We start from the raw sequence: 54,429 nt of genomic DNA on the forward strand, positions 1-54,429 counted from the left end.
CACGGTGACCCTCGACGAGCTGCTGGCGTTCGTCCGCCCGCGCCACCACCTGATCCTGGTGACGACGCGTGCGGACGGACGCCCGCAGACCTCCCCGGTCTCGGGCGGTGTCGACGACGAGGGCAGGATCGTCGTGTCCACCTATCCGGCACGCGCCAAGACACGCAACGCCGAGCGGGACGCACGCGTGAGCGTGTGCGTGCTCTCCGACGAGTGGGACGGCCCGTGGGTGCAGCTCGACGGCACGGCCGAGGTGCTGCACATGCCCGAGGCGGAGGACGCGTTGGTCGACTACTACCGCAGCATCGCCGGTGAGCACCCGGACTGGGCGGAGTACCGCGCGGCCATGCGCGTGCAGGGCAAGAGCCTGCTGCGCATCACGCCGGAGCGCTGGGGCCCGATCGCGACCGGTGGGTTCCCCGCGGACGTCGCTGCGCGCCTCGACGGGCCCGCCTGACGTGCCGCACCACCACGACGACCCCACGGTCGCGGTGCTCACCGGTGCGGGGATCTCCACCGGCTCGGGCATCCCCGACTTCCGCGGGCCGCAGGGGGTGTGGACCCGGCGCCCCGAGGAGGCCCGCCTGCTGGAGATCGGTCCGTTCGCACGCGAGCGTGACGTGCGCGTGGCCGGCTGGCGCGCATGGGCGGACAGCGCGGTGTGGGGCGCGCGGCCCACGGCGGCCCACCGGGCCCTGACCGAGCTGGAGCGTGCGGGTGCCCTGATCGCGGTGCTCACGCAGAACTTCGACGGGCTGCACCAGGCGGCGGGCAGCTCGCGTGTGGTGGAGCTGCACGGCTCGCTCGCGACCACCTCCTGCCTGCGTTGCGCGGCGTCATGGCCCACGCCGCACGTGCTGGGGCGCCTGTCCGACGAGCCCGATCCCGCGTGCGAGGAGTGCGGTGGCGTGCTCAAGCCGGACGTCGTCTACTTCGGCCAGCCGCTGCCGGACGAGGCCCTCGCGCAGGCCGTCGCGGCCGCGACCGACGCCGACGTGTTCGTCGCGATCGGCACGACGCTGACGGTGCAGCCCGTGGCGAGCCTCGCGGCGCTCGCGGTGGACGCGGGTGCGCGGCTGGTGATCGTCAACGCCGCGCCCACGCCGTACGACGACCTGGCGGACCTGGTGGTGCGCGACCCGATCGACGAGGCCGTCCCGCCCCTGGTGGCAGAGCTGCTCGAGACCGTGCGCTGACGCGCCCGCGTGCGTCGGCCGCGGCACCGACCGGGCGGAAGGTCAGCCGACCACCGGGCGCGCCACGTCGTGTCCGGCCCCACGCTGCAGGTCCACCCACGCGCCCAGCGCGGCGTCGGACGCCGCCGCGACGACCACGCCATCGATCACGAGCTCCCACCGCGCCTCACCGGTGCGCGGATCGGTCCGCCCGACGACGTCCCGGTCCCAGCCCCGCTCCGTCGCCCGGGACCGCAGCAGCTCGTCCCACCGAGCGGCGAGCTTCCACGGGTCGGCGGCGTCACGCGCGCGAGTCTCCGCACGTTCGCGCCGGACCAGCACCGACGCGCGCACCGCGAGGGCGAGCGCACCGGCGAACACGGTGCCGACCACGAGCGCGCGCCCCGCCGGAGTCCCGCTCCGCCCGACGTCCACGAAGTCGATCGCGTAGGCGACGAAGACCGCGAGTGAGCCCCACATCACCCAGGCGGCCTTCAGCCGTGCGGGCCGGGCTGACGGTGCGCAGTGCAGGGTGGCGATCACGCCCGCGCCGAACACCATGCCGAACACCGCGAGCCCCTTGATCGCTTCCGGCCCCACGGGCAACGGGTGTCCGTCGCGGAACGGGAGCATCGCGACGACCGCCGCGGGGACGCCCGCGCAGAGCACGAGGACCCGGTGCCCCGTCCGCTCCCGCACCGCCGAGCGGTCCGGGAGCCGCCAGGGTCGGACAGGCAGCGGGAGCGGCCGGGAGCACAACGGGTCGACGACCACGGGCGGCCCGGGATCGGGACCACGCGTCGGGGCGGGATCCGGGCGGGCTGCGGGTCGGGGGCCGGGCGCGGGCCCTGGGCCGGGCTCGTCGCCCTCGGACCCGGTCCAGACCGGTGCCTGAGCAGCCGCGTGGTCGAACGGGACGTCGAACCCGACGTCGTCGCCCCAGGCGTCACCACGCGCGCCGCGCGCGTCGTACAGGGCTCGTGACTCGCGCGACCCCAGCACGGCCCACGCGTCCGCGACCGCCGTGAACCGCTCGGCGCTGCCGCCCATGTCCGGGTGCGCCGTGCGGACCGCCCGCAGGTAGGCGGCACGGACGTCTTCGGGCGAGGCGTCCGGAGCGATCCCCAGGACGTCGTAGGGCGATGCGTCGTCGGTCACCTCCACGGCCACTCGTCGCGTGGCGCGGGCGGCCCGATGAGGGCGGGTTCGCGGAGCGAGTAGACCACCTGCTCGACCGTCCACTGCAGGTCCGCCAGGAGCGCGGCCCGCCGCTGCGCGTCCCGTCCCGACCGCGGCGGGAGCTCGCGCTCGGCCCGCACCACGACCGCGGCCCCGGCGGACCGGCGGAGCATCACGACCTTGTGCGCCCGTGGCAACCCGCGCGGCGTGCGCGCCTGCGTCAGCGACCCCAACCAGTCCTCGGGCAGGGGCACCGCGCGCTCGGCCGTGTCCCGCACCATCGCGGGCAGGTAGGGCCAGGCGCTCGCCGCCGAGGCCTGCTCGGGCGGGGCCGACGGCGTGGGCGGCGCGGCGCCGCCCGACGAGCCGTCCGATCGCGCGGGGTCGAATGCGCCCGCCGGCACGAGGCCCAGGCGACGACCAGGCTGTGTGGCGGCCTGGTGCCGGCGCACCCACAGGTGCCCGAGCGGACCCGCGTCCACCACGCGATCGCCCACGAGCCGCACGGGCTGCCACGCTGCGGCGACGTACAGCCCGCTCCGGTCGGCCCGCCAGCCGCGCAGGACCCGCACGACCTCGTCGTCCGCCTGGTACAGCTCGCCGTCCTCGTCCGCCCAGTCGGCGACGAGCACGTCGACCTCGGGTGCCAGGGCGCGCGTCTGTTGGGGCAGGTCCGCCCACGCCCAGCTGCGGCACTCGAACGCGACCGTTCGCGTCGTGCGCGACAGCCCCTGGTGCCGCACGAGCGCGTGCGTGCGCCGGACGACCTCGCGCTCCACCTGCACCTCCGTCCGGGGCGTGCGCCCGTCAGCTCTGTTCTCGGCACGGCACGGCCCGATCCTGAGGCCGCCCCCGCGCCGGTTCTCATCGTCGTCTCATCCCGAGGCGGCACGATGGGCCCATGGGTCCTCGTGCGCGCACGCTGCTGGTGGTCCTCCTGGTGGCGCTCGCCGTCGGCTCCGGCTCCTACGCGCTCGCATCCGCGCTCAGCGCACCGGGCGACGAGTCCCTGGGCGACCCGGTGGTGATCACGCCGGCACCGGCGACCAGCACCCCGGCGCCCACGCCGTCCGGGTCGCCGGACGCGACTCCGTCGCCGACCCCCTCGCCGTCGGCCCCGACGCCGGTCCCGGTCGACCCCGCGCCGCCGCGCGACCCGTCGGACGACGACGACGATGACGACGACCGGCACGGCGGACGCGACGACCCGGACGACGACTCCGACGACCGATCCGACGCACAGCCCGACGACGACGCGACCCGCTCGAGCGACGATGACTGAGCCCGACCGCCGCCGCTGGTGGCGCACGGTGCGCGCCAAGGTCGTCGCGGTGACGCTCGCGGTCACCGCGCTCGGGCTGCTGGGCGCGGGACTGACCACGTACGCGATCCAGCGGCAGGACCTCGACGAGTCCGTGGACGCCGAGCTCACGCGTGCCGCGCAGCAGTTCCGCCGGATCGCGCAGGCCAATGCCGACCTCCCGGTGACCGGCATCCTGCGCCAGGCCATGCAGCAGACGCTGCCGGACCGCACGGCCGGCAGCATCGCGCTCGTCGACGGCGCACCCGCCTGGTACGCACCCACCACCGTGCCGGTGCGTCTGGAGGACGACGCGCAGCTGGTCGCGCTGCTCGGCGACGTCCCGGCGGACGACCCGGTGCGGCTGCGCACGGTCACGACCGACCGCGCGCAGTACCGGCTGGTCACGGTCCCCCTCGTCGTCGACGACCCCACCGCGCCCAGCGGCCTGTACGCCGCGGCGACCGTCCGGGCCCTCGAGATCGGGACGCTCGACCGCACGTGGCGCACCTACCTCGGCGTGGCCCTGGGCGCGCTCGCGGTGACGGGACTCGTCGCGTGGTGGCTGCTGGGCCGGGTCCTGCGCCCGCTGCGGCACCTGCGCGACACCGCGGCGCAGGTGGACGAGGGCACGCTCGACGCGCGCGTCCCCGTCACCAGCGACGACGACGTCGCCGAGGTCGGCCACACCTGTGGCTGTCGCCGCTCGATGGCGGTGGGCTGTGCCAGGTAGGTGGCGGGGTGGTGTCAGGTAACGCCGATGACGAGGGTGCTCTGGGCGGCTTCGACGACGTCGTTGGTGATGGTCTGGAGCTCGTTGATCTTGAGCACCCGCTCGATCTGGGGGAAGAGGCGTTCGAGGAGGCGGAAGTTGCCGCGGGTGACGCGGGCGATGGCGGCGACGGCTTGGGCGTCGGTGAAGTCGTCGGGGTCGAGCGTCTTGCCGAGTGCGCGCCAGTGGCGCTGTAGGACGAAGAGCAGCTCGTCGTTGCCCAGCGCGCGGTAGTGATGGGCGAAGCCGACGCGGCTGTAGAACTGGGGGTAGTGGCTGAACTGCTTCTCCAGGCCAGGCATGCCGATGAGGATGACGGCGATGTTGTCGCGGTCGTACCGGTCGCGGAGCAGCTCGAGCGCGGTGGGGCTAAGGCGTTCGGACTCGTCGACGATGATGAGCTGAACGTAGTTCTTGGTCCGCGTGACGCTCGGCTACGTCCGCGACGAGCTGGTGATCGCGGGCGCAGGTCGAGAGGTCCGGCTGCGCCAGGCGCTGGCCGACGTCGCGGACGACTACGACCTGATCCTGATCGACAGCGCGCCCAGCCTGGACCAGCTGACCATCAACGCGCTGACCGCAGCGCACGGCGTCGTTGTCGTGACCCACTCCAAGCAGTGGAGCCTCTCGGGTCTGGCCCAGCTGCTCGACACGATCGACAACGTGCGCGAGTACTACAACCGTGACCTGCACGTCGCCGGCGTGATCGTGAACCAGCACGAGGCCGGCACCGTGTCGGGGCAGACCTGGCTCGACGAGCTGAACGCGGCCGCGCAGAACCGCGGCCTGCCCGTCCTGACCCCGACCATCCCCAAGCGCGTCGTCATCTCCGACGCCACGGAGGCCGCCCGCGGCCTCGACGAGTGGGGGAGCACCGAGGCCAGCGCCATCGGCGCGATCTACGCCGACCACCTGGCCAGCATCGAAGGAGAGCAGCAGCGATGAGCAACCGTCCCGCCCCGCGCAAGTCGTCCCTGGCCGGATCGAGCCCCGTCGCTCCGCCGGCACAGCCGGCCGCCACGCCGGCCCCGAGCGTCGTCGAGGCCGCGCCGGCGCAGCAGCCGGACGTGACGAGCGAGGCGCGGCCGGCGGCCACGGCCACCGCCTCGCCGGCGCGCGCCAAGCCGAAGTACCCGCCGAAGGTGTCGTTCTACCAGGACCCCGAGGACACGGCGCGGGTGCGCGGGGCAATCCTGCACACGATGACGACCGAGGGTGCGCGCAACCTCTCGCAGTTCATCCACCAGGCCGTCATGGCCGAGGTCGAGCGGTTGGAGGCCAAGTACAACGGCGGGCAGCCGTTCCCGCCGGTCGAGGCCCGCGGACTGCCGCAGGGCCGGCCGATGGGGGAGTGACCCCATGAAGGGCCGGCCCGCCGCCGCTGTCGCGCTCACGCTGGCCCTCGCAGGCTGCGCAGGCGACTCGCCGGCCACCGCGACCGTCACGGTCGGCTCCGCGCGGTTCGACGTCGAGCTGGCGCGCACCGCCGACCAGCAGCGAGCCGGCCTCAGCGATCGCGAGGCGCTGCCTGCGGGCACGGGGATGCTGTTCACGTTCGCCCACGCCGGCGAGCAGCAGGTGTGGATGGCCGGCATGGCGACCGCGCTCGACGTCGCGTGGATCAGCGACGGCCAGGTGCTCGACGTCCTGACGCTCGACCCGTGCACCGAGCCTGACCAGGACACGTGCCCGCGATGGACGTCACCGGGCGACGTCGACGCCCTGCTCGAGGTCCCCGCCGGGGCCCTGACCCGCGTCACGGCCGGCGACGCCGTGACCGTCACCGAGACGAGCTAGGAGGAAGAGACAGCCCGCACGAAGCGGTCGACGAGCATCGACCACCCAGGACAACAGAACAGTGCCCCGACGGTGCGCTAACACCGCCGGGGCGAGGAACCCCCAGGTAAGTGGAGGACTCCCATGCCCATCATCCCCTCTGGCGACCCCTGCCCGCCGCAGCCGTCCGCCGGTCTCACGAGCGACGACGTGCAGCTGCTCGACCTGCTGGCCCTGCACGTGATCTGCGGTCAGCTGCGCGAGGCCCGCCGATGAGCGCCCCGACGTCGACGCCGATCGAGGCGGCCGCCCGGGCACGCCGGCAGGCGACCGTGGTCGCGGCCGCTCGACAGATGAGCGCGTGCCTCACGTGCCGTCGCGGATCAGGGCGGCCAGGCCGTCCAGCGTGCGGGCAAGCCCGAACCGCCAGGCCCGGTCGGCGTTCCACGCGCTGCCCTGCGCCTCGCCGGCAGCCGCACCGATGCGCACGGCGCGCGGGTAGGCGCCGGGGTCGAGGACGCGGGCCAGAATGGGCTGGTTGGTGGCCCACCACTCCGCATCGCTCATCGCCGTGTCGGTGGTGACCCGGGCGGCGTCGTGTGCCGCGCGGCAGTGCGCCTGCACGAAGCCGAGGAGGTAGGTCAGCGCCGCGTCGGTGTCCACGTCGGAGAGGCCGGTGTCGTCGAAGGCCGCGAGCTCGTGCTCGTACTTCGCCATCACCCCCGGCCCCACCGGCGGGCGGCTCAGACCGGCCACCTCGGTGAGCCACGGATGGGTGGTCAGGAGATCGCGGTTCGACTCCGCGACGAGGGTCAGCCGGTCCTGCCACAACTGGCCGCCCCAGGTCGGGCGGGCCATCCGGTGGTAGGTGGCGTCGACCATCAGGTCTAGGAGCTCCGGCTTGCCGGGCACATAGGTGTACACCGACATCGCCGAAACCCCCACGCGCTCGGCCACGGCCCGCATCGTGACTGCGGCCAGGCCGTGCTCGTCGGCCAGCACCAGCGCAGCGTCGACCACCTGAGTGACGTCGACCGACCGCGCCGGGCCCTTGCGCCGCCTCGCCGTCGACGGCTCGCCCCACAGCAGCGCCAGGGTGCGGCTGGGCTGCCCGGTTCCTGTGCTGTTGGAGGTCACTGGGACATTCTCGCACAATTACGGTTTACAACGTACAGTGTACGACGTATAATGCTGTCGTGCGGGTCGGCCGACGCCGAAGCACCGGCCTGCGCGCCCCGACTCCCTGATCGCCCGAACGGAGAACGCCCTCGCTCCTCTGAGACGCCGCCCCGATCGCCGTCGTGCCCGTCCTCACGCGTCTCAGGAGCAGCCATGTCCACTAGATTGTCCGCCGTCTCCGTCTCCGACCTCCACTTCGCCTGGCCCGACGGGACGCCCGTCTTCGCCGGTCTGTCCTTCGCCGTGGACGCCGGCCGCGTCGGCATCGTCGGTCGCAACGGCTCTGGCAAGTCGACCCTGCTCCGACTCCTGAGCGGCCAACTTCGCCCAGACCGGGGTTCGATCCGGCGTGCCGGCTCGCTCGGCTACCTGCGCCAGGACCTGCCCCTGCGCGTCGATGCGCGTGTCGACGAGCTCCTGGGCATCGCCGACGTACGCCGAGCCCTGGTCGCCGTCGAGGCCGGCGACGTCTCGGAACCGGTCCTGGAGACGATCGGCGACGCCTGGGACATCGAGGACCGGGCGCACGCGCTGCTCGAGCGCCTCGGACTGGAGTGCGGGCTTGATCAGCGGATCGGTGAGCTCTCCGGCGGCGAAGCCGTCCTGCTCGGGCTGGTGGCCGAGCTGCTGCACGAGCCAGATGTCCTTCTGCTCGACGAACCGACGAACAACCTCGATCGGTCCGGGCGGGCCCGGCTCGTCGAGGCGGTGCGGTCCTTCCGCGGCGCGCTCGTTGTGGTCAGCCACGATGAGCAGCTGCTCGAACACGTCGACCAGGTCGGCGACCTGCGCGACGGCGAGATCGACTGGTACGGAGGCAACTTCGCGGCCTATCGGGAGGCGCTGGCGCTGGAGCAGGAAGCCGCGGAACGGGCGGTCGGCGTCGCCGAGGCCGATGTCCGACGTCAGCGGCGCGAGCTCGCGGCGGCCCACATCAAGCTCGACCGGCGCAGGCGGTATGGCCAGAAGATGTGGGACACCAAGCGTGAGCCGAAGATCGTCATGGGCGCCCGCAAGCGCGAGGCCCAGGTGTCTGCGGGCAAGCACCGCATCATGCACGAGGAGCGCCTGACCTCGGCGCGAGAACGACTCGCGGAGGCCGAGGACGGAGTCCGGGACGATGCCCCGATCCGGATCGACCTGCCCGGCACCGAGCTGCCGGAAGGTCGCGTGGTGCTGCGGCTGCAGGACGTCGAGCTGCGCAACGGCGTGCGTGGCAGTCTGGAGGTGCGCGGCCCGGAGCGGATCGCCCTGGTAGGCGCCAACGGCTCTGGCAAGAGCACCTTGTTGCACACCATCGCGGGCGAGCTGGAGCCGGCCGGCGTGTGCGAGCTACGCGTGCCGGCCCGGCTGCTGCCGCAGCGGATCGACATCGTTGACAACGGCCTGTCGGTCGTCGAGAACGTCGCACGCTTTGCCCCGGCCTCGGACGAGAACCGGCGCCGGGCACGCCTGGCCCGGTTCCACTTCCAAGGACGCGCCGCGGACCAGCAGGCCTCGACCCTCTCGGGTGGCGAGCGGTTCCGTGCCGCGATGGCCGCACTGCTTCTGGCCGAGCCGGCCCCGCAGCTGCTGATGCTCGACGAACCGACCAACAACCTCGATCTCGCCAGCATCGACCAGCTCGTCAGCGCGCTGGAAAACTTCCGTGGCGCGCTGCTCGTCGCCAGCCACGACGAGGCGTTCCTGCGGCGGCTCCACCTCACCCGGTACGTCGAGATGGCGCTGGGCCGGTTCACCGCGACCTCGACACCGCCGTCGCCCAGCCGTGCGACCGTCACCCGGGTCTGCTGCACGAGTAGGTGACAGCGGGTCTCAGGCGGCGAGTGCGACCTGAGGGGTGTTGATGGTCTCGTACTCGATCGGGGTCAGGCGACCCAGACGGTGCTGACGTCGACGACGGTGGTAGGTCCTTTCGATCCAGACGATGATCGCCAGGCGGAGCTCGTCGCGGGTGGTCCAGCGGCGCCGGTTCAGGACGTTCTTCTGCAGCAGCGAGAAGAAGCTCTCCATGGCGGCGTTGTCGCCTGCGGAAGCGACCTGCCCCATCGACCCGAGCAGGTCATGGCGGCCCAGGACGCGGGCCACCTTCCGGCTTCGAAACTGGCTGCCTCGGTCCGAATGAACGACGCATCCGGCGACATCTCCACGCCGTTGCACGGCGCTGACCAGGGCGTCCACCGCGATCTGGGACGTCATGCGGTCGCTGATCGAGTACCCGACGATCCGGTTGGAGAACACGTCCTTGATCGCGCAGAGATAGAGCCGGCCCTCGCTCGTGCCGTGTTCGGTGATGTCCCAGAGCCACAACCGGTTCGGGCCGTCGGCCCGGAACTGGCGCAGCACCAGGTCGTCGTGCGCCGGCGGTCCGGCCTTCTTGCCGGTCCGGGTGCGCTTCTTGCCGAAAGCCGACCACCAGCCGTGCTCCGAGCAGATCCGCCACACCGTGCGGTCGCACGCCCGCACACCGGCCCGGTGGGCCTCGTCCGCGAGTAGCCGGTGGCCGAACTCGGGGTCGTCGCGGTGGGCGTCGAACAGCACGTTCGCGAGGTGCGCCCGCTCGAGCTCGCGCGCGCCGACGGGCGCGGCGAGCCAGCGGTAGTAGGGCTGTCTGGCGAGCTTGAGGACCCGGCACGTCACCGCGACGGGGATCCCGTCTGCGGCGAGCTCACTCACGAGCGGGTAGAGCCTTTTCCCGGCAGATGCGCCTGCGACAGGTAGGCCGCTGCCCGGCGCAGGATCTCGTTCTCCTGCTCCAGCAGCCGGATGCGGCGGTTCGCCTCCCGCAACTCAGCTGACTCCGACCGGGTCACCCCAGGCCGGTTGCCGTCCTCGACGTCGGCGTCACGCAGCCAGTTGCGCAGACACGACTCGGCAATCCCGAAGTCGTGCGCAACCTGCTTGATCGGAGCATCCCCGCGGCGAGCGACCGCCACGACGTCCTCACGGAACTCCTTCGGATAGGGCCTGGGCACGGTGCACATCCTTCCAGCGGCGCCCACAGGCACCACAGGTCAGTGTCACCTATCCGTGCAGCAGACCCCCCGCTCCCGAGGAGGACTTCGGCCATAGGAACCCACGCCTCGACAGACCCCCTCCACCCTGAGGCAAGTCCTGGCCTCATCCGACGTCAAAGGAGACCGATGACCCTGACAGATCAGCTCCAGCACCTGATCGACCTCGACCTGCCCGCCATCGCCGACGTCACGCCGGCCGACCTCGCCGGGTGGGTGGCCGAGGTGGACGGCCACCCCGACGGCGTGCTGGCCGTGCACCCGGCGCTGGCGCCCCCCAGCACGCTCGCACCCCTGCTCAGCAGGCAGGGCAAGCAGGGCTTCGTCGTCCACGACATGACCGACCTCGACGAGTTCCGCCCCACTCCGGACCTGGTGATCCCGGACCGGCCGCTGTACGTGGTGACCGGGATCGACCGAGGCGACGACATGCTGAACTGGAGCCCTGAGGAGGCGGCTCCCGCGATCGCTCAGCGAGGGCGCACGCCGCTGACGATCAGCGAAGGCATCAGCTGGCTGCTCCAGGAGCCAGAGGTCCTCGTGCCGAACCGGTGCTTCATGTGCATCGGCTCGCGGAAGCCGAAGCCCAAGGGCTACGACGCCCGCACGCCGGCGCTGTGGATCAGCGGCGGCACCGGACACGATGGACCGGCACGCAGAGACGCTCCGAAGGTCGGCTGGTGCTGGTGGCGGAACCGGCACACCTGGCTGGGGTTCGCCTCGGCCACCGGCCGCCGATGAAGACAGGGCAATGAAGACGGGGAAGGACACCACCATGGCCGAGCGGATCTCAGCGCACCGAACCCTGCCCGCCTCACCGCAGGCGATCTTCGACGTCCTTGCCGACCCCGACGGCGGCTCGGGTGAAGTCGGTGGGACAGGTGCGGGGGATACTGCGGCCCATCCCGACAACAGGTGCGGCTGGGCACCCGAGGCGTGAGCCGAAGCGGCAGGAGTAGAGGGCGGCAGGCGGGAGACCCGCTCGCGAGGTCAGCAACCGTGACCCCATGTGGGCCCTGCCGCACCAGCCCCTGAAGCGAGAGCGCGCTCAAGCTGGACTTGTGAGGCGCTGACGTGGTCACAGGGGTCTCGGAGCACAGCGGCGTATCCGGCGAGTTGTCGAGTAGCGACAACGCACCGGAACTGGTCGTTTCCGGTCGGGCCGCCGTGGCCGCTCGTCGACGATGTGGCCCACAGGGATATGTGGCCGTAGATCACCTGTGCTCTGTGTCCGGGCACCTTCGCTCAGTGCCCGACGAGGAGGGCCTCGCGGGCCGCTTCGACGACCTCCGGTGTCACCGTCGGGAGGTGGTTGATCTGGCGGATGCGTTCAATCTGAGTGAGGAGTCGGTCGACGAGGCGGAAGTTGCCGCCGGTGACGCGGGCGACCGTGGTGATGGCGGCGGCCTGAGCCAAGTCGTCTTCGTCCGGGTGCTTATCTGATTGCCAGCGGCGGGTGAGGACGGCGGTGAGCTCGTCGGGCCCCAGTGATCGGTACTCGTGGGCGAAGCCGATCCTGCTGTAGAGCTGGGGGTAACGGGCCAGGCGCTTCTCGATCCCGGGCATGCCGATCAGGATGACGCCGAGGCGGTGTCGGTCGTAGTAGTCGCGGACTTGCTCCAGCCCGACGGTTCTAAGCCGGTCGGCTTCGTCGATGATGAGCAGCTCGGTGAGCGCAGAGCCCGCTGAGGCCGGGTGCACGAAGGGGTCGACCTTGCCGTACTGGTGGTAGTCGACGGCGTAGGAGATCTCCTGGCACGCGCGGGGCAAGGCCCGGTCGACTTCGCGGGTGCTCGCGTTGACCGTGGGCGTCCAGAACGCGGTCCGCGCCTGCAGGACGCGTTCGGGCACGGCACCGGGATCGGTGCCGCTGGTGAGGGTGTGCTGCCAACGCGCCCAGTGATCCGTGCCGGCGTAGTGGCGAGCAGACAGGGTCTTGCCAACCCCGGGCGGCCCCCAGCACAGCCCGACGTGGCGGTGGCGTCGCACGGTGTCGGCGAACTCTGCGAACCGCCGGTGCTCCTTCGTGACCAAGAAGGAGACCTGCTCCTCACGCGGCGCCGGCGGGACAAGCTCACCCAGTCCTCTGGTCAGGAAGCGCCGGCCGTCGTCGTTCTTGCCGAGGATGCTCCGGTCGGGGGCAGGTTCAGTCGTTGGCATAGGTCCGCAGCCTGTGACGAGGGACGGGCGGCTCGGCCGGCGGACGCTGCCCGTCCACGCCCGGCAAGCCCGCGGGCTGCACCACGGCGTAGTGGTGATCCGCGGGCAAGGCGTCGGCCAGACTCCGACGCTCGCGCAGCTCCTTCTTCAGCGCCCGCCGTCTGGCGACGCGAGCGTCCTGCAGCTGCTCCAGCGTGACTGCTTCGCGGGCGAGCTCAGGTGCGATCGCCCGGCACAGGTACTTATCGCAGTAGTAGACGCGGACCTCGGCTGCGTCGCGGGGGTCGTAGCGGATGGTGACGCTCTCTCCGACGTAGGCGGCGAGCACCGGGCTGATGTACCGGGTGCCGGAGAAGCGGATCCCGTCACGTTGGACGATGCGGCTGGTAGCCGCCGTGAGCAGGAGCGTGTCGAGGTCCTCCGGGTGGGCTGGGCTGCGAGGGATCCAACCGTCGGCGAGCCAGCGGACCACGGGCGGCTGCCGGGTCTCGGAGTGCGGCCGGCTGTGATACTCCTCGACGACGAAGAGCTCGACTGCGCTGTCGAGCTCGGCGAGGGTGAGCTGCGGCGGTGTGGTGGGTTGCCCGCCGGTGCCGTGCGGGATGTACCCCGGCAGGTGCGGCAGCAGCTCGGTGGTGATGGTCCTGAAGAGGCGCTCGATCTTGCCGCGGCCTTGCGGGACCCCGATCCGGGAGTGGATCAGGCTGACGTGGGTGTCGAGGCAGACCCGCTCGAGCCGGCTGCTGGTGAAGTCGCTGCCGTGGTCGCTGTAGAGCACGTCGGGTAGGCCTTGGACCGGCCAGGCAGGGTTGCCCTTCGCGATGACGGCCTGGTGCAGCGCGAGGACCGTCCGCTCGGCGCTCGGCGCGCCGAGGAAGAGCGTGTAGCCGGCGACGGCACGCGAGTAGTCGTCCAGCACTACCGTCAGCCACGGTCGTGCCGGGCGTCGGTGGGCATCGAGGATCTGCACGTCGAGCAGCGTGTGGGCGGCCTGCCACTGTTCGTTCGGGCGGGCCGCCGAGCGCCGGTAGACCAGCTCGAACCGATCCCGATAGGCGGTGTCGCCACCCGTCGCAAGGGTGCGCAGACCTGGGTCGATGCTGGTGACGATGTCGCGCACCGTGGAGTAGCTCGGCGGAGCCAGCCCGCGGTCGCGCGCCATGTCAGCGATCCGGCGGTGCACGAACGCGGTCGTCGGGGCGGGCCGGCGTAGAGCCAACGCCTCGACGGCCGCGATGAGGTCGTCGGGCAGCCGGCGCTGGCCGGCGTCGCTGCGCCGTCGACGTTCCAGTGAATCGACGGTCCCGTCGGCCCGGTAGGTCGTTGCCCACCGGCGCAGCGTGCGCTCCGGGATGCCAGCGTGCTCAGCCAGGCGGGTCAGCGGCACTCCGTCCTGGAGGTGCTGGCACAGCAGCAAGGCCTTCTGCTGGCCGTCAACCGAGCCGAGACCATCGCTGTCTCCTTGCTACCTCGCGGACTCCGCTGCCGCCTGCTCGGTCGCCGGCGCAGCGGTGAGGTGCTCGACGGCCCGAGGCGGCAGGTGGCGGTACAGGCTGGTGCGGGCGATCCCCGTCTTGGCGACGATCTCCGCGATGGAGTGGCCGGCCTCACGCAGGTGGGCGGCGTAGGCGAGCTTGTCAGCGTCGACCAGGACGGGTCGGCCAATCCGCCGGCCCTTGGCTGTGGCAACAGCTCGAGCGTGGGCGGCGCGCTCGACGGTGTAGGTCCGTTCCATCTGCGCGAACAGGGCCAGCAGGACGACCGCGAGCTGTCCCATCGGGTCGCTGGGGTTCGCGGAGTCGACCTTGATCGGGTCCGCGAGGTTGCGGACCCCGACGCCGCGGTCGGTGAGGTCGTGGATCAGGTTGAGGGTGTCGCGCACCGTGCGCCCCAGGCGGTCCAGGGTGTTCACGACGATGACGTCGCCCTCACGGGCGTACTCCAACACCGCCCGGAGGCCCGGCCGGTCGGTGGTCGCGCCGGACTTCTTGTCCAAAAAGATCTTGTCCCGTGCGACGCCGGCCGCCACGAGCGCCTCGACCTGCCGGTCAAGGTCCTGCTTCGCCGTCGAGACGCGTGCGTAGCCCAACTCCACCGGCCCAACGTACCGAAGGTCGTCTCTGTACGGAACCAACGGGACGCGATTTCGGGACCTACTTCTGGCACGGCGCGTCAGCCGTGCCGCCTCGGCTCGAACAAGTCTTGGACCGCTCGTCCCACTTCCAAGGAAGTGGGACAGGCTCAACTCTGTCTGACGCGTTGACCCAGCCTGGCCCTGTGTCTTCTGGTGCGGGAGTGGGAGCATCGCGTGATGAGCCAGGACTCGAGGGAGTGCTCGTGCTGCGGGCGCAGCAAGCCGCGCCGCGCTCTTCATGCGTTGGACGGCGGGGCGTCGTACATCTGTCGGCCTTGCGGCCTATGGGTGGCCCTGAGGCTGAAGGGCGACACTGTCGGCGCGGGCTCGCACGAGCCGTGACGCGCCGGCTCGGGTGCCTATGCGCAGCAGCTCGTGGGCAGCGCTGAGCGGAACAAGCCGGCGGCGATGCGCAGGGCTTCGCTCATCGTTAGGTAGGGGGCCCAAGTGTCGGCGAGGTCGTCCACGGTGAGGCCGAACTTGATCGCGTAGGTCGCTGCGAGCATCAGTTCGCCTGCGCCGTCCAGGGCAGCGTGCACCCCGAGGATCTTGCGGCTCTCGGCGTCGATGACGAGCTTGAGGACACCGCGGGTGTCCTGGTTGACCAGGGCGCGCGGGATGTCTTGCGCTCCTAGGACGCGGCATTCGCAGGCGTGCCCAGCGGCGAGAGCTTGGTCCTCCGTCAGTCCCGCGCTGGCGATCTGGGGCGTGGTGAAGGTGACGCCGGGCAGCCCTCGATAGTCCACTGCTGAGGGCTGGCCGAGCGCGCCGGCTGCGGCGACGTGTCCTGTCTGGGCTGCGACGTAGACGTACTGCGGGACGCCGGACACGTCCCCGGCCGCGAAGACCCGTGGGTTGGTGGTCCGCTGGTTCTCGTCGACGACGACGAAGCCGCGCCTGTCAGTAGCAACACCTGCCGCAATGAGAGCCAGGTCGGACGTGTCGGCGAAGCGCCCGGTCGCCACGAGCAACCGCTGGCCCGTCAGCCGCCTCTCGCTCCCGGTCCGGACCTCAACGCCGTCGTGAGTCGCCCGCACCTCCGTCGCGCGCTCCTGCACCACGGTGATGCCCTCGTCCTGAAACACGCCGAGCAACACGTCTGCAACCTCCGGCTCCGCGTGGGGCGCGAAGCGTCCGACGATGGTGACGGCGACACCGAGGTGCGCCCACAGCTGGGCCTGCTCGAGCCCGACATACCCGGCGCCGAGCACCACCATGGATGCGGGTAGGTCCTGCTGCTCCATCGCGGTGGTGGAGGTCAGGTACGCCACGTCACCCAACCCCGGGAGGTCCGGGATGTGTGGTGCCACGCCGGTGGCCACGACGTACCCGTGCCGTGCTCGCAGGGCCTGGCCGTCGACCTGCAGTGTCTCTTGGTCGATGAAGCGTGCGTGGCCCTGCAGGATCGGGAAGCCGTGGGCGTCGGCGACGTCGGCGTACTTCGCTTGGCGCAGGCGGTCGATCAAGGCCTGCTTCTGCTCCATCAGGGCGCCCAAGGCGACCGGGCCCGCGCTGGTGGAGATGCCTTCAAAGGGGTGCGTGGCCGCACGGTGGCGCTGCCCGGCGGCGGCGAGGAGGTTCTTGCTGGGCACGCAACCGATGTTCAGGCAGGTCCCGCCTAGCGGCCCGTGCTCGACGAGCAAGACGCTGTTGCCGCGGGACCGTGCCTCGATGCCCGCGGCCATCGCAGCGCCGCCGGTCCCGATGACGATCAGGTCGTACTCGTCCATGGCATTCTCCTCGCGCGCGCGGACAGGTCATCGGACGGTAGACGTTCCAGTGCGGGGGAAGGTCAAGGTCTACGGTTGACCATGCGCATCGGAGAGCTGGCCGCCACGGCCGGCGTGACGACCAAGACGATCCGCTACTACGAGAGCGCCGGCGTGCTGCCAGCGCCGGCTCGCCAAGCGTCGGGCTACCGGGAGTACGACCACCGGGCGGTCGACCGGCTGGCGTTCGTGAAGGCCGCGCAGGCGGCCGGGCTGACCCTGGCGGAGATCGTCGACGTCGTCTCTGCCCGCGAAAGCGCCGGCGCACCGTGCGCACACGTCGCGGCAGTGCTCGAACAGCACGCCCACGATCTTGAGCGGCGGATCGCCGAGCTCACGACTCTGTTAACCCAGGTGCGCCAGCTCAGCGCGCGGGCAAAGACTCTGCACCCTGACCAGTGCACCCCCGCCCAGGTCTGTCACCTCATCCCCACCGCCTGAAGCATCCGCCGTACCTGCGCGCGAACGCCGCAGCGCAGTCAGCCGCAAGGTGCACACATGATCACGGCGCCGCCGATGGCTGCCTCTGGGCCGTAGCCCCCCGTCGATGTCATGGGCCCAGCTCAACCGCCACATTGCGGCGACAGATTCCCGCCACCCAGCGCTGAAAGCCACAACTGCGTCTGGTCGGAGCTCCGCGGTGTAGCGGAAACGCTCGAATACGGGACGACGTGGGCGGTCGTTCGGAGGGACGACGGCTTGTCGTTGACCGGCTCGCTGGTCTGGCGCTGTCGTTGAGCGTCAGGCAAGGCGACAGGAGACGTCCCGGAGCCGACGGTCGGGTTCATGTGCGATGAGGCTGGGAACTGATGACGGTGAGGTCGACACGTCCGAGATTTGGCAGGGTGTGCCGGAGGTGATGGTCAGCGCGCGCGGTGAGCGCGTCGGTCTCGGCCACCGTGGTGGCCGGATCTGCACCAAGGGCGGCCTGGAGGTTGAGGCGGTGGCCCGACCACCGGAGCCTGAGGTCGGTGACGTCGTTCACGCCGTCGACGTGCCCGAGGGTGTCTTCGGCGCGGTCGACCAGCGCGGGATCGACGCCGTCGAGGATGCGGCGCCCGACGTCGCGGGCTGTGCCCCACAGCAGGATCAGGATCGCGGCGGTGATGAGCAGCCCGACGACGGGGTCGGCCAGGGGGAACCCCGCCCACACCCCGATGACGCCTAGGACGACTGCGAGGGAGGTGAACCCGTCGGTGCGGGCGTGCAGGCCGTCGGCGACCAGCGCGGCGGATCCGATGCGCCGCCCGATGCGGATGCGGTACACGGCCACGGCCTCGTTCCCGGCGAATCCGATGATCCCGGCACCGAGTACCCATCCGAGGTTGTCCAGAGGTTGGGGGTCGGCGAGCCGGCGTATCGACTCGACGCCGGCCACGACTGCGGATAGGGCGATCATGGCCACGATGAACAGACCGGCGAGGTCCTCCGCTCGCCCGTAGCCGTGCGTGTATCGCCGGGTGGGCGCGCGTCGGCCGAGGACGAACGCGATCCACAGCGGGACGGCGGTCATGGCGTCGGAGAAGTTGTGGATGGTGTCGGCCAGGAGGGCGACCGAGCCGCTGACCGCGACGATGGCGAGCTGCGCCACAGCGGTGACGCCGAGGACGACGAGGCTGATCTTGACCGTGCGGATGCCCTGGCTGCTGGCCTCGAGGGCGTCGTCGATCGAGTCGGCCGCGTCGTGGCTGTGCGGGACGAACACCTCGTGCAGCCACCCGCGGATCCCCGCCGGGTGATCGTGACCGTGCTCGGGTGCGCGGTCCCGCCCATGCCCATGGCCGTGCTCGCAGGAGTGTTCGCCGGAGGTCGTCACCTCGCCCGCTGCGCCGCCGCGCTGGTGGTCGCGCGCATCCTGGCCGTTCACTGGACGTCCTGCGCGTGGTGGTGACGCGGGTGGGCGTCGATGGAGTGCTCGGCTTGGAAGACCGCATCGGTAACAAGCTGGCGGGCGTGCTCATCGGCCAGCTTGTAGAAGACCCGCGTGCCCTCGTGGCGGGTGGTCACCATCCGGGCCAGGCGCAGCTTCGCCAGGTGCTGGGAGACCACCGTCGGGGACTTGCCCACCGCCTGGGCCAGGTCGCCGACCGCCAGTTCCCCACCGCGCAGCGCGAGGATGATCCGAACCCGCGTCGCGTCCGCCAACATCGCGAAGACCTCCACCGCGAGCTCTACGTACGGCGAGTCCAGCGCCAGATCGCAACCCCTTGAATCTTCGCTCATACGCAGATTCTTACACGCATGAGGCTGTACTGATGCGACCTCACGGTCGGTTGCAGCGAAGGCGCAGCCGCGTCAGCCGGGCGCGCACTGGCGGTCTGCGGACGCCTCGAAGGCGGGGACCGGGCGCCCCTGGGCCTCTTCGGGTGTGGTGGCTGGCCCGTTGGCCTGGATGTCCTGGATCAGCCAGTCCATCTCGTCGATCTCACGTCGCTGGGCCTCGCTGATCTCGACGGCGAGCTCGCACACCCGGACGTCTGCTAGCTCGGCCCGCTCGGAGCGGGTGATGGCCAGGGAGTGGTGCGGGATCATCGACTTCATGTACGCCGTGTCCTGCACGGTGGTCTGGCTGCGGTCCAGGAACACCCCGCCGGCGATCAGCAGGACGCCGGCTGCGACGACGGCGATGTTGGCCTTGGCGTTCTTGTACATGTTCAGCATCCAGCCGAGCATCACCAGCGCCATGGTCCCGCCCATGGTCAGGGCCATGAAGACGCGGCTCTCGCTGAAGCGGACGTGGTCCCACCGGTAGGTGCCGACGAACATGACCGCGTACATCACCACGATCCCGGTGATGATCATCGCCGCGTATCGCAGGTACATGTTCCTCATGTGGTGGCCGCCCTGGCCCTGGTGCTGACCCTCGACCTCCTGGTGTCCCTTCATCGACACGGGACCCGCTCCCTTCACTGCCTGGTTTTCGTGGTGGTGCGGCCCTGCCGCGGTCGGCTCGGTGGGGTCGGCGCCTCGGTTCGCGGCGGGCGAGGTAGTCACCCGATGGCGTTGAGCAGCTCGGTGCACGCCGCCTCGCACGTCCGGCACGCCTCGGCGCAGATGCGGCAGTGCTCGTGCATCTGGGCGTGCTGGGCGCACTCGTCGCCGCAGGCGCGGCACGCGGCGATGCACGCCTGCAGGTGCGCGCGGGTGATGTTGGCGTCGTACCCGGTGTGCCGGGACAGGATCCGCGCCGTGGTGGCGCAGCTGTCCGCGCAGTCAAGGTTGGTGCGGATGCACTTCCTGAGGTCGGCGACCATGTCCTCGCTCAGACACGCGTCCGCACACGCGCTACAGGACTGCGAGCACTCCACCAGTGCGTCGATGACGCGGGCGAGCAGGTCGCGGTCGAGGTTGATCTCGGCGGGGTAGGTCTGGAGCATCTGCGTCGTCTTCATCGCGCCCTCCGTGGTCAGCTGCGTTGGCGGGGCGCTGCCACAGGTGGCGCACGCCGCCGGGATGCGTTCGACGCTACTGATCCACGTCACGGGCCGCACCGCGAGGCCCGGGGGATGGCGATGAAGTTTCGATGAAGGCCGCCGCCACTGGGCACTGTGGGGAACACGAGCCCGGCAGTTTCGGTTCCTGCCGCATACCCCAACGGGGTACCCATAGTGGAGGCGATGATGAGCGCGGACGAGCACAGCGGCCACACCAAGCACCACCATGCCGGGCACGCGGGCACGGTGGCCGCTGCGGGTTCCCACGGCGGGGGCCACGACGGCGGCACCCACGGCGGGGACCACCACGGCGGCGCAGGGCACGGGGCCGAGCAGGCGCACGCCCAGCACGGCAACGCCGGGCACGGACACCACGTGGCGCAGTTCCGGGACCGGTTCTGGGTCAGCCTGGTGCTGGCGGGGCCGGTGGTGGTGTTCAGCCACATGTTCGCCGAGCTGCTCGGGTACACCCCGCCCACGTTCGGCGGGTCGGAGTGGATCTCCCCGGTGCTGGGCACGGTCGTGTTCTTCTACGGCGGTTGGCCGTTCCTGACCGGCGCGGTGGTGGAGGCGCGCAGCCGCCGGCCCGGGATGATGCTGCTGATCGCGTCGGCGATCACGGTTGCGTTCATCGCGTCGTGGGCCACCACCCTGGGTGCGGCGATGGAGCTGGACTTCTGGTGGGAGCTGGCGCTGCTGGTCGTCATCATGCTGCTGGGGCACTGGCTGGAGATGCGCGCCCTGGGCGCCGCGTCGGGTGCGCTGGACGCCCTGGCGGCGTTGCTACCCGACCGGGCCGAGAAAGTCACGTCCTCCGGGACGCTCGAGGTGGCCGTGGCGGAGCTCGCCACCGATGACGTCGTGCTGGTCCGCCCCGGAGGGAGGGTGCCGGTCGACGGGCAGATCGTGGACGGCGAGGCGCACCTGGACGAGTCGATGATCACCGGGGAGTCACGGGCGGTGCGCCGGGCGGCAGGGGACGCGGTCGTGGGCGGCACCGTCTCGACCGACAGCACGCTGCGCGTACGGGTGACCGCGGTCGGGCAGGACACCGCCCTGGCCGGCATCCAGCGGCTGGTCGCCGACGCCCAGGCGTCGAGCTCACGCGCGCAGGCGCTGGCCGACCGGGCCGCGGCGTTCTTGTTCTACTTCGCCCTGGCCGCCGGCGTGCTCACCTTCGCCGCGTGGCTGGTGTTCGGCGACACCGCCGACGCGGTCACGCGAACCGTCACGGTGCTGGTCATCGCCTGCCCCCACGCGCTGGGCCTGGCCATCCCGCTGGTGATCTCGATCTCCACCGAACGGGCCGCCCGCGCCGGCGTGCTGGTCAAGAACCGGCTGGCCCTGGAGCGGATGCGCACCGTCGACACGGTCCTGTTCGACAAGACCGGCACCCTGACCCAGGGCGCGCACGCCGTCACCGGCGCCGTCGCCACCAGCGGGGTGGACCAGACCGGGATGTTGGCCCTGGCCGCGGCGGCCGAGGCCGACAGCGAGCACCCGGTGGCGCGGGCGATCGTGCGCGTGGCCGGGCGCACGCCGGCGTCCGCCCGGGACTTCCGCGCCCTGCCGGGGCGCGGGGTGCAGGCCAGTGTCGACGGCCACGAGATCGTCGTGGGCGGACCGGCGCTGCTCGCCGAGCGGCAGTGGATCGCCCCGGCGGACGTGCAGGCCGCGACCCGGCCGTGGGTGGACCGGGGGGCGTCGGTGCTCCACATCGTGCGTGACGGGCAGGTCATCGGCGCGGTCGCGGTCGAGGACGCCATCCGCCCGGAGTCCCGCGAGACGGTCGCGGCGCTGCACGCCCGCGGTGTGTGGGTGGCGATGATCACCGGCGACGCCCAGCAGGTCGCCGACGCGGTCGCCGCCGAGCTGGGCATCGACGAGGTGTTCGCCCAGGTCCTGCCGACCGACAAGGACGCCAAGGTCAGCGAGCTGCAAGGCCGCGGGCACAAGGTCGCGATGGTCGGTGACGGCGTCAACGACGCACCTGCGCTGGCTCGAGCCGACGTCGGGATTGCGATCGGCGCCGGCACGGACGTCGCCGTGGAGTCCGCTGGGGTAGTCCTGGCCTCGGACGACCCCCGCGGGGTGGTGTCGGTGATCGTGCTGTCCCAGGCGTCGTACCGCAAGATGTGGCAGAACCTGGTCTGGGCGACCGGGTACAACCTCATCGCGGTACCCCTAGCCGCGGGCGTGCTCGCGTTCGCCGGGTTCGTCCTGTCACCGGCTGTCGGGGCGATCTTGATGTCCGCCTCGACCATGGTGGTCGCCGCCAACGCCCAGCTCCTGCGCCGCCTGGACCTGGACCCTGCCCGCGTCACCCAGCCCTGAGCGGCGACGCGACCGGCCCGCACCGACTCCACACCGAAAGGCTCACCCCGCTGATGCCCCGCCGCTCCATCTCTCGTTTCCGTGCCACGGCAGGCGCGCGCGCCCTGGTCGGCCTCGGGCTGATCGCCACCGTCACGACCGGCTGCGCCGCGCCCCCGCAAGCCGGGCCCGCCTCGACTCACGCACCGCCGGTAGCATCTGAGCCCGGCCCGACCGGTACCGGCGCGGCCGCGGTGGACGGCCTGCCGAGCAGCCATGTCCACGGCGTAGCGGTCAACCCGGCCGACGGGCTGGTGTACCTGGCCAGCCATGACGGGCTGTTCCGGTACGGGCCGCACGGGCCCGAGCGGGTGGGACCGGTAATCGACCTGATGGGCTTCACAGTCGCGGGACCGGACCACTTCTACTCCTCCGGCCACCCCAGCCCCGGGGTGGACCTGCCGGCGCCGCTGGGGCTGGCCGAATCCACCGACGCCGGGCAGACCTGGCAGCCGCTCTCACGCGGTGGGCAGTCCGACTTCCATGCCCTGACCGCATCGACCGCATCGGTGGTCGGCTACGACGGTTCCGTGCTGCGCAGCACCACCGACGGGCAGACCTGGACCGAGCTGGACGCACCGGTCGAACCGTTCGCCCTGGCCGCATCTCCCGACGGCCGCGTGCTGGTGGCGACCAGCGGGGCGGGGGTGTACCGGTCCGACGACGGGGGCGCGACGTGGCAGCAGCCACAGGCACCGCTGTTGCAGTACGTGGCGTTCGCCGACGACACGGTGGCCGTGGGCGTCACCCCGGACGGGAACGTGGCGCGCAGCGAGGACGCCGGGCAGACGTGGACGCAGGTCGGTGCCCTGGGTGAGCCGGTCGCGGCCGTGGGCGCGGCCCGCGGCCCCGACGGAGGGGTCGGGGTGGTGGTGGTGACCGCGGATGAGGTGCTGAAGTCCGCGGATGGTGGGGCCACGTTCGGACCCCTGACGACCGGCTGACCGGCTGGAAGAGAACTGGTCGCCGTTCCACCCGCCGATGACTGATGTCGACCGGGACTGCCCCATGCGGTGGTCTGTACGGCCGGGCACGCCGAGGGACCTCCGGCGGACATGGCGGGCCCAGGTACGTGGTCGCCGAGGGATCCAGCGACAGATCGGTGAAAGCTCGCGGCCGGTGCCGCTCGCCGATCACAGGGTGCGCAGCACGTTCTCCATCTCGGTGATCTCGCGCGTCTGGTCGTCGATGATCGTGCGCGCCAGCTCCCGGGCCTCGGCGTAAGCGCCGTCGGCCAGGTGCGTCTCCGCCATCTCGATCGCGCCGCGGTGGTGCTCGGTCATCATCTCCAGGAAGGCGCGGTCGAACTCCGCGCCCGAGAGCCCGTCCAGCTCGGCCATGGCGGACTCCATGTCCATGCCGCCCATGTCCATGCCGCCGTGATCCATGCCGCCCATGTCCGCGTCCTGGGGGCCTTCCTCGCCCCACGCCTTGAGCCACGAGGTCATCTCGTCGATCTCCGGGCCCTGCGCGGCAGAGATCCGCTCGGCCAGCGCCCTCACCTCCTCGCTGCCGGCCCTGTCGACCGCGAGGTCAGCCATCTCGATGGCGCCCTGGTGGTGGATGATCATCATCTGCGCGAACTCGGTGTCCGCGTCGTTGTGCTCGCTGGCCTCCTCGACCTCCGGAGCGCTGGAGGTCGCCGCTGCAGCCGGCGGTTCGGCGGCCGGCTACGCGGCGCCGGAGCAGGCGCTCAACGCCACCGCCAACGCCAGGGCGGTCGCCGTAGCAGCCAAGCGCCGCCGGGTCGTGATCATCACGGAAGGTCCTTCCCAGAACAGGTGTGCAGGTGGTTCAGACGGTCGCGCTCGGCGCGCAGCACGAGTCGTTCCCCGTGGCGTCGCCACCGCAGCAGCCGCCGTCGCTGGTGACGGCCTGGTCCGTCTCGAGCGTGTCCTGCGCGGTGCTCGCGGTCGTGATGGTGGTCGTGGCCTGGCAGCAGCCCATCGGGTCTCTCCTTCGTGGTGTCGCGGGTGAGGTACGCGTCGGCGCGGTGAGCAGTGGTCTCGACGCACTGGCAGTGCGGTGGGCACGGGGCGCCGACGCGAACGCGCACCATCATCGGTGCCGGTCACTGAAGTACCGGTCGCTCGCCGATCAAGGTTCGATGAAGATCCCGGGCCCGGTGGCCGGCCCGCCGACAATGAGGGAGTGAGCATTCCTTCGGCCCCGGCAGCGGCGTCCCGTCGTGCGGTCGTCGTCGACGACGAGCAGGCACTGGCGCGGCTGGTCGCCGGGTACCTCGAGCGGGACGGGTTCGAGGTCTACGTGAGCTACGACGGGGCCGAGGCGGTCGGGGTGCTGCGCGCGGTCGACCCCGACGTGGTGGTCCTGGACCTGGGCCTACCGGGCCTGGACGGGGTGGAGGTGTGCCGCCAGCTGCGGACCTTCTCCGACTGCTACGTCATCATGCTGACCGCCCGCGCGGAAGAGGTCGACACCCTCATCGGCCTGTCGGTCGGAGCGGATGACTACATGACCAAGCCGTTCAGCCCCCGCGAGCTCATGGCCCGGGTCGGGGTCCTGCTGCGCCGGCCACGCCGGCCCGCTCAACCTGCTGCCGCTCCGACGGCCCGGCCGAGCGTGGACGTCGGCCCGCTGCGCCTGGACCTGGACGCCCGCGAGGTCCACCTCGACGGCCGGCCCGTGCCGTTGACCCGGACCGAGTTCGACGTCCTGGCAGCTTTGGCATCGGGGCCCGGGCGGGTGTTCAGCCGACGGGCCCTGATCGAGGCGGTGTGGGGACCGAACTGGGTCGGGGATGAGCACCTGGTCGACGTCCACGTCCTGCACGTACGTCAGAAGCTCGGCGACAGCCCCGAGCAGCAACGGTTCGTGTGCACGGTCCGCGGAGTCGGCTACCGCATCGGCACCGGCACATGAGCCCCGCCCCGGGCACACGGTGGGGTCTGGCCGCGCGGCTGCTCGCCGCCTTGGTCGTGGTCCTGGCGGTGGCGGCGTTCACCGCGTGGCTGGTCGCCTCCGCGGTCGGGCCCGGCCTGTTCCACGAGCACATGGTCCGCGCGGGCCTGCAGGACCACGACAGCGCGGTCTTGCATGCCGAACGGGCGTTCCGCGACGCCAGCGCGGTTTCCCTGGCCCTAGCCCTGGGCGCCGCAGCGATCACCTCCGCGGCCGTCAGCGTCGTGCTCGCCGGGCGCATCGGTCGGTCCCTGGCCACCGTGTCCAAGGCGGCCGCCCGCCTGGGCGCGGGCGAGTACGAGTCGCGCGTCCCCGCGGCCGGCCTCGGCGCGGAGTTCGACGACCTGGCCGACTCGTTCAACACCATGGCCGCCCGCCTGCGAGACGCCGACCGGCTGCGCGCCCGCCTGCTGGCTGACGTCGCCCACGAGGTCCGCACCCCCGTGGCCACCATCGCCGGGTACCTCGAGGCAGTCCAGGACGGCGCCCAGCCCATGGACGAGGCCACCATGACGGTGTTGGCCGACCAGGCGGCACGGCTGACCCGGCTCGCGCAGGACCTGGCCGCCGTGACCCGCGCCGAAGCCGGTGACCTCGTGCTCAACGTCGAGCCCGTGCCAACACGCGACCTGCTCGAGCAGACCGCGGCGGCATGGCGCGACCGCGCCGCCGCGGCCGGCGTGCACCTGGCCCTCGACCCAGACGCCGGCTCCGGCGCTGGGCCGGTGGCAGTCGACCGCCACCGCATCGCCCAGGTCATGGACAACCTGGTCGCCAACGCCCTGCGGCACACCGCCGCCGGCGGCACCATCACCCTGCGCGCCCGCGCCGTCGATGACCCCAGCCGCGTCGCCCTGGCCGTCCGTGACACCGGGAAGGGCATTGCCCCCGAGCACCTGCCGCACGTGTTCGAGCGGTTCTACCGCGCCGACACTGCACGTGACCGCGCCAGCGGCGGGTCAGGTATCGGCCTGGCGATCTGCAAGGCGCTCACCGAGGCGCACGGCGGCACCATCACAGCCGCCAGCGCAGGCGTCGGCGCCGGCGCGACTTTCGTCGTCACGCTGCCGGCGATCAACTCCGGCCCGTAGCGCACCGAGGACAGGGTCCACCTGGCATTACGGCCGCCCCCAGCAGCGAAAGCCGCCCGCCATCGAGCCGCGAAAGCCACAGCCACACCGTCAACGCGATGCTCGACCGGCTGCACACCAGCATGGCGGCGCAGCGTCGCCTCCTGGACGACGTCGGTCACGAGCTGCGCACACCGCTCACCGTGATCGGCGGGCACCTCGAGCTCATGGACGTCGAGGACGCCGCGGACGTGCGCGCCACGCGCGAGCTCGCGCTGGACGAGGTGGACCGGATGCGCCTGCTGGTCGACGACCTGCTGGTGCTCGCGGTCGCCGACCGCGAGGGCTTCGTGCGACCGGTGCCCACGGACGTGGGCGTGCTGACGGACGACGTGCTCGACAAGGCCACCGGGCTCGGCCGCCGGACGTGGCGCGTCGACCAGCGCGCCGACCAGCGGTGCCTCGTGGACCCCCGCCGGCTCACCCAGGCGTGGCTGCAGCTCGCGAGCAACGCCGTGAAGTACTCCGCGGACGGTTCGACCGTCACGCTCGGCTCCGCGGTCGCCGACGGCACGCTGCGGCTGTGGGTGCGCGACGAGGGCGTGGGCATCGCGCCCGAGCACCAGGCACGCATCTTCGAGCGGTTCGAGCGCACCGAGCAGTCGGCGGGGACCGAGGGCGCCGGGCTCGGCCTGGCGATCGTCGCGGCGATCGCGCGCGCGCACGGCGGCGGCGTGGACGTGTCGTCGACGCCCGGCGTGGGATCCACGTTCGTGCTGCACGTCCCGGTCACGCTGGCACCCGACGATGGCGCGGACGGCACGCCCGACGAGCGGGACGACGACGAGGAGGGACCCGCATGAGCGGCGTTCTGGTGGTCGAGGACGAGGCGCGGATCGCGTCCTTCGTCGCCAAGGGCCTGCGCGCGGCGGGCTACGCACCCACCGTCGTCGGGACCGCACGCGAGGCGCTCGACCTGGCGCTCAGCGGCGAGATGGACCTCATGGTGCTCGACATCGGGCTGCCCGACGGGAACGGGTTCGACGTGCTGCGCCAGGTCCGTGCCGCGGGCTCGCGCCTGCCCGTCATCATCCTCACGGCCCGCAGCTCGGTGGAGGACACGGTGGCCGGGCTCGAGGGCGGGGCCGACGACTACATGGCCAAGCCGTTCCGGTTCGAGGAGCTGCTCGCGCGCGTACGGCTGCGGCTGCGCACCGACCAGGACGCGGGTGACGACACGACCGTGCTGCGCCGCGGCGCCGTGACGCTCGACCTGCGCTCGCGCCGCGCGACCGTCGACGGGCGCGTCGTCGACCTGTCCGCGCGCGAGTTCGCGCTCGCCGAGACGTTCCTGCGCAACGCCGGGTCGGCGCTGTCCCGCGAGCAGCTGCTCTCGCGCGTGTGGGGCTACGACTTCGACCCGTCGTCCAACGTGGTGGACGTCTACGTGCGGTACCTGCGGACCAAGCTGGGCGCCGGGCTCATCACGACCGTGCGGGGCGTCGGCTACCGGTTCGAGGCGTAGACCCCGCCGACGAGCTCCTCGGCAGCGGTCAGGAGCCGCTCGGCCTCGTCGTGCGGCTCCGCGGGGTCCGCGGGCAGCGCACCCGCCGCGAGCGAGAGCAGCACCCCCGCGGTGCGGACGCGCAACGCGTCCGGGTCGACGAACCCGCCCGCCTGCTCGGTCCATGCCGCGGCGACGGCCAGCAGCTCGGGCGTCGGGGGCCGCACCGCCCGCAGGTGCGCCAGCAGGCACGCCACGTCGTCCACCAGGTGCCCGGGCCCGACCGTGTCCACGTCGAGCAGGCCCGTGGGGCGCGCATCGGCGCCGACCAGGAGCTGACCCTCGTGCAGGTCGCCGTGCGTCGGCACCACGGGACCCGCGTCCGTGCGCCGCAGGCCACGCCGGACCGCGTCCGCGAGCCCCTGGGCGCGCTCCGCGAGCGCGGGACGCACCGCGAGCGCGTGCCCGTAGGAGTGCGCACGCGCCGACCAGGGGCGCCGGGCCGGGAGGTCGAGCGTGGCCGCGGGGAGCGCCTGCACCACCGCGAGCACATCGTCGAGCGGCACGTCGGCGCCCGCGACCAGCGCCTCGAGCAGCGGCGTCCCCGCGAGCGCATGCAGCACCACGAGCCCGTCGTCGTCCGCGCGCGCCACGTGCGGCACGGGGACGCCCGCAGCCGCGAGCAGGCGGTGCCGCGCCACCACGTCGGCGGCGTTGCCGTCCGCCGGGCGCAGCACCTTGACGAACCACGGCACGCCGTCGCACTCGGCGCGCACCACGGCCCGGCGCAGCGGCCGGTACCCGACCAGGTCGAGCGCGGTCACGGGGCCCGAGCCCGCGAGCGCGGGGGCCAGCAGCGCCGGGTCGCACGCGCGGCGCAGCGCGGGCAGCAGCGGGTCGTCCGGGTGCCGCCACACCACCACGTCCCCCGCGGGTCCGGTCGCGACGAGCGTGCGCGGCACGTCACGCGGGCAGGACCGGGACGACGATGCGAGCAGGTACTCCACGACGCCCGCGCGCTGCACGGCGTACCCGACCGTGACGCCGTCACCCGGCCGGTGGTGCACCGCGTCGACCCGCCAGGAACCGGGGGGCAGCGCCGCGGTGCCGAGCGCCGCGGCGAGCAGGTCGCCCGCACCCGCGCCGGTGAGGACCGCGAGCGCGGCCGCCTCGTCGGCCGCCGCCGGCGCGGGAGCGTGCCGGCTCCCGCGCCGTGCAGCATGGTCGTCACCGCGGGGGCTCGTGCTCATCGGGTCAGCATCCCCCGCGCGGCCGGTCGGGCTCAGTCGTCGGCGCTCGGCGCGCTGACCGGGGACTGCGGCGTGACGGGCGACGCGGGCGTCACCGGCGTGACCGGGCTGGCGGGCGTGACGGACGTGGCCGCGCTGCCCGAGGTCACGGCGCTGCCGGACGTGATCGCCGTGACGCTGGTGACCACCGAGGAGTTCTCCGTGCGCGTGGGGTCGCTCGCCCCCGGCGACGGCGTGGGGTGCGGCGCGAGGCTCGACTCGTCGGTCGGGCGTGCGCGGTCGTCGGACCGGTGCGTCGCGTCGTCGGACGGGTACGCCGACCGGTGGGTCGCGTCGTCGGACGGCGCCGACGCGTCGTCGGACGGCAGGGCGGTCCGGGTGGTGCCGGCGGGTGTCGTCGTGCTCGACGGCGTGGCGGGCGAGCCGTCCGGCGTGGACGCCGCCAGGGCGCTGCCGCCCGCGACGGCGACGGCGCCCAGGGTGCCGGAGATGATCCAGACGGAACGGGGGAGCTGACGCATGGGGTTCTCCTCGGTCGGTGGTGCCACGGTCCCTCCGTGGCACCACCGACGTTCGTCGTCGCGGATGAGGTCTCCAGGAGCGCGCGATGAGAGGTCTCTCATCCACGCGTGCGGCCGAAGGCACGGCCACCGCGGCTAGGCTGCGCGCGTGAGCATCCCGGCCGAGGCGGACCAGGCGCCCGCCGGAGCACCCGGCCGCGCGCGGCGTCGGCGCGTGCGCCGTGCGCTGTGGGTCGCGCTCGGGGTGGTCGTCACGCTCGCGGTCCCGCTGGTGTGGGTGCAGGGCACCGGTCAGGCCCACCTGCGCAGCCTCGACTCGGTGGACGACGCGCCCGTGGCGATCGTGTTCGGCGCGGGCCTGCGGCCCGACGGCTCCCCGTCCACCTACCTGCGCCGCCGGCTCGACGCCGCACAGTCGCTGTACGACGCGGGCAAGGTCCAGGTGATCCTGGTCAGCGGCGACAGCGGCTCGGTGGGGCACGACGAGCCGTCGGCCATGCGCGACCACCTCGTCGAGCACGGCGTCCCGGAGCGGGACGTCGTGCTCGACTACGCGGGATTCGATACGCACGACACGTGCGTGCGCGCGCACCGGGTGTTCGGGGTGGACCGCGCCGTCGTCCTCACGCAGGACTACCACGTGCGCCGCGCGGTGTTCTCGTGCATCGCGGCCGGCATCACCACGCAGGGCGTCGGCGTCTCGTCGGCGAGCGTCCAGCCCGGTCAGCTGTGGCAGTGGCGGCTGCGCGAGGTGCCCGCGTCGTACAAGGCCTGGTGGGACGGCCTGACGCACCGGCGCCCGGTCTACCTGGGTCCGGACGAGCCGGGCGTGCAGGACGCGCTGACCACGCCCTGATCCCCGGGCACGGTTCGCGGTGGGAGAGGATCGACGCATGCCCACCAGCCATGCCCCCGCACCCGACGTGCGCCTGGTCGCGCTCGACATGGACGGTTCGCTGCTCGACGACGACAAGAACCTGCCGGATTCGTTCTGGCCGGTGCTCGAGGAGATGCTCGATCGCGGCATCGTGGTCTGCCCGGCCTCCGGCCGGCAGTACGCGACGCTGCGTGCGCAGTTCGCGCGGGACGACCTCACGTACGTCGCGGAGAACGGGGCGATCGTGGTCAGCGGAGGCCGGACCGTCGCGGTCACGGCGCTCGACCCGGGCACAGCACGCGACGTGGTGCGCACGGTCCGCGCCGCGGTCGCGGACGGCGCCGAGCACGGCACCGTCCTGTGCGGCGAGCGGTCCGCGTACGTCGAGCGGACCGACGACGCGTTCCTGCAGCACGTGCGCCCGTACTACCGGCGCCTCGAGCTGGTCGAGGACCTCACCGCGGTGCAGGACACCGTGCTCAAGGTCGCGGTGTACGACTTCGGCCCCGCGCAGGACGGGGCGGGGCCCCTGCTGGAGCCGTTCGGCGGTGCCGCGCGCGTGCTCGTCTCGGGCCGGCACTGGGTGGACGTGATGCACCTGGACGCGGACAAGGGCGCGGCCGTCCGGGCCCTGCAGAAGCACCTCGGCATCGGACCCGAGCAGACCATGGCGTTCGGCGACTACCTGAACGACGTGGGCATGCTCGAGGCGGCCCACTGGTCGTACGCGATGGCCAACGGCCACCCGGACGTGCTGGCACGCGCACGGTTCGTCGCGCCGTCCAACAACGACGCGGGCGTGGTCCGCACGCTCGTCGAGACGCTGCGGCTGACGCCGACGGCTGGCTAGCCTGGCCGCATGGCCGATGCGCTGACCCATCCCGACCCCGCACGCGTCGCGGGCGTGGTGCTCACGCCCGGTGCCGGCGCCGATCGCGACCACCCGACGCTCCGGGCGCTCGAGGAGGCCCTGGCGCCGCTCCCGGTGCTGCGGCTGAACTTCCCGAACCGCGACCGCGGGAAGGCCGGCCCGGAACGCGCAGAGGTGGCGATCCCGTTCCTGCACGAGCGCGTGACGCAGTGGGCCGACGAGCTCGGCGTCGGAACGGACCGCATCGTCGTGGGCGGACGCTCGTTCGGAGGCCGCATGAGCTCGATCGCGGTCGCGCAGGGCCTGCACGTCGCGGGGCTGCTGCTGCTGTCCTACCCGCTGCACCCGCCGGGCCGGCCCGACGACCTGCGCATCGACCACCTGCCCCAGGTGAGCGTCCCGGTGCTCGCGGTCAGCGGGGCCACGGACCCGTACGGCTCGCCCGACGAGCTGGCCCGCCACCTCGCGACGATCACGGGTCCGTTGAGCCTGGTGACCGTCCCCGGGACGCACGGCCCGCCGGACGCGCCGGTGGTCGCGGCCGTGACCGCGTGGCTCGGCCGCTGACGCTCAGCCCGGGCAGCGGCTGAGCTGAGCGTCGAACGCCGCGAGCGCCGCAGGCGAGAACAGCACGAACCGCACCAGCTCGACACCCCCGTCGTCGGCCGCGGTCCCCTGCTGCCACGCGCGTACCGCGTGCAGCGCGATGTCCGCGACGTCCCCCACGTCCCAGCCGTAGGCACCCGCGCTCACCGCCGGGAACGCGATGCTCCGCGCGCCCAGGTGCACGGCGATCTCGAGCGAGGACAGGAAGCAGGCCGCGAGCATCGGCGCGTCGCGCTCGCCCGCATGCCAGTTGGGTCCCACGGTGTGCACCACCCAGCGCGCGGGCAGGTCGAACGCGGGCGTCGCGACCGAGCGTCCGGGGGCGAGCCCGGCGGGCAGCCGGTCGGCCCGCAGCGCCCGGCACGCCTCGAGGAGCCCGGGGCCGGCGGCGGCGTGGATCGCTCCGTCCACTCCCCCTCCGCCGAGCAGGCTCGAGTTCGCGGCGTTGACGATCACGTCGACCTGCTGCCGGGTGATGTCGCCCTGGACTGCCTCGATCCGCATGGAGCCCATGCTCTCCCGCGACGCAGGGGCACGCACCTGCCCATCGTCCCGGACGCGACGAGGCCCCTCCGTCGCTTACACGGAGGGGCCTCGGCCTGCCGCCAGGCTAGGTCGAGGCGTGCGGCGGGCGGGTGAACGACACACGGCTCATCCACAAATTCTGTCCACAGCCCTGTGCTCGGCGCGTGTTCATCCAGGTCGGCCTGTGGACGCCGGTGTGGAGGACGGTGTGGACAAAGAAACCTCCGGGAAGCCCTTGTGGCGCTCGTCGCACCAGGACTAGAACTCGGTACATCGACCTCGACGGTTCGGGAACGGCGGACGAAAGCCCCTCCGGGGGACGGGTTCCGCAGGGACAGGACCAGCGAGGACGGGCCGGCCGGAGAACGGGCGACCACACCGACGGGGAGACCCGGAGGCTCGCGGATGACGACGCGAGGGGTCGCAACGGACCGAACGGTCGATCGCAGTCCTCCCGCCCGCGGGTGGCCGGTTCGCCGGCCGACCGGGTGTCGGGACGGAGCCGCACCGTCACAGCGGCGCCGTCGGTCGGTTCGCCGGCCGGCACGGCACCCCGGGTCCGCCCGCGGGGGTCGATGGCCTGGGATCACGGGACGGCCCCTCCGACGCTTACTCGGAGGGGCCGTCTCGTCTGTCTGCAAGGCGCCGCCCGCCCGGCACATGGACAGGGCATGGGCACACGACGAGAGACCATCGACCGCCGCCGACCGCGCTCGACCCACCGGGCGCACCGTGGTGCGGCGGTCGCCGCCGTCCTCCTCCTGGCCGGCTGCGCGTCGTCGGCCGCGGCCACAGGCCTGCAGACGGGCGAGGGGGAGCGCGAGCGGCTCGCCCTCACCGACGCCGCGGCGGTCGACGACGTGGTCGCGGCCACGTGGGAGCTCGGCATGCAGGCCCTGCGCTCGTCCGACGAGACAGGCGCCGCCGTGGTCTCGCCGTCCAGCCTGGTGACCGCGCTGTCCATGCTGGCCGAGGGTGCGAAGGGCGCCGAGGAGGACCCGTTCGCGGACGCGCTGGGCGCCTCCGGCGCGGCCCGGTCCGACGCGGTCAACGCGCTGCTCGCATCCCTCGAGCGCTACGCGGGGCCCGCCGCCACGGTCGGTGAGGACACGCTGCCGCCGACGCCCGTGGTCCACACGGCGCAGCAGGTCGTGGTGGACGACTCGGACGAGCTGGTCGGCGGGTTCCTCGACCGCCTGCAGCGGTCGTACGGCGTGGGCGTCGAGGTCACGGACCTGCAGACCGACGAAGGGCTCGAGCCCCTGAGCGACTGGGTGCGTGAGCACAGCGGCGGGCTCGTCGAGAAGACCGCGATCCAGCCCGACCCGTACCTGCTCGCCGTCCTCCAGGACGCGGTCACGCTGGCCGCCCGGTGGCAGACACCGCTCGACGGCGGCACCCGTGATGGCGAGTTCGCCTCCCCGGACGGCACGGTCCCGGCGCGCATGATGACGGCCTCGGACGACTTCGCGGTGGTCCACCGGGACGGCTGGACCGCGCTGCGCCTGCCGTTCACCGACGACCTCGCGATGGACGTGCTCCTGCCGCCCGAGGGGTCGACACAGGCGGACCGCCCCGCCACGGCGGACCCGGAGCTGGTCGCGGCGTTGTCCGCCGCGCTCGACGACGCCGAGCCCGGAGCGGCCGACGTCACCATGCCGCTGCTCGACCTCAGCACGACCACGGATCTCCTGCCGCTCGCCCACGAGCGCGGCCTGACCGCTGAGGTCTCCGACCTCGTCGAGAGCGGACCGGTCAACCTCGGCCAGGCGAAGCAGCAGGTGAGGCTCGAGGTGGGCGAGCAGGGCGCGCGCGCGGCCGCCGTCACCGAACTGGGCATCGTGTACGTGTCGATGCCCCTGGAGTCGGTCCGCGTCGACCGGCCGTTCCTCCTGACCGTGCGCGACGGCACCTCGGGCTGGCCCCTGTTCCTGGGCGCGGTCGAGGACCCGAACGCCTGACCGCGGGCCGGTCAGGTGGGCGCAGCCGGTCAGGTGGGCGCCGACTCGAGCAGGATCGTCACGGGGCCGTCGTTCACCAGCTCGACGGCCATGTCGGCCCCGAACATGCCCGTGGCGACCTCGAGCCCGCGATCCCGCAGCGCGGCGACCACCGCGTCGACCAGCGGCTCGGCCACCGCACCCGGGGCCGCGGCGTTCCAGGTGGGCCGGCGCCCCTTGCGGGTGTCGCCGTACAGCGTGAACTGGCTGACCACGAGCACGGGTGCACCCGCGTCCACGGCCGAGCGCTCGTCGCGCAGGATCCGCAGCTCCGCGATCTTGCGCGCGATCACCTCGACCTGTGCGGGCCCGTCCCCCGGCGTCACCCCGACCAGCACGAGCAGCCCCGGCCGGTCCACGGCGCCGACGACGCGCCCCTCGACCGTGACCGACGCACGCGTCACGCGCTGCACGACCGCTCGCACGTCCGGCCTCCCGTCAGAACGCCGGCTCGACGCTGCCGACGGGCTCGCCGTGCCCGAGCACCGGGGTCGCGCCGACGGGCCCGACCGCACCGCGGTCGACGCCCGCGGCCACGAGCGCGGCTGCCAGCACCGCGGCGCGCGGCCGGGCGGACCCGTCCAGCACCTTGAGCGCGACCGCTCCCCCGTCCGGCAGACCCGCGGCGTACACGCCGTCCGCGCCGTCCTTGGCGACCAGCCCGGGCACGGCCTGCATGAACCGCGTCGCGTCCCGGCCGGCGCCCGCGACGAGCCACGGGTGCGCGGCCATCGCAGCCGCCACGCGCGCCTCGGGCGTGCCCGCGTGCCCCTCGTCGTGCGGCGCGCGGGCCAGCCGGGCGAACGCGCGCGCGAGCCCGACGAGCGTCGTGGAGAACAGCGGCGCCCCGCATCCGTCGATCGTGGTGCGCTCGACGGCCACTCCCGTGAGCTCGGCGACCGCGGCCCGCAGCGCGCGCTGCAGCGGGTGGTCCTCCCCCCGGTAGCCCGCGGTGGGCCAGCCGGCCGCGACGCACGTGGCCAGCATCGCGGCGTGCTTGCCGGAGCAGTTCTGGGTCACGGGCGCCCGGTCGTGGCCGGCCGCGCGCCATGCGAACGCGGCATCCGGGTCCAGTGGCCAGTCCGGGGTGTTGTCCAGGTCCCGCTCGGTGAGCCCGGCGTCCGCGAGCAGCGCGCGCACGCCCGCGACGTGCTCCGGCTCGGCGTTGTGGCTCGCGCACGCGAGCGCGAGCGCCCGGTCGTCCACGCGCAGCCCGTGCCGCAGCATCCCGACGGCCTGCAGCGGCTTGAGCGAGGACCGGGCCAGCACCGTCACGTCGGGCTCGCCGAGCGCCAGGCGGACCTCACCGTCGGGTGCGAGCACCACCACGTGACCCAGGTGCACGGACTCGACGATCCCGCCCCGCAGCACGCGCGCGAGCGGCACCGCCCCCGTGGCGACGTCGGTCACGGGGTCACCACCCGCCCGGCGTGCCGCCCGACCTGCCCCGCCCCCCGCGCCTGCGCGAGTAGGGCGCGACCGCGGGCCGCACGTCGACGAAGTACACGATCACCGCGACCGCGCTGAGCGACATCACCAGGAAGCCACCCCCGGCCAGCGGTCCGCCGGGCGGCATCGTCAGGAACGCGAGCACCACGGCGCCCACCAGGATCAGCACCCACGCGGTCTTGCTCGCCTTGCCGGCGCTCGTGAACGCCGTGCCCGGGCGCAGCGCGGCATCGACCAGCGCCCACACCCCCGCCCCGAACACGAGCAGCAGCACGAGGAGGTACAGGATCCACTGAACGCTTCCGACGACTCCCACGCCGTGAGCGTACGGCCCGTCGCCCACGCCCGCGGCCCACGCACCGCGCTACAGCTCGGGCAGTGCCGCGCGGGCGCGCGCGGGGTCCTCCCCCGCGGCCTCGAGCAGGTCGACGACGAGCGAGCGGTGCAGCAGCACCAGGGACTGCACCTGCCAGTCCTGCGGCGCGACGACGAACGGGTCGAGCGCACCGGCCGCCGCGAGGAGGCCCGCGCGGGCGCGCGCGGGGTCGCGGCCCGTGCCGATCTCGGCGGCCAGGTCGTCGGCCGCGTGCGCGGTCGCCTCGATGCGGTCCGCGGCCGCGCGCAGGTCGTGCGTCGCGGGGGCGTCGAGCAGCGCGAGCGCGCGGCGCGTGAGCACGCGTGCGTTGCGCATCGCGCGGTCGGCCTGCACGGACGCAGCGACCAGGAGCGCGAGCTCGTCGTGGTGACGCCGGCCCGCGGGTGACAGCCGCGCCAGGTCGCGCGCGTTCGTCGCGACGTCCGTCCACTCGTCGAGCGAGGGCTGCGACGCGCGGCCGCGCACCAGCGCGTCCTCGACGTCGGACGCGGAGCCCGCCCGCAGGCCGCGCGCGAGCAGGTGCAGCACGGCCGCGACCTCGTCGACGGCCCGCTGCCCCAGGGCACGCGGGTGGCGGCGCGGGTCCGACGGCGTCAGCAGCGCGACCGCGAGCGCGACCGCACCACCGACGAGCGCATCGGTCCAGCGCCCGAACGGCCCGCCGGTCGCCGCCGCCGCGGGCAGGCCCACGATCACGATGGCCTGCACGCCGGCCTGCGTGGTGAGCATCGCGCCGCGGTCCAGGAGCCGGGAGACGGTCGCGGCCACGAACAGCACGAGCGCCACCTGCCACAGGCCGGTGCCGATCACGTGCACCACGGCGTCCCCGAGCCCGACGCCGATCGCCACACCGACCGCGAGCTCGGCCACGCGGCGCGCGGACCGGTCGGTGGAGAAGCCGAGGGCGATCCACGCGCTGACGGGCGCGAAGAACGGGTACGGGTGCCCGAGCACGTAGTGCGCGATGCCGAACGCGATCCCGGCCGCGACCGACGCCTGCAGGATCGGGAACCACGCGGCCCGCACGCGCGCGACGCCCTGGCGGCGCCGGACGCGCGCCACCAGGAGCACGTCGTGCCACCCGCGCGACGTGCGGTCGGGGTCCGCCGGCGGGCTCACAGCGCGGGGTGGACGCCCAGACCGCGCGCGAGCGGGCCGCGCGGTGCGGGCCGGTCGGTCGAGACGCCCTCACCGGGGACCACGGCCTCCTGGCCCGCCGTCACCGCCCCGCCCTCGCACGCGACCACCAGGACCGCGTCCAGCGGCGTCGAGCGCTTGACCACCGCGAGCGCGACGGGACCGAGCTCGTGGTGCCGCGCGACGCTGGTCACCCGGCCGACCTGCCGTCCGGGCTCACCCGGCACGTCGGTCGGCTCGTGCACGGGCGCACCCGGCTCGGGCAGGAGGTGCCCCGAGCCGTCGAGGTGCAGGAACACCAGCCGCCGCGGCGGACGGCCCAGGTTGTGCACGCGTGCGACGGTCTCCTGGCCGCGGTAGCAGCCCTTGTGCAGGTGCACCGCGGTGCGCAGCCAGTCGAGCTCGTGCGGGATGGTGCGGTGGTCGGCCTCGCGCGCGGCGCGGGGCCGCCACGCCTCGACGCGCAGCGCCTCCGCGGCCCACGTGCCGGCCAGCGGCCAGCCCGCCGCCTCGCGCGCCGCGACGGCGGCGGCCAGCTCACCGCGTGGGACCAGCACCAGCCGCCAGGCCCGGTCGGCGCCCGGGTGCTCCGCGGCGGGCGGCCCGTACCGCGTCCCGCCCTCGACGACCGCGGGCCACGGGTCGCGCCACGTGACGGGCTCGTCGGGTCCGCCCTCGGCGCCCACGGGCTCACCGATCGCCGCCCACGCGTCGGTCACGTCCTCGACCTCGACGCGCAGGGTGAAGCGCATGCGGTTCAGCCACGCCGCGAGCGCCACGGGCGTCTCGGTGATCAGCCAGGTCGCGGCGCCGTCGTCGACGACGGCCGCGTGGTGCTCCAGGTGGCCGTTCGGGCTCAGCACCAGCAGCTCGGTGGAGGTGCGGGGTGCCAGGTCCGCGAGCTGTGCCGTGGTGATCGAGTGCAGCCACGTGAGCCGGTCGGGCCCCGCCACGCGGACGACGCCCAGGTGCGACTGGTCCACCACGGCACCGCCGCGGGACAGCGCGCGCTGCTCCGCGGTCGGGTCCCCGTAGTGCCAGGCGACGCCCGCATCCGGCCCGGCGCCCGCGACCGCTCCCCGCCTGGCCAGCAGCGGGCTCACGTGCCGCGGCGCCTCGTACGGCAGCGGCTCGGCGGCAGCCTCGGGCGTCCCGCCCGGCGTGGTGCCGGCCACCGGGGGCACGCTCACTCCTCGACGCGCGCGAGCCGCGCGGACGCGTAGGACTGCATGGGCTGGCCGAACGCCGCCAGGTCGTGCGCCCACATGAGCTCGCCGTTGACCAGCCCGTACAGCCGCTTCGCGGCACTGATGTCCGCACTCGTGGCGGTCCGCGCGATCAGGTCGCTCACCAGCTCGACCCGGCCGTTGCCGATCGCGCCGATGTACAGCGCGACGTGGCCGGACGGGTCGGACAGCAGCACCTCGAGCGGGAACTGGTCGTCGGCGAGGTCCGCGGGCCGCTCCGGCGGCACCCGCCAGTAGCCCGACTCCGTGGACCAGACCGGGCCCTCGGCCTCGGCGGCCTCGGGTGCGTCGCCGGCCAGGGCCGCGGCGTCGTCGGGTGCGACGACCAGGCGGATGGTGGACGTGTAGGACAGGTACGGCCCGCCGTCGTGGTCGAACACCACGTCCTGCGTGAAGCCGGTCTCCTCGACACCCGGGTAGCCGACGACCCCTTGGCCGTGCCACCGGCCGACCAGCCAGGCCAGCGGGTAGACCTCGGGTGCGAGCCCCTCGGGCAGGACGAACGACATGGGTGTGCCTCCGGTTGCCGGCTACGGGCCGGCGGGTCGACGAGTCGTCAGCGGGTCAGCGCTGCGACTTGAACAGCCGGACCACCACGATCCCGGCGACCCAGGCGATCGCGAGCGTCGCGGCGACCAGCAGGCCGATGAAGAGCCCCTCGAGCGCTGTCATGCGCGCAATCCTAACGACCGCGGGCCGCGGCGGTGCTCCCGCTGCCGCGGTCCCGCGGTCGACTGCGTCACGTCCGCGTCACGTCCGGGTCAGGTGCGCGCGCGCAGCCGCACGCCCAGCAGGTACAGCTCGCACCCGAGGCACAGCCCGAACACGGCGTTGAGGAACGCGGCGACCAGCGCGACCGCCGCCGCGACCGGGACCGCGGCGCCGATCCCGGCGAGCGCGAGCACCAGTCCGGCCCCCGTCACGACGAGGCCCACGAGCTGCGCGAACCGCGGCGGCCGCGGGTCCTCGAGCTCGCTCGGCGCACCCAGACGAGGCCGGACCACGGTACGGAACAGCACGCCCTGCCACGTGCCGCCGACGCCCCGTGCGACGCCGAGCGCGAAGCTCGCGGCGACGAGCGCGAGCACGGCCGTCGCCGCGGGCGCCGTGCCCAGCAGGAGCACGACGACGAGCAGGACGGCGGTCAGCGCGGCGCCGAACCGCGGGCCGCGGGGGTCGACACCCGCGGGTGCGGGACGCGGGGCGGGCGGGGCCGTCGTGTCGGCCAGCGGGGTGGGGTCGGGACGGGTCATGGCAGCGCTCCTCGAGCTGGGGTCCGGACGGGGCGGCCTCGTCGGGCGAGGCGTGGGCCGGGACCGTCCGGTGCCGGGCGCGTGCGGCGGACGCACGGGTCAGCGGTGGGCGGCCCCGCCGGGACACGGCTCGGGAGCGCCGGCCTGCTCGTCGTGCACCGCGTGGGCTCCCGCTGCGGCGTCCTCCCCCGCATGCGCGGGGGCGGCGGCCTGCAGCGCGGCGTGCGCCTGCCGGCGGTCCATCGCCCCGGACGCGCGGCCGACGACGGCGCCCCGCGCGTCGAGCACGAGCACCGTCGGGGTCCGCAGCACGGAGAACCGGTGGACCAGGTCGAGCCGCTCGACGACGTCGAGGTCCACGTGCACCACACCGGGCGTCGTGGCCGCGAGGTGCTCGAGCACCGCGTGCGTGCGTCGGCAGGGCGCGCAGACCTCGCTCGAGAGCTGCAGGAACGTCGCGCGCCCGCCGAGCGGGACACCCAGGTCCGCGGGCGTCAGCAGCGCGCCCTGCTCGTCGGGTGCGGTGTCGTCGTCGTGCTGCGCGGCGCGCGCGACCTCGGGGGCGACGGCCGTGTAGCGGCCGTTGCGGGCGCGCCACCACAGCCCGAGCGCCGTGGCGGCGGCGAGCACCAGCAGGACCAGCAGCGGGCGCGGCACGTCAGCCCACCAGGACCCGGCCGACGACGTACACGAGGATCCCCGTGACCGTCACGGGCAGCACGACGGCGGCGACCGCGGGCACGGGCCGCTCGAGCGCCGGCAGCCGGTCGAACAGGACGTGCAACGACGACACGAGCACGCCGACCGCGACGCCCAGCAGCAGGCCCGCGGTGGTGTCCACGTCGCGCAGCACCGCACCCACCAGCGCACCCGCGGCTCCCGCGGACAGCGTGGTGGCGATCGAGCCCAGCCAGCCGTGCAGCGGCAGCGCGACCACGGCCGACCCGATCGCGAGCGCCAGCGCACCCGCGACCACGAGCGGCTCCCCGCCGGGCGTCCGGCCGATCGCGACCCAGCCGGCCACGGCGACCGCGAGCAGCGTCCCCGTGACCGTCCCGGCGACCGACTCGACCATGCGGACGCGGCCGTCCCGCCGCAGCAGCTCGTTGACGAAGGCCAGCAGGATCGCGGTGGCGAAGACCACCGGCAGGTCCCGCAGGTACGGCTGGTCCGCGACGGTGTGCACCGCGAGCACGGCACCCACGCCGCCCAGCCCGATCACCGCGGACGAGCCCGGCTTGAACGGCAGGCCCGTGAGCGACGGCCAGCCGACCGCGAGCGCGAGCGCGAGCAGCACGGCGACGACCGTGACCGCGAGTCCGCCCAGGTACCCGGCGACCGCGACCACGGCGGCGAGGGCGGCCGTGACGACCGCACGCGTGGCGAGCTGCATCCCGGCTACCGCCCGCTGGACGCGCGGCGACGGGGAGCGCCGGCGGGCCGGCAGGCCGCACCGCCCCCACGGGCGCGCAGCACAGGGCTCAGGACGGGCATCGGCACGCCGACCAGTCTCGCACGCGAGCCGCGTCAGCCGGGTGGATGCCCGCATGCGGGCCTGCATGGACGTCGGTCCCGGGCGTCCGGCCGAGGCGGTAGCGTGTCCCCACCCACGCGCAGGGAGGTTCGACGGTGGCAGACCTACTGCTCCTCACCCCGGCGTCCGGCGGTTCGGCACAGGTGCTCCCGGCCCTCGGACTGCTGTCCCATCGAGTGCGCGTGCTGCCCGTCGAGCCGTCGGCGCTGGTCGACGCACCCGACGCCGACATCGTCGTGCTCGACGCGCGCCGCGACCTGGTGACGGCCCGCACCACGTGCCGTCTGCTGCGCGCCACGGGCCTCGCGGTGCCGCTGGTCCTGGTGCTCACCGAGGGCGGGCTGACGGTCGTCACCGCCGAGTGGGGCGCCGACGACATCGTGCTCGAGACCGCGGGACCGGCCGAGGTCGAGACGCGGTTCCGGCTCGTCATGGAGCGCGCGGCGGTCGCGGGCTACGACGACGCACCGCAGGAGATCTCGTCGGGCGAGCTGACGATCGACGCGGGCGGGTACACCGCACGCCTGCGTGGCCGCCCCCTCGACCTGACGTACAAGGAGTTCGAGCTCCTCAAGTACCTGGTGCAGCACCCGGGCCGCGTGTTCACGCGTGCGCAGCTGCTGCAGGAGGTCTGGGGCTACGACTACTACGGGGGCACGCGCACGGTCGACGTGCACGTCCGGCGGCTGCGCGCCAAGCTCGGGCCCGAGCACGAGCAGCTCATCGGCACGGTCCGCAACGTCGGCTACCGGTTCGACCCGCCGAAGGACCGGCGCGCCACGGGTGAGCGGGAGTCCGTCCCGGAACCCGCGGCCTGATGGCCCGCGGTCCGGCCCGCCGTCTGTCAGGCTCGTCCCGATGACCACCGTCGACTCCGCCACGCTCCTGATCGAAGGTCCCTGGCAGCACCGCTTCGTCTCGGCGAACGGCGCACGTTTCCACGTGGCCGTCGCGGGCCCCGACGACCGTGACGCGCCGCTCGTCGTGCTGCTGCACGCGGTGCCGCAGTTCTGGTGGGCGTGGCGCACGCAGATCCCTGCGCTGGCCGACGCGGGCTACCGGGTCGCGGCCATGGACGTGCGCGGCACCGGCGGGTCCGACAAGCCCCCGCACGGCTACGACGTCCCGACGCTCGCCGCCGACGTCGCGGGCGTGGTCCGCTCGCTCGGGTCGAGCGACGCGGTCGTCGTCGGCAACGGGACCGGCGGGACCATCGCGTGGGCGATGGCCGCGCTGCACCGCGAGGTGACCCGCGCGATCGCGGTGCTGTCCGCACCCCACCCGCTCGACGCCCAGTCCCGTCCGTGGACGGCGCTGCGCCCCAGCGCGGTGCGGCGTCTGGCGTACCTGCAGCTGCCGTCGCTGCCCGAGCGCGCGCTCGCGCGCGGCGACCTGGCACAGCAGCTGCTCGCGGAGTGGGGCGGCGGCCCCTGGCTGGACCGCGCCACCGAGCGTGCGTACGTCGAGGCGCTGCGCGTGCCGTTCGCGGCACACTCCCAGCTCGAGCAGGTGCGCTGGCTCGCCCGATCGGTCCCACGGCCCGACGGACGCCGCTACCTGGAGCGGCTGCGCGGCACCCGCCCGCTGCCGGTGCTGCAGATGCACGGCTCACGCGACGGCCTGGTCTCGCCGCATCGCGCGGCGCCGAGCCGCTCGACCGCCGCGCTGATCGGCCGCGACCACCGGTTCGAGCTGGTCCCCGGCGCGGGGCACTTCCTGCCCGAGCAGGCGCCCGAGACCGTGACGCGCACGCTCCTGGACTGGCTGTCCGCGGTGGCGCCCGTCTCCTGAGCGGCTCAGCCCTTGAGCAGGGCCGCCGCCCGCTGCGGGTCCTGCTCACCGATCCCCGCGGACGGGCACAGCCGCGCGACCGGGCACGCGCCGCACGCCGGCCGCCGCGCATGGCACGTCCGGCGGCCGTGGAAGATCAGGCGGTGGCACGCCATGGTCCAGTCGCGCCGCGGCAGCAACGCGCCGAGCTCGCGCTCGACCACGAGCGGATCCTCGCTGGTGGTGTAGCCGAGCCGGCCGGACAGGCGCAGCACGTGCGTGTCCGTGGTGATGCCGGGCACGCCGAACGCGTTGCCGAGCACCACGTTCGCGGTCTTGCGTCCCACGCCCGGCAGCGTCACGAGGTCCGGCAGCCGCGCGGGCACGGTCCCGCCGAACCGCGTCACGAGCGCCTGCGACAGGCCCTGCACGGCCCGCGCCTTGGCCCGGAAGAACCCCAGCGGCCGCAGGATCTCCTCGAGCTCGTCGGGATCGGCGGCCGCCAGCTCGGCCGGCCCGGGGTACCGCGCGAACAGGGCGGGCGTGGTCGCGTTGACTCGCACGTCGGTGGTCTGCGCGGACAGCACGGTCGCGACGAGCAGCGTGAACGGATCCGTGAAGTCCAGCTCGCAGCGCGCGTCGGGGTAGCGCTCCGCGAGCATCCGGTCCACGCGCCGCGCCCGCCGGGTGCGCGCCAGGTCCGTCTCGGCGCCCGGCCGCCCGGGCTCCGCGGGTGCCGTCGGGTCCGTCGGTCGCGTCACCCGGGCAGCCTACGGCCGCGCCGGCACCGGTTGTTCGCGACAAGCCCTGCACGTCAGCGCGTTGCTCCCGGGGGGTGACGTCGCGCAGAACACGGCGCCAGGGCCTCAAGTCCGGTGCGGAAGTGTCCGAATCACTGAGAGTCCACAGCCCAAGGAGACGCACAGCCATGACGCCACGCGGCGATCAGCGGGTCAGGAACCTCCGGCTCGACCGCCGTGCGCTCCGCGCCGAGCAGGCACGAGTCGGCTGGTGGCGACGCCTCGTCAAGGCGCGCATGGACCTGCTCGTGGCGGGCGCGGCCCGTCCCGCACCGCTCGGTGAGGACGTCGCGTTCCAGCTGCCGCTCGACGTGACGCTCGGCGCCCCGCGTGCGGTCGAGCTCGACCGGCTGCTGCCCGGCCGCTCCGACCTGGCCCAGCTGACGGACCTGCGCGCGCTCGACGAGCGTCTGGCCGAGTACGAGCGCGGGGTCGCACGCGCGCTCGCGCAGACCACGGAACGCCTCATCGACCGGCTCGCGGGCAACCCGTCCGGCACGCGCGAGATGCTCGGGGAGCCGCTCGGCCAGGTCTGACGCCCGTCATGCGGCAGACTGTGCGGTGGACCGCGCCGCTGACCGGCGGCAGCGGCTGGAGGAGTAGCGAAGGAGCCATCGTGGCTGACGACGTCGTGCTGTCGGCACCGCTGTTCGCGGGTCTCGACGAGGAGTCGTCCCTGGCGCTCGTGGCGAGCATGACCCCGCTCGAGGTGGTGCGGGGCGACGTCCTGTTCCACGAGGGTGAGTCGGGCGACCGGCTCTACATCGTCCGCGAGGGCAAGATCAAGCTCGGCCGTCGCTCCAACGACGGTCGCGAGAACCTGCTCGCGGTGCTCGGCCCGGGCGAGATGTTCGGCGAGCTGTCGATGTTCGACCCGGGCCCCCGGACCGCGACCGCGACCGTGGTCGCGGATGCGGTCCTGCTCGAGCTGGGGCACGACGAGCTGTTCGCGTGGCTCTCGGACAAGCCCGGCGTCTCGCAGCACCTGCTGCAGGCCCTGGCCCGCCGGCTGCGCCGCACCAACGAGGCGCTCGCGGACCTGGTGTTCTCCGACGTGCCCGGCCGGGTGGCGAAGGCGCTGCTCGACCTCTCGACGCGGTTCGGCGAGCAGGTCGACGAGGGTGTCCGCGTCGCGCACGACCTCACGCAGGAGGAGCTCGCGCAGCTCGTCGGCGCGTCGCGCGAGACCGTGAACAAGGCGCTCGCGGACTTCGCCGCACGCGGCTGGGTGCGCCGCGAGGGCCGAGCCGTGGTGCTGCTCGACGTCGACCGTCTCGAGCGCCGCGCGCGCTGAGCCCGCAGCCCTGCTCGTCGGCGGACCGTCAGCGGGTCCGCACGAGCAGGGCCACGCGAGCAGGGCTCACGCGAGCTCGACGACGACCTCGACCTCGACCGGCGCATCCAGCGGGAGCACCGCGACGCCCACGGCGGAGCGCGCATGCACCCCGGCCTCGCCCAGCACGTCGTGCAGGAGCAGGCTCGCGCCGTTGACCACGGCCGGCTGCCCCGTGAACGCCGGGTCGCTCGCGACGAACCCGACGACCTTGACCACGCGCACGATCCGGTCGAGCGCAGCCGCCCCCGCCGGGCCACCGTCCCGCTCCACCACGGCGGCGACCGCGGCGAGCGCGTTGAGCGCGGCGATGCGCGCGAGTCCCTGCGCGTCCTCCGGGGTCACGTCGGCGCCCACCTTGCCGGTCGCGACCAGGCGGCCCTCGACGAGCGGGAGCTGACCGGACGTGTGGACGTAGGCGCCCGAGCGCACCGCCGGGACGTACGCCGCCACGGGCAGCGCCACGGGCGGCAGGCTCAGCCCGAGGTCGGCGAGCCGAGCTGCGGCGCCCATCAGGCGTTCGTCGGCCGCTTGAGGTAGGCGACCAGCCCGTCACCGGGGCCGGGCACCACCTGGACCAGCTCCCAGCCGTCGGCGCCCCACTGGTCGAGGATCGCCTTCGTCATGTGGGTGATCAGGGGGATGGTCGCGTACTCCCAGGTCGTCATGGGCCCACCCTAGCCAGCGCCCTCAGGACGTGACGAGCTCGCCGTCCGGCACCAGCTCGGTCCACCACGAGCGCACCTCGGGCCGGCGCCGGAGCAGCGCTCGGCGCTCCCGCTCGGTCATGCCGCCCCACACCCCGAAGTCCATCCTGTTGTCGAGCGCGTCGGCCAGGCACTCGAGCCTGACCAGGCACGACTGGCACACCGTGCGCGCCTCGCGCTGCGCCGATCCCTCGACGAACAGCGAGTCGGGCGACACGTTGCCCGATCCGCAGGCCGCGGACGCGGTCCAATGACCGTCCCGGATCTCCTGCACCACGCCTCCCCTGCCGCGTCACGGCAGCGCTTCCACATCGATGTCAGCCGTGTGCGGGGAAAGTAGCGCGTCACCAGGGGTGTTGACGAGACTCCATTCGGGTCATCCCGTTGCGTGGACACGCTCCCGCGTGCATCGAGGCGTTCGCCGCACCACGGCGGACCGTCCGCGCGAGGGTGTGCAGGTCCGGTGCAGGTCCGTCCCCCGCGGTGCCGCACAGGTCCCCCGCATGGACGGTCCGACTACCCTGGCGGCATGCCGCAGCCTGCCCGCACGCGAGGTCGTCAGGTCAACGCCTTCCAGGCGCTGGCCCTCCTGCTGTCGTTCGTCCTCGTCGCCGCGGTCGGCGGCGTCCTGACCGCCGGCCTCGTGCTGCCCGGTGTCGCGATCGCCAACGGCGTCACCGACATGTCCGTGGAGGCGTTCGACGACCTGCCGACGGCGCTCGAGGAGAGCCCGCTGCCGCAGAAGTCGCGGATCCTCGCGAACGACGGCACGGTCCTGGCCACGTTCTTCGACCAGAACCGCGAGGTCGTCCCGCTCGACCAGATCTCGAAGCCCATGCAGAACGCCGTGATCGCCACCGAGGACAAGCGGTTCTACGAGCACGCGGGCGTCGACGTCATGGGCATGTTCCGCGCCGCTGCGCGCAACGTGCTCAACACGTCGCAGGAGGGCGCCTCGACGCTCACGCAGCAGTACGTGAAGAACGTGCTGATCGAGGCCGCGCTGCAGGCCGACACCGAGGCCGAGCGGCAGGAGGGCATCGACGCCGCACGTGAGGCCGAGGGCGCCGACGGCGTGGCGCGCAAGCTGCGCGAGGCGAAGCTGGCCATCACGCTCGAGAAGACGATGTCGAAGGAAGAGATCCTCGAGAAGTACCTCAACATCGCGCAGTTCGGCTCGTCGGTGTACGGCGTCGAGGCGGCCGCGCAGCGGTACTTCGGCGTCCCGGCCGCGAAGCTCGACTACCTGCAGGCGGCGACCATCGCGGGCATCACGCAGTCGCCGTCGGCATGGGACCCGGTGCTGAACCCGGAGGACTCCCAGACGCGCCGCGACACCGTGCTCTACCTGCTGCACCAGCAGGAGTACATCACCGACGCGCAGTACAAGAAGTTCCTCAAGACGCCGCTCGAGGAGTCGCTCAACCTGCAGCCCTCGCGGCTCGGCTGCATGTCCGCGGACGACGTCGTGCCGGGCTCCGGGTTCTTCTGCGACTACGTCACCAAGGTCATCGCGAACGACTCGACGTTCGGCAAGACGCCCGAGGCCCGGCGCAAGCTGCTCATGCAGGGCGGCCTGACGATCTACACGACGCTCGACCCCAAGCGGCAGGCGGCCGCCGACAAGGAGGTCAAGGCCGGCGTCCCGGTGAAGGACAAGTCGGGGGTCGGCAGCGCGATCTCGGTGGTCGAGCCCGGCACGGGTGAGATCTGGGCCATGGCGCAGAACCGCGACTACAACAACACCGACGACCACGGTCCCCGCGAGACCGCCGTCAACTTCAACACCGACAACAAGTACGGCAGCGCGTCCGGCTTCCCGCCGGGCTCGACGTTCAAGCCGTTCACGCTGCTCGAGTGGCTCAAGGAGGGGCACAGCCTCCAGGAGACGATCGACGGCCGCCGCATGTCCTACCCGCTGACCGACTTCAACGCCCCGTGCACCAACCTGGGCACCGAGACGTACGAGTTCGGCAACGCGGAGGGCAACGGCGGCGTGATGTCCGTGCTGGACGCGACCCGGAACTCCGTGAACTCCGCGTACATCGCGATGGCCAGCCAGCTCAACCTGTGCAACATCTTCAAGGGCGCCGCCGAGCTCGGCGTGCACCGCGCGGGCGGTCAGGCGGGCGACGGCGACTTCCAGACGCTCGCCGCCAACGTCCTCGGCACCGACTCGGTCGCCCCGCTCTCGATGGCCGGGGCGTTCGCGACGTTCGCCTCGGGCGGCATCTACTGCGAGCCCATCGCCATCACCAAGGTCACCAACGCGCAGGGCAAGAAGCTCAAGGTGCCCGACGCGGGCTGCCACCAGGCCATCGACAAGAACGTCGCCGCGGGCATGGCCTACGCCCTGAGCAACGTGTGGACCGGTACCGCCAAGTCGGTCGCCAAGCCCGCGTTCGCGGCCGCCGGCAAGACGGGCACCACGTCGCACAACGAGCACACGTGGTTCGTCGGCTTCACGCCCCGGCTGTCCGCCGCGGTGTGGGTCGGCTACCCCAACGGCATGCGCCCGATGCAGGGGGCGACGATCGACGGCGTGTCGTACAACTGGGCCGGCTCGGGCCCGTGGGGCTCGTCGATCGCCGCGCCGACGTGGGTCCGGTTCATGAACACCGCGCTGCGCTGGGGCACCAACCCCGAGTTCGACAAGCCCGACGACAAGCTCATCTACGGGGAGCGGATCGGCGTGCCGTGGGTGGTGGGCATGTCCGAGCAGGACGCGCGCAACCGCCTGTACGCGGCCGGGTTCAAGGTCACCGTCTCGAGCGAGCGCGTGAAGTCCGGCCTGCCCGCGGGCGCGGTCGCCGAGCAGACGCCGAGCGGCACCGCCGTCCGGGGGGCCCTGATCACGCTGCGCCTGTCCGACGGCTCGCAGGTGGAGCCCCCCGACCCGTGCAAGGACGGCAAGGGCCCCGGCTGCGACGACGGCGGCGACGGCCCGGGCAAGGACAAGGGCAACGGCGACCGCGGCAGCACGGGGGCGGCATCGGTCCTCGGTGAGGCGGCCACGCCGTCGCGCTCCACGACCGCGTGGTGAGCGCCGGTCCCCTCCGGATCGCCGGCGGCCTCGTCGCCGCGGGTGCCGGTGCGCTCGCGTGGTCGCTCGTCGAGGCCCGGTGGTACGCGCTGCGCCACGTCGAGGTGCCGATCCTGCCCCCGGGCCAGGACCCGCTGCGCATCCTGCACGTCTCCGACCTGCACCTGACGCCCTCGCAGCGGGACAAGGTCGCGTGGGTCCGTGACCTGGCGTCGCTCGACCCGCACCTCGTCGTCGACACGGGTGACAACTGGGCTCACCCCGAGGCCTTCCGGCCGCTCGCGCACGCGCTCGAACCGCTCCTCGAGCGGCCCGGGGCGTTCGTCATGGGCTCGAACGACTACATCGCCCCGCAGGCCAAGAACCCCGCGCGCTACCTGCGCCGCGACGCACGCCAGGCCCCGCACGGCCGGGCGCACCAGCTGCCGTGGCGCGAGATGCTCCGCCTCTTCCGGTCCGCGGGGTGGGCCGACCTCGACAACCGTCGCGGCTCGCTCGAGACCGCGGGGCGCGCGCTGTCGCTCGTCGGGACCGACGACGCGCACCTGGACCGCGACCGGTTCCCCGCCGCGGGGGGCGACGACGACGTGCGCTCCACCGGCCGGGACGTCGACCTGCACCTGGGCGTGACGCACGCGCCCTACCGGCGGGTGCTCGACCAGATGCTGGCGGACGACGCGGACCTGGTGCTCGCGGGCCACACGCACGGCGGTCAGCTGGCCGTGCCGGGCTGGGGCGCGCTGGTCACCAACTGCGACCTGGACACCCGCCGCGCCAAGGGCCTGCACGGCTGGCCCGGCCCGCGCCCGGACGCACCCGGCGGTTCCGGCTCGACGTGGCTGCACGTGAGCGGCGGGCTGGGCACGTCGCCGTACGCGCCGGTCCGGTTCGCGTGCCGCCCCGAGGCGACGCTGCTCACGCTGCTGCCGGCGTGAGCGCCCGGGGGGCCGCCCAGGCACGGGATTCGTTGCTGGGGGCCCGCGTCAGGTAGTCTGAGCGGGCTTCACGGGGTGTGGCGCAGCTTGGTAGCGCGCTTCGTTCGGGACGAAGAGGTCGTGGGTTCGAATCCCGCCACCCCGACAAGCAGAAGGGCCCTGACCGGGTGAACCGGTCAGGGCCCTTCTCGTCGTGCCAGGCGCGGTGGCGTCAGCGGATCGGCGAGAGGTAGGAGACGTCCCCGTTCGACGAGCGGATGATGACGCGCACGTCCGCACCCGGGTCGGTGGGCGCCTCGATGGTCTCCGAGCCGTTGGACGAGCGGATCTCCAGCGCGACCGGCAGGCCCGTGCCGTAGACCTTGACCGAGCCGTTGTCGCTCGTCGCGGTGATGTCCGAGCGCGCCTGCGCCACCTCGACGTGACCGTTGCTCGAGGATGCGACGACGGCACCGTCGACGTCGAGCACGTCGACGTCACCGTTGCTGGTCCGGGCATCGGCCGACGCCGCGCCCCGGACCTCGATCCTGCCGTTGCTCGACCACGCCTTGACGCTCCCCACGACGTCCGAGACCTCCACGGAGCCGTTGGACGCGTCCACGCGGAGGTCACCGCCGAGCGAGCGGGCCACGATCTTGCCGTTGTCGCTGCGCAGCTCGGCGTTGCCGAGCACGCCCTCGGCGCGGATGCTGCCGTCGGTGGTCCGCACGATCAGCGCCGTGCCCTGGGGCACCGTCACGGTCAGGTCGGTCGAACACTGCAGCACCCAGCGCCACGCGCAGCGGTGCTCCACCACGAGCCGGTCACCACGCACCTGCGCGGAGTAGCTCGGGTCGGAGAACGCGAACCTGGCGCTCCGCTCGACGCTGACCTCGTCGGTCTGCGCGCCGGTGACCTCCACGCGGCCGTCGGCCACCAGCTCGACCACGGGAGCGGCCGCGTACGTGGCCGATCCGGAGGACTCCTCGCGGGCGATGAGGCTCACGAGCGTGAGCGACGACCAGATCATCGCGGCCAGGCCCAGGGAGCCGCCCACCCAGGCCAGCGTGCGGTTCACGCCCGAGCGGGCGGGCGGGGCGGGCGCCGGCGGCGTGGTGGCCGGCTTGTCCAGGACGGTGGTCATGACTCTCCGTTCGGTCGGTGCTCGAGCCAGCGCAGCACGGCCAGGACGCGACGGTGGTCGTCGGAGTCCGGCGGCAGCCCGAGCTTGGTGAGGATCGAGGTGACGTGCTTCTCGACGGCGGGCAGGCCGACGACGAGGCGGTCGGCGATCGCGTAGTTCGACCGACCCTCCGCCATGAGGGCCAGGACCTCGCGCTCGCGCGCCGTGAGTCCCTCCAGGCCCGTGCGGGTGGTGCGCGCCATGATCTGCGCGACCACCTCGGGGTCGATCACGGTGCCGTTCCCGGCCACGCGGCTGATCGCGTCGAGCAGCTCGTCGATGTCCGTGACCCGGTCCTTGAGCACGTAGCCCAGCCCACGCACGTCACCCGCGAACAGCTCCCGGGCGTACCGCTGCTCGACGTACTGGGACAGGACCAGCACGGGCAGACGCGGATGCAGGCTGCGCAGGTGGATCGCGGCGCGCAGACCCTCGTCGGTGTGCGAGGGGGGCATCCGCACGTCGGTGACCAGCACGTCGGGCAGCTCCGTGGCACCGCCGAGCGCGGCCACGAGCTCGTCGGCCGTGCTTTGTACCCGACCACCTCGTGCCCCTCGTCGGTGAGCAGTCGCGTCAGGCCCTGCAGCAGCAGCACCGAGTCCTCGGCGATCACGATGCGCACGGGATCACCACCGTGAGGCTGGTGCCGGCGCCCTCGGGGCTGACCAGCTCGAACGTCCCGTCCAGCGCCGCCACCCGGCCGCGCAGGCCGTCGAGCCCGCTGCCCGGCGTCGCGCGCGCGCCGCCGCGTCCGTCGTCGTGCACGACGAGGCGCAGCCGCTGGTCGGTGCACCCCACCACGATCCGTGCGGACGTGGCGTACGCGTGCTTGGCGACGTTGGTGAGCGCCTCGGCGACCACGAAGTACGCCGCGGCCTGCGCTGCCGCCCCGCACCGGGTGAGCGAGTCGTCGTCGGGTGTCTGGACCGTGACCGGAATCGGGCTGCGCGCCGCGAGCGCGCTCAGGGCCGCGTCCAGGCCGCGGTCGGTCAGCACGGCCGGGTGGATGCCGCGCACCAGGTCACGCAGCTCGGCCAGCGTCTCCTGGACCTCCTTGTGCGCGTACGCGAGCGCGTCCGCGGCGGCCTGCGGGTCCTCGGGCGTGCGGCGGCGCGCCGCACCGAGCTCGACGCCGAGCGCGACCAGGCGCTGCTGCGCACCGTCGTGCAGGTCCCGCTCGATGCGGCGGCGCTCGTCGTCGGCCGCGTCGACCACCAGGATCCGGGTCTTCTCGACGTGCGCGACCCGCACCTCCGCCTGCTCACGTGCCGCGTCCGCGGCGGCCAGCCGCTGCGCGGCCCGCGTGCGCCCGAGCATCGCCCGGCCCATCCGCACCTGCAGGAGCGCGGCGGCCTGCGCCGCGAGCGCGCTCAGCCACAGCGCACCCAGGCCGAGCAGCACCAGGACCACCGTGATCGCCACGGGTGAGCGTCCGGCCCACTCCTCGATCACGGGGCCCGTGCCGTACACCGGGCTCGCGATTCCGGCCAGGCCACCCGCGCCCAGCCCGATCACCAGGGCGAACGCGAGCGACGCCGTCAGGACCGAGAGCGCGGCATAGCCCGTCGCGGCCCACGCGCGGGAGTCGAACAGCGGAGCGACGAACGCGGCCCACCACCCGGGGCGGTTCGCGCGACGCGCGTCGGCCGGCGGGATGACCGCACCGGTCTGCGCCCGCAGCCGCGCGATCTCCGCCCGCGCGAAGCCCCGCGCGGCGACGAGCGTCACCACGAGCAACGGGATGCCGATGCCGAGCGCCGGGACGAGTCCGACGCCCGTGGGGATCAGGACCATCGCGACGGTGCCCAGCGTCACCAGCCACAGGAAGCCGATGAACGTCTGCGAGACCGCCTGCCAGGTGGCGGCAGTGACCGGTGCGAGTGCGAGCTCACGTCCGCCGAGCAGGGCGGGCGCGATCGCGGCCAGGTCGTGGGACGCGGGTGGATGGGTGTCGAGGAGGTCGTGCGCGGGCGCGGTGGGCGCCGTCGCGGTGGCGGTCTGCGAGGTCATGCCCCGACGCTAGGCCCGCCGCGCACCCCGCGGACATCCGGCCCACCCCCCAACGACGGTAGGGCTAACCCCCCACCCCCCGACCTGGTAGTTATCCGCCAGGTCGACGAGGTGTGTGCCAACAACGGGTCACCCACCCCGCCGACCTGGTAGTTATCCGCCAGTTCGGCGGAGGGGTGGGTCAGCGACGGGTCACCCATTCCGCCGACCTGGTAGTCATCCGCCAGTTCGCGGAGGGGTGGGTCAGCGACGGGTCACCCACTCCGCCGACCTGGTAGTTATCCGCCAGTTCGGCGGGGAGGTGGGTCGGCGGAGGGGGTCAGCGGCTGGTGAGGAGCTCGGCGATCTGGACGGCGTTGAGCGCGGCGCCCTTGCGCAGGTTGTCGTTGCTGATGAACATCGCCAGCCCGCGCCCGTCCGGGACGCCCTCATCGGCGCGCAGCCGCCCGACGAGGGACGGGTCGTTGCCCGCGGCCTTGAGCGGGGTCGGCACGTCCTCGAGCTGGACGCCCGGCGCCCCGGCCAGGAGCTCGCGCGCACGCCCGGGCGTGATCGGCCGCTCGAACTCGGCGTTGACCGACAGCGAGTGGCCCGTGAACACCGGCACCCGGACGCACGTGCCCGAGACCAGGAGGTCCGGGATCGAGAGGATCTTGCGCGACTCGTGCCGCAGCTTCTGCTCCTCGTCGGTCTCGCCCAGGCCGTCGTCGACGATCGAGCCCGCCAACGGGATGACGTCGAACGCGATGGGCGCCACGTACTTCACCGGGTCGGGGAACGTGACGGCGGCACCGGAGTGCACGAGCGCGAGCGTGTCCTGCTCGACTGCCGCGCGGATCTGGCCGTCGAGCTCCTGCGCGCCGGCCAGGCCCGAGCCGGAGACGGCCTGGAACGTGGTGACGACGAGCCGGCGCAGGCCCGCCTCGGCGTGCAGCACCTTGAGCACCGGCATCGCGGCCATGGTGGTGCAGTTCGGGTTGGCGACGATGCCCAGCGGGATCTCCGCGAGCGCGTCCGGGTTGACCTCGGACACCACGAGCGGCACCTGCGGGTCCCGGCGCCAGGCCGAGGAGTTGTCGACGACGACCGCGCCCGCGGCCGCGAACCGCGGGGCGTGCTCCTTGGACGTGCCGCCGCCCGCGGAGAACAGCGCGATGTCGATGCCCGTCAGGTCCGCGGTCGCGACGTCCTCGACCACCACGTCGCGGCCGCGCCAGGGCAGCGTGGTGCCGGCCGAGCGCGCGGACGCGAAGAAGCGGATG

Annotated in this window: 59 protein-coding genes, 1 tRNA gene and 3 pseudogenes (2 of these 63 cut by a window edge); 30 read left to right on the forward strand and 33 right to left on the reverse strand. The window is 73.3% G+C overall.

Going from position 1 to position 54,429, the window contains the following annotated elements:
• On the forward strand, window positions 1-457 hold the 3' portion of the coding sequence (locus CELGI_RS14050) for a PPOX class F420-dependent oxidoreductase (protein ID WP_013884798.1). 26 nt of this gene lie to the left of the window's left edge; only the last 457 of its 483 coding nucleotides appear in the window; the start codon falls outside the window, past its left edge; its stop codon occupies window positions 455-457.
• Window position 458: 1 nt separating this feature from the next.
• On the forward strand, window positions 459-1,196 hold the full coding sequence (locus CELGI_RS14055) for an SIR2 family NAD-dependent protein deacylase (RefSeq protein ID WP_013884799.1): 738 nt from the start codon (window positions 459-461) through the stop codon (window positions 1,194-1,196).
• Between the two features lie 42 nt (window positions 1,197-1,238).
• On the opposite strand, the gene CELGI_RS16620 is transcribed toward CELGI_RS14055, so the two are convergent.
• Together CELGI_RS16620 and CELGI_RS14065 are read right to left on the reverse strand one after the other, a co-directional pair.
• Window positions 1,239-2,339, reverse strand: a complete 1,101-nt coding sequence (locus tag CELGI_RS16620; RefSeq protein ID WP_013884800.1) for a J domain-containing protein — start codon at window positions 2,337-2,339, stop codon at window positions 1,239-1,241.
• Window positions 2,330-3,133, reverse strand: a complete 804-nt coding sequence (locus CELGI_RS14065; RefSeq protein ID WP_013884801.1) for a hypothetical protein — start codon at window positions 3,131-3,133, stop codon at window positions 2,330-2,332. The genes CELGI_RS16620 and CELGI_RS14065 overlap by 10 nt, the downstream gene beginning before the upstream one ends.
• Window positions 3,134-3,255: 122 nt before the next feature.
• Here CELGI_RS14065 and CELGI_RS14070 point away from each other — a divergent pair, with 122 nt between their 5' ends.
• Together CELGI_RS14070 and CELGI_RS14075 are read left to right on the forward strand one after the other, a co-directional pair.
• Window positions 3,256-3,636: a hypothetical protein gene (locus tag CELGI_RS14070; RefSeq protein ID WP_013884802.1), complete on the forward strand. Its 381-nt coding sequence runs from the start codon at window positions 3,256-3,258 to the stop codon at window positions 3,634-3,636.
• Window positions 3,629-4,387 carry a HAMP domain-containing protein gene (locus CELGI_RS14075; RefSeq protein WP_013884803.1) on the forward strand — a complete coding sequence of 253 codons (759 nt, stop codon included), beginning with the start codon at window positions 3,629-3,631 and terminating at the stop codon, window positions 4,385-4,387. The genes CELGI_RS14070 and CELGI_RS14075 overlap by 8 nt, the downstream gene beginning before the upstream one ends.
• Before the next feature lie 14 nt (window positions 4,388-4,401).
• Here the strand turns inward: CELGI_RS14075 and CELGI_RS14080 are convergent.
• Window positions 4,402-4,848 (reverse strand): annotated as a pseudogene (locus CELGI_RS14080) (AAA family ATPase); the annotation flags it as partial.
• A gap of 1 nt (window position 4,849) precedes the next feature.
• Here CELGI_RS14080 and CELGI_RS14085 point away from each other — a divergent pair.
• The 4 genes from CELGI_RS14085 to CELGI_RS17715 all read left to right on the forward strand — a co-directional run bounded on the left by CELGI_RS14085 (window position 4,850) and on the right by CELGI_RS17715 (window position 6,478).
• On the forward strand, window positions 4,850-5,371 hold the full coding sequence (locus CELGI_RS14085; protein WP_169315158.1) for a ParA family protein: 522 nt from the start codon (window positions 4,850-4,852) through the stop codon (window positions 5,369-5,371).
• Window positions 5,368-5,781 (forward strand): ParB family protein, encoded by a 414-nt coding sequence (locus tag CELGI_RS14090; protein WP_013884804.1) that lies wholly within the window; start codon window positions 5,368-5,370, stop codon window positions 5,779-5,781. The genes CELGI_RS14085 and CELGI_RS14090 overlap by 4 nt, the downstream gene beginning before the upstream one ends.
• Before the next feature lie 4 nt (window positions 5,782-5,785).
• Complete coding sequence (locus CELGI_RS14095; RefSeq protein ID WP_013884805.1) at window positions 5,786-6,223, forward strand: DUF192 domain-containing protein; 438 nt, start codon at window positions 5,786-5,788, stop codon at window positions 6,221-6,223.
• A gap of 123 nt (window positions 6,224-6,346) precedes the next feature.
• Window positions 6,347-6,478 carry a hypothetical protein gene (locus CELGI_RS17715; RefSeq protein WP_013884806.1) on the forward strand — a complete coding sequence of 44 codons (132 nt, stop codon included), beginning with the start codon at window positions 6,347-6,349 and terminating at the stop codon, window positions 6,476-6,478.
• Between the two features lie 90 nt (window positions 6,479-6,568).
• On the opposite strand, the gene CELGI_RS14100 is transcribed toward CELGI_RS17715, so the two are convergent.
• The gene (locus CELGI_RS14100; protein WP_013884807.1) at window positions 6,569-7,339 is read right to left on the reverse strand and encodes a TetR/AcrR family transcriptional regulator; all 771 of its coding nucleotides are present in this window, start codon (window positions 7,337-7,339) and stop codon (window positions 6,569-6,571) included.
• A 195-nt stretch (window positions 7,340-7,534) separates the two neighbouring features.
• Here CELGI_RS14100 and CELGI_RS14105 point away from each other — a divergent pair, with 195 nt between their 5' ends.
• Entirely contained in the window at window positions 7,535-9,187 is a 1,653-nt protein-coding gene (locus tag CELGI_RS14105; RefSeq protein WP_013884808.1) for an ABC-F family ATP-binding cassette domain-containing protein, read from the forward strand.
• Between the two features lie 9 nt (window positions 9,188-9,196).
• Here CELGI_RS14105 and CELGI_RS14110 read toward each other — a convergent pair.
• A protein-coding gene (locus tag CELGI_RS14110) for an IS3 family transposase (protein WP_095532385.1) occupies window positions 9,197-10,356 on the reverse strand; the annotation gives its coding sequence in 2 pieces (ribosomal slippage) (window positions 9,197-10,075 and window positions 10,078-10,356; 1,158 coding nt in all).
• 168 nt (window positions 10,357-10,524) lie between these two features.
• On the opposite strand from CELGI_RS14110, the gene CELGI_RS14120 reads away from it, so the two are divergent.
• The gene (locus CELGI_RS14120; protein ID WP_013884811.1) at window positions 10,525-11,136 is read left to right on the forward strand and encodes a DUF5701 family protein; all 612 of its coding nucleotides are present in this window, start codon (window positions 10,525-10,527) and stop codon (window positions 11,134-11,136) included.
• A 504-nt stretch (window positions 11,137-11,640) separates the two neighbouring features.
• Here CELGI_RS14120 and CELGI_RS14125 read toward each other — a convergent pair.
• The 4 genes from CELGI_RS14125 to merA form a co-directional block, all read right to left on the reverse strand.
• Window positions 11,641-12,555 (reverse strand): AAA family ATPase, encoded by a 915-nt coding sequence (locus tag CELGI_RS14125; RefSeq protein WP_013884812.1) that lies wholly within the window; start codon window positions 12,553-12,555, stop codon window positions 11,641-11,643.
• A complete protein-coding gene (locus tag CELGI_RS14130; protein WP_013884813.1) occupies window positions 12,542-13,972 on the reverse strand; it encodes a Mu transposase C-terminal domain-containing protein in 1,431 nt (476 codons plus the stop codon). Before CELGI_RS14130 ends, CELGI_RS14125 begins: the two co-directional genes overlap by 14 nt.
• 48 nt (window positions 13,973-14,020) lie before the next feature.
• Entirely contained in the window at window positions 14,021-14,650 is a 630-nt protein-coding gene (locus tag CELGI_RS14135; RefSeq protein WP_013884814.1) for a recombinase family protein, read from the reverse strand.
• A gap of 398 nt (window positions 14,651-15,048) precedes the next feature.
• Window positions 15,049-16,419, reverse strand: coding sequence for a mercury(II) reductase (gene merA, locus CELGI_RS14140; RefSeq protein ID WP_013884815.1), 1,371 nt, complete (start codon window positions 16,417-16,419; stop codon window positions 15,049-15,051).
• Between the two features lie 81 nt (window positions 16,420-16,500).
• On the opposite strand from merA, the gene CELGI_RS14145 reads away from it, so the two are divergent.
• The gene (locus CELGI_RS14145; protein WP_013884816.1) at window positions 16,501-16,899 is read left to right on the forward strand and encodes a heavy metal-responsive transcriptional regulator; all 399 of its coding nucleotides are present in this window, start codon (window positions 16,501-16,503) and stop codon (window positions 16,897-16,899) included.
• Between the two features lie 343 nt (window positions 16,900-17,242).
• Here CELGI_RS14145 and CELGI_RS14150 read toward each other — a convergent pair whose 3' ends face one another.
• The 4 genes from CELGI_RS14150 to CELGI_RS14165 form a co-directional block, all read right to left on the reverse strand.
• Window positions 17,243-18,325, reverse strand: coding sequence for a cation diffusion facilitator family transporter (locus CELGI_RS14150; protein ID WP_013884817.1), 1,083 nt, complete (start codon window positions 18,323-18,325; stop codon window positions 17,243-17,245).
• The gene (locus CELGI_RS14155; RefSeq protein WP_013884818.1) at window positions 18,322-18,681 is read right to left on the reverse strand and encodes an ArsR/SmtB family transcription factor; all 360 of its coding nucleotides are present in this window, start codon (window positions 18,679-18,681) and stop codon (window positions 18,322-18,324) included. Before CELGI_RS14155 ends, CELGI_RS14150 begins: the two co-directional genes overlap by 4 nt.
• Before the next feature lie 72 nt (window positions 18,682-18,753).
• On the reverse strand, window positions 18,754-19,344 hold the full coding sequence (locus CELGI_RS14160; RefSeq protein WP_245528109.1) for a DUF305 domain-containing protein: 591 nt from the start codon (window positions 19,342-19,344) through the stop codon (window positions 18,754-18,756).
• A gap of 104 nt (window positions 19,345-19,448) precedes the next feature.
• Window positions 19,449-19,850, reverse strand: a complete 402-nt coding sequence (locus tag CELGI_RS14165) for a four-helix bundle copper-binding protein (protein ID WP_013884820.1) — start codon at window positions 19,848-19,850, stop codon at window positions 19,449-19,451.
• A gap of 228 nt (window positions 19,851-20,078) precedes the next feature.
• Here CELGI_RS14165 and CELGI_RS14170 point away from each other — a divergent pair, with 228 nt between their 5' ends.
• Window positions 20,079-22,226: a heavy metal translocating P-type ATPase gene (locus CELGI_RS14170; protein WP_013884821.1), complete on the forward strand. Its 2,148-nt coding sequence runs from the start codon at window positions 20,079-20,081 to the stop codon at window positions 22,224-22,226.
• 233 nt (window positions 22,227-22,459) lie between these two features.
• Window positions 22,460-23,209, forward strand: coding sequence for a F510_1955 family glycosylhydrolase (locus tag CELGI_RS14175; RefSeq protein WP_245528111.1), 750 nt, complete (start codon window positions 22,460-22,462; stop codon window positions 23,207-23,209).
• 189 nt (window positions 23,210-23,398) lie between these two features.
• Here CELGI_RS14175 and CELGI_RS14180 read toward each other — a convergent pair.
• Window positions 23,399-23,848: pseudogene (locus CELGI_RS14180) on the reverse strand (DUF305 domain-containing protein); the annotation flags it as partial.
• 206 nt (window positions 23,849-24,054) lie between these two features.
• On the opposite strand from CELGI_RS14180, the gene CELGI_RS17185 reads away from it, so the two are divergent.
• The 5 genes from CELGI_RS17185 (at window position 24,055) to CELGI_RS14200 (ending at window position 27,782) form a co-directional block, all read left to right on the forward strand.
• Window positions 24,055-24,420 (forward strand): hypothetical protein, encoded by a 366-nt coding sequence (locus CELGI_RS17185; protein ID WP_150104754.1) that lies wholly within the window; start codon window positions 24,055-24,057, stop codon window positions 24,418-24,420.
• On the forward strand, window positions 24,417-25,148 hold the full coding sequence (locus CELGI_RS14185; protein WP_013884825.1) for a response regulator transcription factor: 732 nt from the start codon (window positions 24,417-24,419) through the stop codon (window positions 25,146-25,148). Before CELGI_RS17185 ends, CELGI_RS14185 begins: the two co-directional genes overlap by 4 nt.
• Before the next feature lie 131 nt (window positions 25,149-25,279).
• Window positions 25,280-26,278 (forward strand): HAMP domain-containing sensor histidine kinase, encoded by a 999-nt coding sequence (locus CELGI_RS14190; RefSeq protein ID WP_245528112.1) that lies wholly within the window; start codon window positions 25,280-25,282, stop codon window positions 26,276-26,278.
• Between the two features lie 98 nt (window positions 26,279-26,376).
• Window positions 26,377-27,120: a sensor histidine kinase gene (locus tag CELGI_RS14195; protein ID WP_049785575.1), complete on the forward strand. Its 744-nt coding sequence runs from the start codon at window positions 26,377-26,379 to the stop codon at window positions 27,118-27,120.
• Window positions 27,117-27,782: a response regulator transcription factor gene (locus CELGI_RS14200; RefSeq protein ID WP_013884827.1), complete on the forward strand. Its 666-nt coding sequence runs from the start codon at window positions 27,117-27,119 to the stop codon at window positions 27,780-27,782. The genes CELGI_RS14195 and CELGI_RS14200 overlap by 4 nt, the downstream gene beginning before the upstream one ends.
• Here the strand turns inward: CELGI_RS14200 and CELGI_RS14205 are convergent.
• Window positions 27,764-29,011, reverse strand: a complete 1,248-nt coding sequence (locus CELGI_RS14205) for a phosphotransferase family protein (protein WP_013884828.1) — start codon at window positions 29,009-29,011, stop codon at window positions 27,764-27,766. The two genes, CELGI_RS14200 and CELGI_RS14205, sit on opposite strands and share 19 nt — an antisense overlap.
• 72 nt (window positions 29,012-29,083) lie before the next feature.
• Here CELGI_RS14205 and CELGI_RS14210 point away from each other — a divergent pair, with 72 nt between their 5' ends.
• The 4 genes from CELGI_RS14210 (at window position 29,084) to CELGI_RS14225 (ending at window position 31,847) form a co-directional block, all read left to right on the forward strand.
• Window positions 29,084-29,527 (forward strand): hypothetical protein, encoded by a 444-nt coding sequence (locus CELGI_RS14210; RefSeq protein WP_013884829.1) that lies wholly within the window; start codon window positions 29,084-29,086, stop codon window positions 29,525-29,527.
• Between the two features lie 153 nt (window positions 29,528-29,680).
• Complete coding sequence (locus tag CELGI_RS14215) at window positions 29,681-30,388, forward strand: SanA/YdcF family protein (RefSeq protein WP_013884830.1); 708 nt, start codon at window positions 29,681-29,683, stop codon at window positions 30,386-30,388.
• A gap of 37 nt (window positions 30,389-30,425) precedes the next feature.
• Window positions 30,426-31,259 (forward strand): Cof-type HAD-IIB family hydrolase, encoded by an 834-nt coding sequence (locus CELGI_RS14220; protein WP_013884831.1) that lies wholly within the window; start codon window positions 30,426-30,428, stop codon window positions 31,257-31,259.
• Window positions 31,260-31,268: 9 nt separating this feature from the next.
• Window positions 31,269-31,847, forward strand: a complete 579-nt coding sequence (locus CELGI_RS14225; protein WP_013884832.1) for an alpha/beta hydrolase family protein — start codon at window positions 31,269-31,271, stop codon at window positions 31,845-31,847.
• A 3-nt stretch (window positions 31,848-31,850) separates the two neighbouring features.
• Here the strand turns inward: CELGI_RS14225 and CELGI_RS14230 are convergent, their stop codons facing one another.
• On the reverse strand, window positions 31,851-32,390 hold the full coding sequence (locus tag CELGI_RS14230) for an O-acetyl-ADP-ribose deacetylase (RefSeq protein ID WP_013884833.1): 540 nt from the start codon (window positions 32,388-32,390) through the stop codon (window positions 31,851-31,853).
• A gap of 692 nt (window positions 32,391-33,082) precedes the next feature.
• On the opposite strand from CELGI_RS14230, the gene CELGI_RS14235 reads away from it, so the two are divergent.
• Window positions 33,083-34,372: a serpin family protein gene (locus CELGI_RS14235; RefSeq protein WP_013884834.1), complete on the forward strand. Its 1,290-nt coding sequence runs from the start codon at window positions 33,083-33,085 to the stop codon at window positions 34,370-34,372.
• A 29-nt stretch (window positions 34,373-34,401) separates the two neighbouring features.
• On the opposite strand, the gene dtd is transcribed toward CELGI_RS14235, so the two are convergent.
• The 9 genes from dtd to CELGI_RS14280 form a co-directional block, all read right to left on the reverse strand.
• Window positions 34,402-34,836, reverse strand: coding sequence for a D-aminoacyl-tRNA deacylase (gene dtd, locus CELGI_RS14240; protein ID WP_013884835.1), 435 nt, complete (start codon window positions 34,834-34,836; stop codon window positions 34,402-34,404).
• 13 nt (window positions 34,837-34,849) lie between these two features.
• Complete coding sequence (locus tag CELGI_RS14245) at window positions 34,850-35,821, reverse strand: asparaginase (protein WP_013884836.1); 972 nt, start codon at window positions 35,819-35,821, stop codon at window positions 34,850-34,852.
• 4 nt (window positions 35,822-35,825) lie between these two features.
• The gene (locus tag CELGI_RS14250; RefSeq protein ID WP_041574799.1) at window positions 35,826-36,176 is read right to left on the reverse strand and encodes a DUF2516 family protein; all 351 of its coding nucleotides are present in this window, start codon (window positions 36,174-36,176) and stop codon (window positions 35,826-35,828) included.
• 48 nt (window positions 36,177-36,224) lie between these two features.
• Window positions 36,225-37,355: an FUSC family protein gene (locus CELGI_RS14255; protein ID WP_013884838.1), complete on the reverse strand. Its 1,131-nt coding sequence runs from the start codon at window positions 37,353-37,355 to the stop codon at window positions 36,225-36,227.
• On the reverse strand, window positions 37,352-38,500 hold the full coding sequence (gene ygfZ / locus CELGI_RS14260; protein ID WP_041574800.1) for a CAF17-like 4Fe-4S cluster assembly/insertion protein YgfZ: 1,149 nt from the start codon (window positions 38,498-38,500) through the stop codon (window positions 37,352-37,354). Before ygfZ ends, CELGI_RS14255 begins: the two co-directional genes overlap by 4 nt.
• Before the next feature lie 59 nt (window positions 38,501-38,559).
• Window positions 38,560-39,129 carry an FABP family protein gene (locus CELGI_RS14265; RefSeq protein WP_013884840.1) on the reverse strand — a complete coding sequence of 190 codons (570 nt, stop codon included), beginning with the start codon at window positions 39,127-39,129 and terminating at the stop codon, window positions 38,560-38,562.
• 252 nt (window positions 39,130-39,381) lie between these two features.
• A complete protein-coding gene (locus CELGI_RS14270) occupies window positions 39,382-39,873 on the reverse strand; it encodes a DUF4395 domain-containing protein (RefSeq protein ID WP_013884842.1) in 492 nt (163 codons plus the stop codon).
• Window positions 39,874-39,972: 99 nt separating this feature from the next.
• Complete coding sequence (locus CELGI_RS14275) at window positions 39,973-40,530, reverse strand: TlpA family protein disulfide reductase (RefSeq protein WP_013884843.1); 558 nt, start codon at window positions 40,528-40,530, stop codon at window positions 39,973-39,975.
• 1 nt (window position 40,531) lies between these two features.
• On the reverse strand, window positions 40,532-41,266 hold the full coding sequence (locus CELGI_RS14280) for a hypothetical protein (protein ID WP_013884844.1): 735 nt from the start codon (window positions 41,264-41,266) through the stop codon (window positions 40,532-40,534).
• Window positions 41,267-41,502: 236 nt separating this feature from the next.
• Here CELGI_RS14280 and CELGI_RS14285 point away from each other — a divergent pair, with 236 nt between their 5' ends.
• Both CELGI_RS14285 and CELGI_RS14290 read left to right on the forward strand, forming a co-directional pair.
• Entirely contained in the window at window positions 41,503-42,225 is a 723-nt protein-coding gene (locus CELGI_RS14285) for a winged helix-turn-helix transcriptional regulator (RefSeq protein ID WP_013884845.1), read from the forward strand.
• A gap of 40 nt (window positions 42,226-42,265) precedes the next feature.
• On the forward strand, window positions 42,266-43,198 hold the full coding sequence (locus tag CELGI_RS14290) for an alpha/beta fold hydrolase (RefSeq protein WP_013884846.1): 933 nt from the start codon (window positions 42,266-42,268) through the stop codon (window positions 43,196-43,198).
• Between the two features lie 5 nt (window positions 43,199-43,203).
• Here CELGI_RS14290 and nth read toward each other — a convergent pair whose 3' ends face one another.
• Entirely contained in the window at window positions 43,204-43,938 is a 735-nt protein-coding gene (nth, locus tag CELGI_RS14295; protein ID WP_013884847.1) for an endonuclease III, read from the reverse strand.
• A 167-nt stretch (window positions 43,939-44,105) separates the two neighbouring features.
• On the opposite strand from nth, the gene CELGI_RS14300 reads away from it, so the two are divergent.
• Together CELGI_RS14300 and CELGI_RS14305 are read left to right on the forward strand one after the other, a co-directional pair.
• Window positions 44,106-44,513, forward strand: coding sequence for a hypothetical protein (locus CELGI_RS14300; protein WP_013884848.1), 408 nt, complete (start codon window positions 44,106-44,108; stop codon window positions 44,511-44,513).
• Between the two features lie 80 nt (window positions 44,514-44,593).
• Window positions 44,594-45,271 carry a Crp/Fnr family transcriptional regulator gene (locus CELGI_RS14305; RefSeq protein WP_013884849.1) on the forward strand — a complete coding sequence of 226 codons (678 nt, stop codon included), beginning with the start codon at window positions 44,594-44,596 and terminating at the stop codon, window positions 45,269-45,271.
• A gap of 66 nt (window positions 45,272-45,337) precedes the next feature.
• On the opposite strand, the gene CELGI_RS14310 is transcribed toward CELGI_RS14305, so the two are convergent.
• The 3 genes from CELGI_RS14310 to CELGI_RS14315 are packed head-to-tail and all read right to left on the reverse strand — an operon-like array spanning window position 45,338 to window position 46,291.
• Entirely contained in the window at window positions 45,338-45,823 is a 486-nt protein-coding gene (locus CELGI_RS14310; protein WP_013884850.1) for a RidA family protein, read from the reverse strand.
• On the reverse strand, window positions 45,823-45,978 hold the full coding sequence (locus tag CELGI_RS16970; protein ID WP_013884851.1) for a DUF4177 domain-containing protein: 156 nt from the start codon (window positions 45,976-45,978) through the stop codon (window positions 45,823-45,825). Before CELGI_RS16970 ends, CELGI_RS14310 begins: the two co-directional genes overlap by 1 nt.
• Before the next feature lie 22 nt (window positions 45,979-46,000).
• Complete coding sequence (locus CELGI_RS14315; RefSeq protein ID WP_013884852.1) at window positions 46,001-46,291, reverse strand: WhiB family transcriptional regulator; 291 nt, start codon at window positions 46,289-46,291, stop codon at window positions 46,001-46,003.
• A gap of 255 nt (window positions 46,292-46,546) precedes the next feature.
• Here CELGI_RS14315 and CELGI_RS14320 point away from each other — a divergent pair, with 255 nt between their 5' ends.
• The 3 genes from CELGI_RS14320 to CELGI_RS14330 all read left to right on the forward strand — a co-directional run bounded on the left by CELGI_RS14320 (window position 46,547) and on the right by CELGI_RS14330 (window position 50,140).
• Window positions 46,547-49,060, forward strand: coding sequence for a penicillin-binding protein (locus CELGI_RS14320; protein ID WP_013884853.1), 2,514 nt, complete (start codon window positions 46,547-46,549; stop codon window positions 49,058-49,060).
• Window positions 49,057-49,995, forward strand: coding sequence for a metallophosphoesterase (locus CELGI_RS14325; protein WP_013884854.1), 939 nt, complete (start codon window positions 49,057-49,059; stop codon window positions 49,993-49,995). Before CELGI_RS14320 ends, CELGI_RS14325 begins: the two co-directional genes overlap by 4 nt.
• 71 nt (window positions 49,996-50,066) lie before the next feature.
• Window positions 50,067-50,140: transfer RNA gene (locus CELGI_RS14330), tRNA-Pro, on the forward strand.
• 66 nt (window positions 50,141-50,206) lie between these two features.
• Here the strand turns inward: CELGI_RS14330 and CELGI_RS14335 are convergent.
• The 4 genes and pseudogenes from CELGI_RS14335 to CELGI_RS14350 form a co-directional block, all read right to left on the reverse strand.
• A complete protein-coding gene (locus tag CELGI_RS14335) occupies window positions 50,207-51,118 on the reverse strand; it encodes a DUF4097 family beta strand repeat-containing protein (protein ID WP_013884855.1) in 912 nt (303 codons plus the stop codon).
• Window positions 51,115-51,779, reverse strand: a pseudogene (locus tag CELGI_RS14340) (response regulator). Before CELGI_RS14340 ends, CELGI_RS14335 begins: the two are co-directional and overlap by 4 nt.
• Entirely contained in the window at window positions 51,767-53,167 is a 1,401-nt protein-coding gene (locus CELGI_RS14345) for a sensor histidine kinase (RefSeq protein ID WP_013884856.1), read from the reverse strand. Before CELGI_RS14345 ends, CELGI_RS14340 begins: the two are co-directional and overlap by 13 nt.
• Window positions 53,168-53,486: 319 nt before the next feature.
• Window positions 53,487-54,429, reverse strand: partial view of an aspartate-semialdehyde dehydrogenase gene (locus tag CELGI_RS14350; RefSeq protein ID WP_013884857.1) — the 3' portion only. It continues 98 nt past the right edge of the window; the window shows 943 of its 1,041 coding nt (coding positions 99-1,041); its start codon lies beyond the right edge, outside the window; the stop codon is at window positions 53,487-53,489.

This window comes from Cellulomonas gilvus ATCC 13127 (assembly GCF_000218545.1).
Lineage (GTDB): Bacteria > Actinomycetota > Actinomycetes > Actinomycetales > Cellulomonadaceae > Cellulomonas > Cellulomonas gilvus.

Coding starts and splice junctions, on each gene's coding strand:
- CELGI_RS14095 (WP_013884805.1), top strand. CDS start 5,786: ATGAAGGGCCGGCCCGCCGCCGCTGTCGCGCTCACGCTGGCCCTCGCA.
- CELGI_RS14280 (WP_013884844.1), bottom strand. CDS start 41,266: ATGCAGCTCGCCACGCGTGCGGTCGTCACGGCCGCCCTCGCCGCCGTG.
- CELGI_RS14155 (WP_013884818.1), bottom strand. CDS start 18,681: ATGAGCGAAGATTCAAGGGGTTGCGATCTGGCGCTGGACTCGCCGTAC.
- CELGI_RS14070 (WP_013884802.1), top strand. CDS start 3,256: ATGGGTCCTCGTGCGCGCACGCTGCTGGTGGTCCTCCTGGTGGCGCTC.
- CELGI_RS14200 (WP_013884827.1), top strand. CDS start 27,117: ATGAGCGGCGTTCTGGTGGTCGAGGACGAGGCGCGGATCGCGTCCTTC.
- CELGI_RS14090 (WP_013884804.1), top strand. CDS start 5,368: ATGAGCAACCGTCCCGCCCCGCGCAAGTCGTCCCTGGCCGGATCGAGC.
- CELGI_RS14205 (WP_013884828.1), bottom strand. CDS start 29,011: ATGAGCACGAGCCCCCGCGGTGACGACCATGCTGCACGGCGCGGGAGC.
- CELGI_RS14195 (WP_049785575.1), top strand. CDS start 26,377: ATGCTCGACCGGCTGCACACCAGCATGGCGGCGCAGCGTCGCCTCCTG.
- CELGI_RS14160 (WP_245528109.1), bottom strand. CDS start 19,344: ATGAAGGGACACCAGGAGGTCGAGGGTCAGCACCAGGGCCAGGGCGGC.
- CELGI_RS14145 (WP_013884816.1), top strand. CDS start 16,501: ATGCGCATCGGAGAGCTGGCCGCCACGGCCGGCGTGACGACCAAGACG.
- CELGI_RS14170 (WP_013884821.1), top strand. CDS start 20,079: ATGAGCGCGGACGAGCACAGCGGCCACACCAAGCACCACCATGCCGGG.
- CELGI_RS14120 (WP_013884811.1), top strand. CDS start 10,525: ATGACCCTGACAGATCAGCTCCAGCACCTGATCGACCTCGACCTGCCC.
- CELGI_RS14075 (WP_013884803.1), top strand. CDS start 3,629: ATGACTGAGCCCGACCGCCGCCGCTGGTGGCGCACGGTGCGCGCCAAG.
- CELGI_RS14220 (WP_013884831.1), top strand. CDS start 30,426: ATGCCCACCAGCCATGCCCCCGCACCCGACGTGCGCCTGGTCGCGCTC.
- merA (WP_013884815.1), bottom strand. CDS start 16,419: ATGGACGAGTACGACCTGATCGTCATCGGGACCGGCGGCGCTGCGATG.
- CELGI_RS14225 (WP_013884832.1), top strand. CDS start 31,269: ATGGCCGATGCGCTGACCCATCCCGACCCCGCACGCGTCGCGGGCGTG.
- CELGI_RS16970 (WP_013884851.1), bottom strand. CDS start 45,978: ATGACGACCTGGGAGTACGCGACCATCCCCCTGATCACCCACATGACG.
- CELGI_RS14125 (WP_013884812.1), bottom strand. CDS start 12,555: ATGCCAACGACTGAACCTGCCCCCGACCGGAGCATCCTCGGCAAGAAC.
- CELGI_RS14345 (WP_013884856.1), bottom strand. CDS start 53,167: ATGACCTCGCAGACCGCCACCGCGACGGCGCCCACCGCGCCCGCGCAC.
- CELGI_RS14190 (WP_245528112.1), top strand. CDS start 25,280: ATGGTCCGCGCGGGCCTGCAGGACCACGACAGCGCGGTCTTGCATGCC.
- CELGI_RS14300 (WP_013884848.1), top strand. CDS start 44,106: ATGACGCCACGCGGCGATCAGCGGGTCAGGAACCTCCGGCTCGACCGC.
- CELGI_RS14265 (WP_013884840.1), bottom strand. CDS start 39,129: ATGTCGTTCGTCCTGCCCGAGGGGCTCGCACCCGAGGTCTACCCGCTG.
- CELGI_RS14310 (WP_013884850.1), bottom strand. CDS start 45,823: ATGGGCGCCGCAGCTCGGCTCGCCGACCTCGGGCTGAGCCTGCCGCCC.
- CELGI_RS14290 (WP_013884846.1), top strand. CDS start 42,266: ATGACCACCGTCGACTCCGCCACGCTCCTGATCGAAGGTCCCTGGCAG.
- CELGI_RS14105 (WP_013884808.1), top strand. CDS start 7,535: ATGTCCACTAGATTGTCCGCCGTCTCCGTCTCCGACCTCCACTTCGCC.
- CELGI_RS14320 (WP_013884853.1), top strand. CDS start 46,547: ATGCCGCAGCCTGCCCGCACGCGAGGTCGTCAGGTCAACGCCTTCCAG.
- CELGI_RS17715 (WP_013884806.1), top strand. CDS start 6,347: ATGCCCATCATCCCCTCTGGCGACCCCTGCCCGCCGCAGCCGTCCGCC.
- CELGI_RS14165 (WP_013884820.1), bottom strand. CDS start 19,850: ATGAAGACGACGCAGATGCTCCAGACCTACCCCGCCGAGATCAACCTC.
- CELGI_RS14270 (WP_013884842.1), bottom strand. CDS start 39,873: ATGACCCGTCCCGACCCCACCCCGCTGGCCGACACGACGGCCCCGCCC.
- CELGI_RS14335 (WP_013884855.1), bottom strand. CDS start 51,118: ATGACCACCGTCCTGGACAAGCCGGCCACCACGCCGCCGGCGCCCGCC.
- CELGI_RS14235 (WP_013884834.1), top strand. CDS start 33,083: ATGGGCACACGACGAGAGACCATCGACCGCCGCCGACCGCGCTCGACC.
- CELGI_RS14230 (WP_013884833.1), bottom strand. CDS start 32,390: ATGCGGATCGAGGCAGTCCAGGGCGACATCACCCGGCAGCAGGTCGAC.